General features: G+C 38.5%; 52 protein-coding genes and 4 pseudogenes (1 of these 56 only partly in view). 23 read left to right on the forward strand and 33 right to left on the reverse strand.

What is annotated here, in order from left to right:
- Nucleotides 1-113 precede the first annotated feature (113 nt).
- Both ABES02_RS13490 and ABES02_RS13495 read right to left on the reverse strand, forming a co-directional pair.
- Nucleotides 114-440, reverse strand: a complete 327-nt coding sequence (locus ABES02_RS13490; protein ID WP_430135488.1) for a YciI family protein — start codon at nucleotides 438-440, stop codon at nucleotides 114-116.
- Between the two features lie 275 nt (nucleotides 441-715).
- Nucleotides 716-1,615, reverse strand: coding sequence for an AraC family transcriptional regulator N-terminal domain-containing protein (locus tag ABES02_RS13495; protein WP_430135490.1), 900 nt, complete (start codon nucleotides 1,613-1,615; stop codon nucleotides 716-718).
- A gap of 201 nt (nucleotides 1,616-1,816) precedes the next feature.
- Between ABES02_RS13495 and ABES02_RS13500 the strand changes: the two genes are divergently transcribed.
- Nucleotides 1,817-2,797: an aldo/keto reductase gene (locus tag ABES02_RS13500; protein ID WP_430135492.1), complete on the forward strand. Its 981-nt coding sequence runs from the start codon at nucleotides 1,817-1,819 to the stop codon at nucleotides 2,795-2,797.
- Between the two features lie 310 nt (nucleotides 2,798-3,107).
- Here ABES02_RS13500 and ABES02_RS13505 read toward each other — a convergent pair whose 3' ends face one another.
- A complete protein-coding gene (locus ABES02_RS13505; protein WP_430135495.1) occupies nucleotides 3,108-4,511 on the reverse strand; it encodes a hypothetical protein in 1,404 nt (467 codons plus the stop codon).
- Nucleotides 4,512-4,764: 253 nt separating this feature from the next.
- Nucleotides 4,765-6,681 carry an N-acetylmuramoyl-L-alanine amidase gene (locus tag ABES02_RS13510; RefSeq protein ID WP_430135498.1) on the reverse strand — a complete coding sequence of 639 codons (1,917 nt, stop codon included), beginning with the start codon at nucleotides 6,679-6,681 and terminating at the stop codon, nucleotides 4,765-4,767.
- 457 nt (nucleotides 6,682-7,138) lie between these two features.
- Between ABES02_RS13510 and katG the strand changes: the two genes are divergently transcribed.
- A complete protein-coding gene (gene katG / locus ABES02_RS13515) occupies nucleotides 7,139-9,340 on the forward strand; it encodes a catalase/peroxidase HPI (RefSeq protein ID WP_430135500.1) in 2,202 nt (733 codons plus the stop codon).
- A 254-nt stretch (nucleotides 9,341-9,594) separates the two neighbouring features.
- Nucleotides 9,595-11,028, forward strand: a complete 1,434-nt coding sequence (locus ABES02_RS13520) for an MDR family MFS transporter (protein ID WP_430135502.1) — start codon at nucleotides 9,595-9,597, stop codon at nucleotides 11,026-11,028.
- 112 nt (nucleotides 11,029-11,140) lie between these two features.
- Here the strand turns inward: ABES02_RS13520 and ABES02_RS13525 are convergent, their stop codons facing one another.
- The 5 genes from ABES02_RS13525 to ABES02_RS13545 all read right to left on the reverse strand — a co-directional run bounded on the left by ABES02_RS13525 (nucleotide 11,141) and on the right by ABES02_RS13545 (nucleotide 14,946).
- Nucleotides 11,141-11,554: a VOC family protein gene (locus ABES02_RS13525; protein ID WP_430135504.1), complete on the reverse strand. Its 414-nt coding sequence runs from the start codon at nucleotides 11,552-11,554 to the stop codon at nucleotides 11,141-11,143.
- Between the two features lie 103 nt (nucleotides 11,555-11,657).
- A complete protein-coding gene (locus tag ABES02_RS13530) occupies nucleotides 11,658-12,164 on the reverse strand; it encodes an alpha/beta fold hydrolase (RefSeq protein ID WP_430135506.1) in 507 nt (168 codons plus the stop codon).
- A 712-nt stretch (nucleotides 12,165-12,876) separates the two neighbouring features.
- Complete coding sequence (locus ABES02_RS13535; protein WP_430135509.1) at nucleotides 12,877-13,050, reverse strand: hypothetical protein; 174 nt, start codon at nucleotides 13,048-13,050, stop codon at nucleotides 12,877-12,879.
- 168 nt (nucleotides 13,051-13,218) lie between these two features.
- Nucleotides 13,219-14,022 (reverse strand): glutamate racemase, encoded by an 804-nt coding sequence (gene murI / locus ABES02_RS13540; protein WP_430135512.1) that lies wholly within the window; start codon nucleotides 14,020-14,022, stop codon nucleotides 13,219-13,221.
- Between the two features lie 63 nt (nucleotides 14,023-14,085).
- Nucleotides 14,086-14,946 (reverse strand): LysR family transcriptional regulator, encoded by an 861-nt coding sequence (locus ABES02_RS13545; protein WP_430135514.1) that lies wholly within the window; start codon nucleotides 14,944-14,946, stop codon nucleotides 14,086-14,088.
- 161 nt (nucleotides 14,947-15,107) lie between these two features.
- On the opposite strand from ABES02_RS13545, the gene ABES02_RS13550 reads away from it, so the two are divergent.
- On the forward strand, nucleotides 15,108-16,253 hold the full coding sequence (locus ABES02_RS13550; RefSeq protein WP_430135517.1) for a YbfB/YjiJ family MFS transporter: 1,146 nt from the start codon (nucleotides 15,108-15,110) through the stop codon (nucleotides 16,251-16,253).
- 264 nt (nucleotides 16,254-16,517) lie between these two features.
- Here the strand turns inward: ABES02_RS13550 and ABES02_RS13555 are convergent, their stop codons facing one another.
- The 8 genes from ABES02_RS13555 to ABES02_RS13590 form a co-directional block, all read right to left on the reverse strand.
- Complete coding sequence (locus ABES02_RS13555; protein WP_430135519.1) at nucleotides 16,518-17,114, reverse strand: YesL family protein; 597 nt, start codon at nucleotides 17,112-17,114, stop codon at nucleotides 16,518-16,520.
- Between the two features lie 74 nt (nucleotides 17,115-17,188).
- Nucleotides 17,189-18,703, reverse strand: coding sequence for a glycoside hydrolase family 32 protein (locus ABES02_RS13560; RefSeq protein ID WP_430135522.1), 1,515 nt, complete (start codon nucleotides 18,701-18,703; stop codon nucleotides 17,189-17,191).
- A gap of 2 nt (nucleotides 18,704-18,705) precedes the next feature.
- Nucleotides 18,706-19,686: a carbohydrate kinase family protein gene (locus ABES02_RS13565; RefSeq protein WP_430135525.1), complete on the reverse strand. Its 981-nt coding sequence runs from the start codon at nucleotides 19,684-19,686 to the stop codon at nucleotides 18,706-18,708.
- Between the two features lie 95 nt (nucleotides 19,687-19,781).
- The gene (locus ABES02_RS13570; protein WP_430135528.1) at nucleotides 19,782-21,389 is read right to left on the reverse strand and encodes an ABC transporter substrate-binding protein; all 1,608 of its coding nucleotides are present in this window, start codon (nucleotides 21,387-21,389) and stop codon (nucleotides 19,782-19,784) included.
- Nucleotides 21,390-21,499: 110 nt separating this feature from the next.
- A complete protein-coding gene (locus ABES02_RS13575; RefSeq protein ID WP_430135530.1) occupies nucleotides 21,500-22,414 on the reverse strand; it encodes a carbohydrate ABC transporter permease in 915 nt (304 codons plus the stop codon).
- A gap of 12 nt (nucleotides 22,415-22,426) precedes the next feature.
- Nucleotides 22,427-23,398: an ABC transporter permease gene (locus ABES02_RS13580; protein ID WP_430135533.1), complete on the reverse strand. Its 972-nt coding sequence runs from the start codon at nucleotides 23,396-23,398 to the stop codon at nucleotides 22,427-22,429.
- 172 nt (nucleotides 23,399-23,570) lie between these two features.
- On the reverse strand, nucleotides 23,571-24,545 hold the full coding sequence (locus tag ABES02_RS13585; protein WP_430135536.1) for a LacI family DNA-binding transcriptional regulator: 975 nt from the start codon (nucleotides 24,543-24,545) through the stop codon (nucleotides 23,571-23,573).
- Between the two features lie 411 nt (nucleotides 24,546-24,956).
- Nucleotides 24,957-25,706, reverse strand: a complete 750-nt coding sequence (locus ABES02_RS13590; RefSeq protein ID WP_430135538.1) for a DeoR/GlpR family DNA-binding transcription regulator — start codon at nucleotides 25,704-25,706, stop codon at nucleotides 24,957-24,959.
- Nucleotides 25,707-25,940: 234 nt separating this feature from the next.
- Between ABES02_RS13590 and tkt the strand changes: the two genes are divergently transcribed.
- Together tkt and fsa are read left to right on the forward strand one after the other, a co-directional pair.
- Entirely contained in the window at nucleotides 25,941-27,929 is a 1,989-nt protein-coding gene (gene tkt / locus ABES02_RS13595; RefSeq protein ID WP_430135541.1) for a transketolase, read from the forward strand.
- 23 nt (nucleotides 27,930-27,952) lie between these two features.
- On the forward strand, nucleotides 27,953-28,621 hold the full coding sequence (gene fsa / locus ABES02_RS13600; RefSeq protein ID WP_335694095.1) for a fructose-6-phosphate aldolase: 669 nt from the start codon (nucleotides 27,953-27,955) through the stop codon (nucleotides 28,619-28,621).
- 282 nt (nucleotides 28,622-28,903) lie between these two features.
- Here fsa and ABES02_RS13605 read toward each other — a convergent pair whose 3' ends face one another.
- Together ABES02_RS13605 and ABES02_RS13610 are read right to left on the reverse strand one after the other, a co-directional pair.
- Nucleotides 28,904-29,179: a hypothetical protein gene (locus ABES02_RS13605; RefSeq protein WP_430135544.1), complete on the reverse strand. Its 276-nt coding sequence runs from the start codon at nucleotides 29,177-29,179 to the stop codon at nucleotides 28,904-28,906.
- A 196-nt stretch (nucleotides 29,180-29,375) separates the two neighbouring features.
- Nucleotides 29,376-29,561 carry a DnaB-like helicase C-terminal domain-containing protein gene (locus tag ABES02_RS13610; protein ID WP_430135722.1) on the reverse strand — a complete coding sequence of 62 codons (186 nt, stop codon included), beginning with the start codon at nucleotides 29,559-29,561 and terminating at the stop codon, nucleotides 29,376-29,378.
- A 439-nt stretch (nucleotides 29,562-30,000) separates the two neighbouring features.
- Between ABES02_RS13610 and ABES02_RS13615 the strand changes: the two genes are divergently transcribed.
- On the forward strand, nucleotides 30,001-30,177 hold the full coding sequence (locus ABES02_RS13615; RefSeq protein ID WP_430135546.1) for a hypothetical protein: 177 nt from the start codon (nucleotides 30,001-30,003) through the stop codon (nucleotides 30,175-30,177).
- A 21-nt stretch (nucleotides 30,178-30,198) separates the two neighbouring features.
- Nucleotides 30,199-30,429 (forward strand): hypothetical protein, encoded by a 231-nt coding sequence (locus tag ABES02_RS13620; RefSeq protein WP_430135549.1) that lies wholly within the window; start codon nucleotides 30,199-30,201, stop codon nucleotides 30,427-30,429.
- Nucleotide 30,430: 1 nt separating this feature from the next.
- On the opposite strand, the pseudogene ABES02_RS13625 reads toward ABES02_RS13620, so the two are convergent.
- Nucleotides 30,431-32,803: pseudogene (locus ABES02_RS13625) on the reverse strand (cytochrome P450); the annotation flags it as partial.
- Nucleotides 32,804-32,910: 107 nt separating this feature from the next.
- Nucleotides 32,911-34,908, reverse strand: coding sequence for an acetoacetate--CoA ligase (locus ABES02_RS13630; RefSeq protein WP_430135552.1), 1,998 nt, complete (start codon nucleotides 34,906-34,908; stop codon nucleotides 32,911-32,913).
- 120 nt (nucleotides 34,909-35,028) lie between these two features.
- Here ABES02_RS13630 and ABES02_RS13635 point away from each other — a divergent pair, with 120 nt between their 5' ends.
- Nucleotides 35,029-35,940, forward strand: coding sequence for a LysR substrate-binding domain-containing protein (locus ABES02_RS13635; RefSeq protein WP_430135555.1), 912 nt, complete (start codon nucleotides 35,029-35,031; stop codon nucleotides 35,938-35,940).
- Between the two features lie 15 nt (nucleotides 35,941-35,955).
- On the opposite strand, the gene ABES02_RS13640 is transcribed toward ABES02_RS13635, so the two are convergent.
- Nucleotides 35,956-36,078 carry a hypothetical protein gene (locus ABES02_RS13640; protein ID WP_430135558.1) on the reverse strand — a complete coding sequence of 41 codons (123 nt, stop codon included), beginning with the start codon at nucleotides 36,076-36,078 and terminating at the stop codon, nucleotides 35,956-35,958.
- Nucleotides 36,079-36,617: 539 nt separating this feature from the next.
- Between ABES02_RS13640 and ABES02_RS13645 the strand changes: the two genes are divergently transcribed.
- From ABES02_RS13645 to ABES02_RS13670, 6 genes are all read left to right on the forward strand, one after another.
- Nucleotides 36,618-37,604, forward strand: a complete 987-nt coding sequence (locus ABES02_RS13645; protein ID WP_430135561.1) for a DUF3231 family protein — start codon at nucleotides 36,618-36,620, stop codon at nucleotides 37,602-37,604.
- A gap of 256 nt (nucleotides 37,605-37,860) precedes the next feature.
- Nucleotides 37,861-38,106 (forward strand): spore gernimation protein GerQ, encoded by a 246-nt coding sequence (locus tag ABES02_RS13650; protein WP_430135563.1) that lies wholly within the window; start codon nucleotides 37,861-37,863, stop codon nucleotides 38,104-38,106.
- Nucleotides 38,107-38,122: 16 nt separating this feature from the next.
- Nucleotides 38,123-38,491 carry a spore coat protein gene (locus ABES02_RS13655; RefSeq protein ID WP_430135566.1) on the forward strand — a complete coding sequence of 123 codons (369 nt, stop codon included), beginning with the start codon at nucleotides 38,123-38,125 and terminating at the stop codon, nucleotides 38,489-38,491.
- Between the two features lie 18 nt (nucleotides 38,492-38,509).
- Entirely contained in the window at nucleotides 38,510-39,646 is a 1,137-nt protein-coding gene (locus ABES02_RS13660; RefSeq protein WP_430135569.1) for a zinc-dependent alcohol dehydrogenase, read from the forward strand.
- Nucleotides 39,647-39,663: 17 nt separating this feature from the next.
- On the forward strand, nucleotides 39,664-39,858 hold the full coding sequence (locus tag ABES02_RS13665) for a hypothetical protein (RefSeq protein ID WP_289983826.1): 195 nt from the start codon (nucleotides 39,664-39,666) through the stop codon (nucleotides 39,856-39,858).
- An 18-nt stretch (nucleotides 39,859-39,876) separates the two neighbouring features.
- Nucleotides 39,877-40,176: a spore coat protein gene (locus ABES02_RS13670; RefSeq protein ID WP_430135572.1), complete on the forward strand. Its 300-nt coding sequence runs from the start codon at nucleotides 39,877-39,879 to the stop codon at nucleotides 40,174-40,176.
- 154 nt (nucleotides 40,177-40,330) lie between these two features.
- Here ABES02_RS13670 and ABES02_RS13675 read toward each other — a convergent pair whose 3' ends face one another.
- The 3 genes from ABES02_RS13675 to ABES02_RS13685 all read right to left on the reverse strand — a co-directional run bounded on the left by ABES02_RS13675 (nucleotide 40,331) and on the right by ABES02_RS13685 (nucleotide 43,473).
- Entirely contained in the window at nucleotides 40,331-41,443 is a 1,113-nt protein-coding gene (locus ABES02_RS13675) for an L-dopachrome tautomerase-related protein (protein WP_430135575.1), read from the reverse strand.
- Nucleotides 41,444-41,795: 352 nt separating this feature from the next.
- Nucleotides 41,796-42,134 carry a DUF5655 domain-containing protein gene (locus ABES02_RS13680; protein ID WP_430135577.1) on the reverse strand — a complete coding sequence of 113 codons (339 nt, stop codon included), beginning with the start codon at nucleotides 42,132-42,134 and terminating at the stop codon, nucleotides 41,796-41,798.
- A 196-nt stretch (nucleotides 42,135-42,330) separates the two neighbouring features.
- Entirely contained in the window at nucleotides 42,331-43,473 is a 1,143-nt protein-coding gene (locus ABES02_RS13685) for a reverse transcriptase domain-containing protein (protein ID WP_430135580.1), read from the reverse strand.
- 699 nt (nucleotides 43,474-44,172) lie between these two features.
- Between ABES02_RS13685 and ABES02_RS13690 the strand changes: the two genes are divergently transcribed.
- The 4 genes and pseudogenes from ABES02_RS13690 to ABES02_RS13705 all read left to right on the forward strand — a co-directional run bounded on the left by ABES02_RS13690 (nucleotide 44,173) and on the right by ABES02_RS13705 (nucleotide 46,794).
- Nucleotides 44,173-44,361: a gamma-type small acid-soluble spore protein gene (locus ABES02_RS13690; RefSeq protein ID WP_430135582.1), complete on the forward strand. Its 189-nt coding sequence runs from the start codon at nucleotides 44,173-44,175 to the stop codon at nucleotides 44,359-44,361.
- 501 nt (nucleotides 44,362-44,862) lie between these two features.
- Nucleotides 44,863-45,933 (forward strand): annotated as a pseudogene (locus ABES02_RS13695) (IS110 family transposase); the annotation flags it as partial.
- 340 nt (nucleotides 45,934-46,273) lie between these two features.
- On the forward strand, nucleotides 46,274-46,444 hold the full coding sequence (locus tag ABES02_RS13700) for a hypothetical protein (protein ID WP_430135585.1): 171 nt from the start codon (nucleotides 46,274-46,276) through the stop codon (nucleotides 46,442-46,444).
- A gap of 143 nt (nucleotides 46,445-46,587) precedes the next feature.
- Entirely contained in the window at nucleotides 46,588-46,794 is a 207-nt protein-coding gene (locus ABES02_RS13705) for a DUF1657 domain-containing protein (RefSeq protein WP_430135588.1), read from the forward strand.
- A 412-nt stretch (nucleotides 46,795-47,206) separates the two neighbouring features.
- On the opposite strand, the pseudogene adhP reads toward ABES02_RS13705, so the two are convergent.
- Nucleotides 47,207-48,223: pseudogene (gene adhP, locus ABES02_RS13710) on the reverse strand (alcohol dehydrogenase AdhP).
- 730 nt (nucleotides 48,224-48,953) lie between these two features.
- Nucleotides 48,954-50,861: a S53 family peptidase gene (locus ABES02_RS13715; RefSeq protein ID WP_430135591.1), complete on the reverse strand. Its 1,908-nt coding sequence runs from the start codon at nucleotides 50,859-50,861 to the stop codon at nucleotides 48,954-48,956.
- Between the two features lie 394 nt (nucleotides 50,862-51,255).
- Here ABES02_RS13715 and ABES02_RS13720 point away from each other — a divergent pair, with 394 nt between their 5' ends.
- Nucleotides 51,256-52,134: a processed acidic surface protein gene (locus ABES02_RS13720; RefSeq protein ID WP_430135594.1), complete on the forward strand. Its 879-nt coding sequence runs from the start codon at nucleotides 51,256-51,258 to the stop codon at nucleotides 52,132-52,134.
- A gap of 296 nt (nucleotides 52,135-52,430) precedes the next feature.
- Here ABES02_RS13720 and ABES02_RS13725 read toward each other — a convergent pair whose 3' ends face one another.
- Nucleotides 52,431-53,003 carry a class I adenylate-forming enzyme family protein gene (locus ABES02_RS13725; protein WP_430135597.1) on the reverse strand — a complete coding sequence of 191 codons (573 nt, stop codon included), beginning with the start codon at nucleotides 53,001-53,003 and terminating at the stop codon, nucleotides 52,431-52,433.
- Between the two features lie 247 nt (nucleotides 53,004-53,250).
- On the opposite strand from ABES02_RS13725, the gene ABES02_RS13730 reads away from it, so the two are divergent.
- The 3 genes and pseudogenes from ABES02_RS13730 (at nucleotide 53,251) to ABES02_RS13740 (ending at nucleotide 54,650) form a co-directional block, all read left to right on the forward strand.
- Nucleotides 53,251-53,697 (forward strand): PAS domain S-box protein, encoded by a 447-nt coding sequence (locus ABES02_RS13730; RefSeq protein WP_430135600.1) that lies wholly within the window; start codon nucleotides 53,251-53,253, stop codon nucleotides 53,695-53,697.
- Nucleotides 53,694-54,164 (forward strand): annotated as a pseudogene (locus ABES02_RS13735) (sigma 54-interacting transcriptional regulator); the annotation flags it as partial. The gene ABES02_RS13730 and the pseudogene ABES02_RS13735, both read left to right, overlap by 4 nt.
- A 183-nt stretch (nucleotides 54,165-54,347) precedes the next feature.
- On the forward strand, nucleotides 54,348-54,650 hold the full coding sequence (locus ABES02_RS13740) for a helix-turn-helix domain-containing protein (RefSeq protein WP_430135725.1): 303 nt from the start codon (nucleotides 54,348-54,350) through the stop codon (nucleotides 54,648-54,650).
- Nucleotides 54,651-54,920: 270 nt separating this feature from the next.
- On the opposite strand, the gene ABES02_RS13745 is transcribed toward ABES02_RS13740, so the two are convergent.
- The 5 genes from ABES02_RS13745 to ABES02_RS13765 form a co-directional block, all read right to left on the reverse strand.
- Entirely contained in the window at nucleotides 54,921-55,322 is a 402-nt protein-coding gene (locus tag ABES02_RS13745) for a hypothetical protein (protein ID WP_430135603.1), read from the reverse strand.
- A 66-nt stretch (nucleotides 55,323-55,388) separates the two neighbouring features.
- A complete protein-coding gene (locus ABES02_RS13750; RefSeq protein WP_430135605.1) occupies nucleotides 55,389-55,631 on the reverse strand; it encodes a hypothetical protein in 243 nt (80 codons plus the stop codon).
- Between the two features lie 341 nt (nucleotides 55,632-55,972).
- On the reverse strand, nucleotides 55,973-56,452 hold the full coding sequence (locus ABES02_RS13755) for a type II toxin-antitoxin system VapC family toxin (protein WP_430135607.1): 480 nt from the start codon (nucleotides 56,450-56,452) through the stop codon (nucleotides 55,973-55,975).
- The gene (locus tag ABES02_RS13760; RefSeq protein WP_430135610.1) at nucleotides 56,449-56,796 is read right to left on the reverse strand and encodes a hypothetical protein; all 348 of its coding nucleotides are present in this window, start codon (nucleotides 56,794-56,796) and stop codon (nucleotides 56,449-56,451) included. The genes ABES02_RS13755 and ABES02_RS13760 overlap by 4 nt, the downstream gene beginning before the upstream one ends.
- Nucleotides 56,797-57,135: 339 nt before the next feature.
- On the reverse strand, nucleotides 57,136-57,671 hold the 3' end of the coding sequence (locus ABES02_RS13765) for an AAA family ATPase (protein ID WP_430135613.1). The gene runs 2,677 nt beyond the window's last position; the window shows 536 of its 3,213 coding nt (coding positions 2,678-3,213); its start codon lies beyond the right edge, outside the window; it ends in the stop codon at nucleotides 57,136-57,138.

Raw genomic sequence — 57,671 nt, forward strand, 5'->3', positions numbered from 1 at the left:
AACAAATGTATGAAGTATACTAGTTTTCTGGTCACAGAGCCAGCGATCATATCTATAATTTGTGCCCCCGTTAGTACAGCAAAACGGAGGCTTACCCATTATAAAGGGTTATATTATTTCTTAATAACGGCTTTCATCGGATAAAATTCCGTTGTCATTATTCCTGCCACAACGGCTGGATCTTCTGCGATTAATTTTGGGACTTGTTCCTCATTCTCGACTTCAATAATGGCTAGTCCGTGTGGGGCTGAAGGATTAAGAACCGGTCCGAACACCAATGCAATCCCTTGATTCTGCTTGTCCATCCAATATGAAATATGTTGGTGCATTATGCCCCGCTCTTTTTCTGTCATATCCTGGTGAAACGTTGTTCTCGGCGGAGTGGATTTTAACATAAAGTGTATTTTTTCTGTCTGATTGCTTGAGTCGTTATGCGACATTTAGAATATCCTCCATCAATATAAAATTGTTTTTCATTGTTAAATTGACACTCAATGCCAATTATTTCATAAAGCCCTTACGAATACAATGAACTACCTTTTGGGTTACTAAACTCCCATTTAATAAGAAAAATACCTCTCTACTTATCGTAGAAATGACCCATTATCTTAAGTACAATCTTCACAATGTATATTTATTTTTATCAATAAAAACGTCAGGTACCATCCCTGGGGTTCAACTTTATCGAGCTGATTATTCATACACATTTGTTCATTTAAGTGTAGTTCTCTCTCAGTCGGTTTATATCCGATCTAGGTGAAAAACCGAACATGCGGGAATATTCTCGACTGAATTGCGATTGACTTTCGTAGCCTACCCTAAATGCGACATCAGCTACATCTGATGACTCAGCTAATAACAATCGCCTAGCTTCCTGCAATCTCAATTGTTTTTGAAACTGAATCGGGCTCATCGCAGTTACCTCTTTAAAATGCCGATGAAGCGAAGCCGCACTCATATTCGCTATTTCCGCTAAATCCTCTATTCGAAAAGACTTTTCATAGTTATACATGATGTGTTCGATTACGTTTCTAATTTGAAGAGCATTGCTTCCTTCTAACGCCATTTGCCCCAATGCTTCCCCTTTCGGACCTTGTAAAATCCAATAAAGTATTTCCTTCTTAAATAATGGAGCAAGTATCGGAATATGTATTGGATTGTCTAGCAAACAAGCTAATCTGAATACTGCATCCAACAAAGATGGCTCTACCTCGCTAATAAACATCGCTCTTTTCGCATTTTTTCTCTGTCCTGAATGAATTTCCCTGTCATTCAGGACATCTAAGATTTCACTCGAAGAAAATTCAAGTTTAAGTGCCAAATATGGAGAGTCGGATGAAGCTTTGATAACTTGCCCTGTTACTGGCAAGTCCACGGATGCCACAATGTAATGGCCAGGACCATACCTAAAGAATTCCTTCCCTAACCATACCTCTTTCTCACCTTGGACGATAATGCAAAAGGAGGGCTCGTTAACTCTAGAGATGGGTTCGCTGATAATGGATTCACGGATGAGAAATAATGATGGAATCGAGGTAGAATGAACGCCATCCTGACCTGTATAACGCTCAATTAATTTGCCTAGTTCATGCTGCTTATCTATTTTCTCAGACATATCTTTTTCTCCCCTTTCCTCATCTTAGATTGTTTCAATTTTACTAGATATTCGTTACGTGAGAAAGTGGTTTGAGAGGATTAGGCAAAAACTTGAGACGAATGGGTTTAGGGTTTTGTTTAACATCTGTGACATAATTACAAGTGCAATAACTAAACTGAAAACGAAATGTGCTAATCAATGAAGGTGAGGAATAAATAAATGGAATATGTGAAATTAGGTAATACAGGATTGGATGTATCTAGATTTTGTCTTGGCTGTATGAGTTTTGGTGAAGCAGAAAAATGGATTCATCAATGGGTCCTTAATGAAGAGCAAAGTCGCTCTATTATCAAAAAAGCACTGGATCTTGGGATCAATTTTTTTGATACAGCAAATGTCTATTCAATGGGAACGAGTGAAGAATTCCTTGGACGTGCTCTAAAAGATTATGCCAATCGCGATGAAGTCGTGCTTGCAACAAAGATTCATGGTCGTATGCATGAAGGTCCAAACGGTGCGGGTCTTTCTCGAAAAGCCATCATGAGTGAAATGGATAAGAGTCTGAAGAGACTAGGAACGGATTATGTAGACCTTTATATCATCCACCGCTGGGACTACAATACCCCTATTGAAGAGACGATGGAAGCATTGCATGATGTGGTGAAAGCCGGCAAGGCAAGATATATAGGTGCCTCTGCCATGTACGCATGGCAATTCCAAAAAGCGTTACATGTAGCTGAGAAAAATGGTTGGACACGCTTTGTGTCAATGCAAAATCATTACAACCTCATATACCGTGAAGAAGAGAGGGAAATGCTCCCTCTTTGTAAAGAAGATAAAATCGGTGTAACTCCCTACAGCCCACTAGCATCAGGAAGATTGACTCGTGATTGGTCGGAAACAACGCATCGTTCCGAGACAGACCAAATTCAAAAAACTAAATATGATGCGACGTCTGATGCAGACCGATTAGTTGTAGAACGGGTTGCAGCAATAGCAGAAAAACATGGCGTTCCCCGTATCCATATCGCACTTGCTTGGTTACTGCAAAAAGAACCAGTTACAGCCCCTATTATCGGTGCTACGAAAATATCGCATCTCGAAGGTGCCATTGGTGCTTTATCGGTTAAGCTTACAGATGACGAAATTGCGTTTCTCGAAGAACCATATATACCACATTCAATAGTTGGACATTATTAAATGCTTTGATGAAAATAAAGGAAACCCAATTTTCCATAGTTGGAGGATTGGGTTTTTCTAACCTTATACTATAGTAGGATGCCCAAATGCCTGCATCTTCTCTTTATAAAAAAGTTTCAATCAATAAATGTTTAGACATAGTTGGGCTTATTCTTAACCACAGGTAAAAGATACAAAAAAATGGCCGATTCATCTCATGACTGCAGTCACAAGTATTCTCGACCATTTTATAAAAAATACACGTCATCAATAATAAAAAGTGATATTCAATCCATTAATACGAGTTGAAATATATAAATCTTACAGCAGACTAAACTCCAAGCATTGCTTTATAAGAATATGATTCTTTGTATAGCTGTTCCCACTTTTCATGTAGCCTTTCAGCTGACTGATAGTCATCGAAGTCCACTTTTGAATCTGCCTGTAATTTCTCTATTAAACTGCGGCAGGATTCTTCCCATTCCTCTAAACTTTTTATATCAATAAGTTTTGAAAACCTTGGTCTCATACTTTCACAATTAGAATACATCTTATTACACCATTCCAGCAAATATTCATGATATTGCTTTTGTTCCTCTAAATCCAACCATTTATCTAATCCAACCTCAATTTCCTCTTGTAAAGCCTTCGTTTCCAAAAAATCTTCATGGATTTGTTTTTGCTTTTCCAATTCCAAACGTTTATCAGACTCGACTTCAATCTCTTTTTGATAAGCATTCGCTTCTTTGAATAGCTGTTCCCACTGTTCATATAGCCTTTCAGCTATCTGAAAGTCATTGAAGTCCACATTTATATCGGTCTGTAATTTCTCTTTTAGATGGCGGCAGGATTCTTCCCATTCCTCTAAGCTTTTTATATCAAAAAGTTTTGAAAACCTTGGCTTCATACTTTCCCAATTAAAGTAAATATTATTACACCATTCCAGCAAATAGTCACGATGTTGCTTTTGTTTCTCTAGATCCATCCAGTTATCTGATATAACCTCAATATCCTCTTGAATAGCTTCCGTTTCCAAGAATTCTTCAAGGAATTGGGGGTGCTTTTCTAATTCCAAACGTTTATCAGACTCGACTTCAATCTCTTCTTGATAAGTATTAGAATCTTTGGATAGCTGTTCCCACTTTACATATAGCCTTTCCGCTGTCTGATAGTCATCAAAATCCACTTTTAAATCTGACTGTAATTTTTCTTTTAATTGGCGGTATGATTCTTCCCATTCCTCTAGACTTTTTATATCGAAAAATTCTGAAAACTTCGGTCTCATACTTTCCCAATTAGAATAAATATTATTACACCATTCCAGCAAATCTTCTCGGTATTGCTTTTGTTTCTCTAAATCCATCCAGTTATCTGATTCAACCTCAATCTCCTCTTGAATAGCTTCCGTTTCCAAAAATTCTTCATGGAATTGTTTTTGCTCTTCCAACTCCAAACAATTATCAGAATTGTCTTCAATCTCTTCTTTATCAACATTCGATTCTTTGAGTAGCTGTTCCCACTGTTGATATAGCCTATCAGCCGTCTGATTGTTATTGAAGTCCACTTTTAAATCTGCCTTTAATTTTTCTTTTAATTGACGGCAGTATCCTTCCAATTCCTCTAAAATTATTATATCTAAAAGTTTTGAAACCCTTGGTCTCATACTATTCCAGTGAGAAAAAGTGTTATTACACCATTCCATTAAATCTTCATGGTAATGTTTTTGTTCTTCCATTTTGATAAATTCCCCTCACAAAGGTGATTTATATTTTATTTATCCTGATTATAAGGTTCACAAATTTATTTTATGTTCCACAATTGTCCTAGGATTAGACATTCACCCATATGTAAAAAACAAAATGACGGCACTAACAAAAACGGAAAAAGCTATTTCACTTGATTGACGTAATTTCGGGGTTATATGAATCAGCGTAAAAAAGGGAAAACCCTATTTATGTTTCCATTGAATAGGATTTTCCCTTTTTTATTTATTGTTCGACAATGTCGACATCGCTTTTCTTTACAAACCCGACACGATGATTGAACGTAATTTGGTAGTACTCTTCCGAACCTTTCACTACTTTATTGGTTAATGGATCATTGAAATATTTGGCATGATAGTAGTCGGATTGGATTGGTCCTACCGCAATATACTTTTGTCCTTTTGGCAGTTGATACAATACTTCTGCTTTTCCTCTTGCCGAGCTTAAAATTCCTGTGCCGTCGTAGGCGGAATCTTCTGGGTAGGCTGCCCCGTAAACAGGAATAGTGCCTAATCCTTCCTTTGGTGTAATTACGATTCCTTTTCCTGGTACGGTGTTTTTGTTATTTGGATTGTAAAACCATGCCTTTTGCCCGCCAAAGTAAATAGCTGTCCAATCACCTTGTTGATCAGCTTGAACATAACTCTGCCCGATTGCTGCTTTATCTCCCCAATCATTCAGGTTTTTAGTTCCCCTGGTACCATTTTTATGAAGAAAAGGGTCGCTGATGAGCGGTGCGTTAAAGTCAGGCTCTGAATGAAGCTCGACAAAGCTGGAAGATAGAGGTTCTAGTACTGTACTTCCATAAGTATAACTTGCAATATTGGTGTTATAATTCGGGCGAATCGTGACAATAGAGCTGCTTTGCCCTTTATCGTTGCTTGGATTGATGGATTCGCCAATCAGGTTAAAGAAATGTGCCCAGTCCCAGTATGCTCCTGGATCCCAATGCATGCCGGCTTGTTTAGTAGCTGTTAGAGCCGGGATTTCATCATGCCCGAGAATATGCTGCCTGTCTAATGGAATATTATATCTTTCAGATAAATATTTTACTAATTTCGCAGTTGAACGGTACATTTGCTCGCTGTACCATTCCGTTCCTTCCGTCGCAAACCCTTCATGTTCAATCCCGATCGAGTGCATATTAAAATACCAGTTTCCTGCGTGCCACGGGATATCATTAGGACGAACCATTTCTGTGACCTTCCCCTTTTTAGCGTCAATTATGTAATGGGCACTAACATAGGAATTTCCCAAGAAAGTACTAATAGCTGACTGTACGCTCCCCTCAATATCATGGATTACGATATAGCGAATATCAAGACCATCCTGAGGACGGTTGGCAATATCATAATTTCCGTAATTGGTTTTGCTGCTCGAAAACTGTTTGTATGCGGCTGGAATATAGGTACACTCCAACCCATTTGGACAATCCGTATTAGTGAATTTTACATTTCGTAAAGGAATATTTTTAGCTGTTTCTTTATTGGGAAGAATATTCTCCGCTTTTAATGTGAGTTTATCCCCGTTACGCGCGGTCTTTTCCTTTCCGCTTTGAATGGTTCCGTATACTTCATCTGCAAAATCTGTTGCTGCCTCTGTAATATCTGATCCGCTGTATTTTACAAGGGCTCCATACCATTCGGCAGGATCTGATGGAAGGCTGCCAGTCGTTTGTTTGGCATATTGAGCAAGCAGGGCAGCACCACCGCGTATGTTTTGTTCCGGGTCATTCTTTAACAAATCTGAGTCCACATTAAGAATCTGGGCTGCCTGGTCAAGCGTGTTCAGGGCCCGATCATCCAATAATGAGGACACACCCAGCTCTGTATCATCCCCCTTGGCATTTAAGTCTTGAGCCTGTTGAACCAAATTCATGACCCCATATCCACCTATTTCACTTTGTCCCTCGTGCTGTACCCAGTTCGATTCATTGTAAGACACAGCCATCAGCACACTTACAGGAACCCCAAATTCTTTTGCAGCATTTTCAAATAATTCCTGTGATACTTCTGTTTTCATTACGCTTTCTGCATAGACCTTAACCTCGTTTTTAGAAAAATATCCAGAAGGAGCGGCCAGTAAAGATGCTGTGAGTACAGAAGCAAAATACTTTGAAGCCTTTTTCACATGAAAAACCATTTATGATCCCACCTTTGAAAGAATTAATAGAATTATTGAATTCTTCTATAAGGTAAAATTTTCCTTCAACCCAGTCGTAAAATGATTCAAAATGCATGATTATTGAATGCTAAATAATTTGTTCCTAGGCAGATATAACTAAGATTACTATGCTAATAGTAGTTGAATAAATTTCATCTTAATGTTCATGGCATAGTCAGCTTCATGCCTTCGTTACACCGGGATTTAAGGTATTAACTATTGGTTCTACTACTTTCTTACTTCGTATATGTATATAAGGTAACTAGATGGACACTAGAAATATATGTTGCCAATTATTTCATTTCTATAGGCAATATTTCTTTCAACATAATTAAGAGTTTATTATAATTATAGTTAGGGGAAATTTTCCAATATGTAAATTCCAGAGGATAATTTTCCACTATATAATTTAGTCAAAGAAGGAGGAGCAAAACGCATGCAAGAAAATGGTAACATGGGAAAGTGCCCGTTTCATGGTGGCGCTACTAGTTCAAAATCTAGTGGCACCTCAAACCGAGACTGGTGGCCAAATCAGTTGAACTTGAATATTCTCCATCAGCATGACAGAAAATCGAACCCTATGGGAGAAGACTTTGATTACGCAGAGGAATTTAAAAAGCTAGACTACGATGCGCTTAAGCAGGATCTCCAAGAGCTCATGACAGATAGTCAAGATTGGTGGCCTGCTGACTATGGACATTATGGACCGTTTTTTATCCGTATGGCTTGGCACGCTGCTGGTACATATCGGACAGGCGATGGCCGCGGTGGTGCTGGAACGGGTAACCAACGTTTTGCTCCCCTTAACAGCTGGCCGGACAACGGTAACCTTGATAAAGCCCGGCGTCTGCTATGGCCGATTAAGCAAAAGTATGGCAACAAGATTTCTTGGGCCGACTTGTTCATTTTAACAGGTAATGTAGCGATTGAATCCATGGGTGGCAAGACATTTGGATTTGGAGCTGGACGCGCTGACATTTGGCATCCAGAAGAAGATGTCTACTGGGGTACTGAAATAGAATGGCTGGGTGATAATCGCTACTCAGGCGATCGTGATTTGGAAAATCCACTGGCTGCCGTACAAATGGGGCTTATCTATGTGAACCCTGAAGGTCCAAATGGCAAACCAGATCCCCTTGCAAGTGCCCGTGACATTCGCGAAACCTTCGCGCGTATGGCAATGAACGATGAAGAAACAGTGGCACTAATTGCCGGCGGCCATACTTTCGGTAAGGCACACGGTGCAGGAGATGCTGCCCTCGTTGGTCCAGAGCCGGAAGCTTCACCGATTGAAGCTCAAGGCTTAGGTTGGTTAAGCACATACGGCAGCGGTAAAGGCCACGATACTATTACCAGTGGAATTGAAGGGGCTTGGACTGCTAATCCGACACAGTGGGATAATGGTTACTTTGATCTATTGTTTGGCTATGAATGGTGGCTTACCAAGAGTCCGGCAGGTGCATGGCAGTGGCTTGTGGTAGACCCTGCAGAAGAACATCTTGCACCCGATGCAGAAGATCCATCTCTTAAAGTCCCTACGATGATGACCACTGCTGATATGGCCTTGCGTCATGATCCGGAATACGAAAAGATTGCCCGTCGTTTCCATCAAAATCCTGAAAAATTTGCCGATGCTTTTGCCCGTGCCTGGTTCAAACTGACTCACCGTGATATGGGTCCTATAGCAAGATATCTAGGTCCAGAGGTTCCTGATGAAGAATTAATCTGGCAAGATCCTGTACCAACTGCTGATTATGAATTAACAGATTCAGAGGTAGGAGAACTGAAAGAAAGAATCCTGAACTCAGGACTTACTGTAAGCGAATTGGTCACAACTGCTTGGGCATCCGCCAGTACCTTCCGCGGCTCAGATAAGCGCGGCGGCGCTAATGGGGCCCGCATTCGTCTTGCTCCTCAGAAGGAATGGGAAGTGAATCAGCCGGAGCTGCTTGCAAAAGTCCTTCATGTATTCGAAGACATTCAAAGTACATTAGATAAGAAAGTAAGCCTTGCCGATTTGATTGTCCTAGGTGGCAGTGCTGCGATAGAAAAAGCTGCACGTAATGCGGGCTTCGATGTAACGGTTCCGTTTGCTCCTGGACGCGGCGATGCAACGCAGGAACAAACAGATGCGGAAAGCTTTGCAGTGCTGGAGCCTGTTGCAGATGGTTTCCGCAACTATCAGAAGCAGCAGTTCAGTGTAAGTCCAGAGGAGCTCCTGGTTGATAAGGCACAACTCTTAAACCTTTCTGCGCCAGAGATGACTGTACTTCTTGGCGGTATGCGTGTTCTAGGTACTAACTACCGTGGCTCGAAACACGGAGTTTTCACAGACCGTGTTGGCACACTCACTAACGACTTCTTTGTTCACTTGCTTGATATGGGAGTTGCTTGGACACCTGCAGCGGGAGGCGTATATGAAGGACGTGACCGCAAGACAGGTGATGTAGTGCGTACAGCAACAAGAGTGGACCTCGTGTTCGGTTCCAACTCTGTTCTCCGGGGCATCGCAGAAGTGTATGCACAAGACGATAACAAAGAAAAGTTTGTTCGGGACTTTATCGCAGCTTGGGTCAAAGTCATGAATGCAGACCGCTTCGATTTAAAGTTGAAGAAGGCTGTATTAACGGGTAAATAAAGCAGTAACTTAATATAAAAATAGACTTTAAGGAGAGTGGACTTTCACTCTCCTTTTATGTCGTCACATTCACATCACAAACACTCCTACTTCCCTCTTAAACACCATTTTAACCGTTCCATTTCTCTGCTTAGCAATGAGACTGAGCCCTATAGTGCACATTAATTGACTTAGATTATTGTGGACACTAAAATTTAACAGATACAGACTTATAGAAATGGAAAATAGCTATCAGAGGGAAGTGGAATCCGAAAATGAAAGAATACAATACACGTGCCATTATGGCGTCACTGCTCATCTGCGGTTTCGTAGGGATGTTTAGTGAGACAGCTCTGAACATAGCGATTAGTAATTTAATGGTCGTGTTCAAAATTTCAGCCGCTACCGCCCAGTGGTTGACGACGGGGTTCCTTCTTACTCTCGGTGTTTTAATGCCGATGACTGGTTTGCTCCTGCAATGGTTTACGACAAGGCAATTGTTTTTCGGTTCGCTGGCGAGCTCGATCGCAGGCACATTGATTGCGGCACTAGCCATTAATTTCGAAATGCTTATGGTCGCTCGTGTACTTCAGGCGGCCGGCATGGGCCTGCTTATTCCGCTCATGTTCAATACAATCCTTGTCGTATATCCACCTGAAAAGCGCGGCGCAGCAATGGGATTCGTCGGACTTGTGATTATGTTCGCACCAGCGATCGGACCGACCGTAGCAGGTCTTCTAATCGAATACTTAACATGGCACTACATCTTTTGGCTTTCTTTGCCGTTTTTAGTGATTGGGCTGTTGGTAGGGCTGAAGAATTTGGAAAATGTTACCGAAGTCACGAAGCCTCGCATCGATCTCCTGTCAGTCGTATTATCAACGATCGGTTTCGGCGGCGTTGTCTTTGGCTTTAGCAAGGCGGGCGAAGGCGTGGAAGGCTGGAGCAGCCCGGCCGTTGTCACTTCCATCGTCATCGGGCTGGCTGCACTCGTGTTTTTCACACTTAGGCAGTTGTTTATGCGTGAGCCAATGATGGACCTTGGTGTCTTTAAGTACCCAATGTATATTGTAGGGCTGTTAATGGTTCTGTCTTGTATGATGATTATTTTGTCAAGCATGATTATTCTGCCATTGTATCTTCAAAATGGTATGAAATTGTCCCCGTTCACTGCTGGGCTTATGCTGTTGCCGGGCAGCGCGCTGAACGGCATCCTTTCGCCGCGCATGGGGAGTTTGTTCGACAAATATGGGCCGAAGTGGCTGGTTATTTCCGGCCTAGCAGTTGTTGCGATCATGTTGTGGTGTCTCTCCAGCATATCGTCCTCATCTTCAATTGCATTTATCGTCGCGATGCATATTGGACTTATGGTCGGCATCTCCATGGTTTGGATGCCAGCGCAGACAAATGGCCTCAACCAGCTGCCGCCGGAGCTTTACCCACACGGTACGGCAGTAATGAACACGCTGCAGCAAGTGGCGGGTGCGATCGGAACAACGATTGCGATCATCATCCTAACGAGCGGCATGGAGAAGTATATGCACAAATCCTCTGCTCCAACCAAACCGACCGAGATGGCTAACGCGATGACGCTCGGCTCACAGAACGTGTTCTTGTTTGCCATGATTGTGACGCTTATCAGTCTGGTCCTGGCGTTCTTTATCCGCCGAGTCATCGTCAACCATTCGGAAATGAATCCGATGCATTAATGTTTTCAAAGGGAGCCCGCGACGGGCCCCCTTTTTTTATGATATTATTCCAGATTGTTGAATGCGTGAGGTTAACCAAAGAAAAAAAGGAAGTGGACTTCATACGAATAGACTAGACTTCTATGGACTGACGCTCACACAGGAGCATCCATGACGTTCCAAACCTGTCTCTCAGCTGAGCAAAACGCAAAGCGAAAAAGGTTTCTTCCATGTGCATAAAGATTTCTCCTTCTTCAGAAAGCAAGGAATAAAGCCTCTCCGCCTCTTCTGCACTGTAAACCCTGAGTGTCAGATAGACACTCCGCATAGGCTCAGCGTTAGGGATGTCGGCACCCCTGAGCACCGTGTCCCCAATCTGGATGATAGCATGCAGAATGTCGTTTTCCCGACCTTCCGGAAGGTTCGTCGGATCTGGCAATTGTTTGAAAGCCATCATCGATGTTATTCTGCCTCCGAGATGCTTTTCATAGAACCGAAAAGCCTGTTCGCAAACTCCTCGATAGTTGACGTAGATATCGAGCTTCATTTAATAATCTCTCCTTTTTCATTTTAGTTGTTGGTCTTGAAAAGTGCCTGTCACCGCCTAAACGGAATTTTCACTCTTTTTTCAATTAATCATCTTTTCATTTCTAACTTTTAATAAATGTTAAAAGGTCATTATTTAGCCGGTCTGAATGTGTGATGTATAGTCCGTGCGGGGCATCTTTATACAAAATAAACCGGTTCTTGGGTAATAACATTGCTGACTTTTGGCCGGATATTTCTACCGGGATTGAACGATCTTTATCACCGTGGATAATGAGTATAGGTACAGTGATGGACCGCATCTCCTCACGAAAATCCGTTTCTATGATAACTTTATTACACTCAACCACTGCTTTAAGCGATGTCTGCAACATATCCCACCGAGTCCATTCACCTATTCCGCTGGTATCAGAACGATTGAAGTATGGCAATTCATTTTGAAGTAACCAATTTGGAAAGTCTCGTTTCCACATTTCACGCACCATTTCTGCGACATCCTTGGATACTACTTCAGGATTATCCTCTGTTTTCATCAAAAATGGCACAATGGCAGAGACAAGCACTGCACGGTCCACCCGATTGTTGCCATGACGTGTTAGATATCGAATCACTTCACCAGCTCTATCAAATCATAACAAATCGTAACTTTTGCCTTAGATTCTCAAGTGAAGACACTTGTCCAACCCTCCAATGGTCTATGGTTTAGCCTTCTTACAAACACCCATGTCTTTCGGTCTCTTTTACTTTTAGGGTGCAAAACTTTAAAAAACAGGTCAAATCTCTAATTCATACTCGTATTATTTCACATTTTAATTCACGAGAACAATCACACAAGGACTTGTCCTACATAACTTGGATGAAGGACATTTTTCTTGTTGCCCATCCGAGTTTTGTCCTTCATACCCTGGATGAAGAACATTTTTCTTGTTGCTCAACCGAGTTTTGTCCTTCATAACACGGATGAAGGACATTTTCTAGTTGCATAGCCTAGTTTTTGTCCTTCAGCCCAAGTAAACACATTTTTTTGATTAGTCCTGTATTTTTAATTTAATAAACACTATAAAATCACATTAATTTTAATAAACCTCCAATAATTATTTCAGCCCTGTGAATTGTCTTGTAATTTCATTTGTGAAAAGTTTGTAAAAGTTAATAGAAAATTTGCAATACCAACAAAAACGCATAGGAAATCATATGTCAATTCCAATGCGTTTCTATTTGCGATTAACTTGGTTACACCTTTAAAGTAAACTCGTTGAACTAATTCGAAGCTCTGTTTATTTATCTTACTCCCTTTTTGAAAATATGAATTTACTTTTTATTCTATTTTATTCGTTTCATTCTGTTTCCCTTTTTGGCTTTGATGAGTTTTTGCTTTTTGACCATTTGCCTTCTTTCTATTTCTTTGGAACAATCTTCACTCCATGAAATTAACTCTTCATCAGACATTGTTGGTATTCTCTCAATAATTTCACTTAATGATTCCCATTTAATCATGTTCAAAACCCCTTCATATGACAATGAAGATAGTCTTGACAGTTTGTAATCCCGTTTATACTATTTTTTCTTTTTATTTCCTGGGCCGACTTCGTTAACACTCCTTTTTCGCGCATAAAAAAAGAGAGCACCCGGAGTACTCTCTAAATCGTACCTGTTTTGAAGTGACTATCCTTTAAAATTCAAGTGACAAAGCTGAAGTTCGTCTAACATTACCAACAACTTTTTATAATTAGATAATGTTTCTTTATCTTCAACTTTATAACCAGATTTAAAGAATAAAATATCTCCTGTCCCATCGTTAATTTGATTACTTGCTTCGAGAATTCTTTTTAAGTTTTTTGCAGTTCCAATGCTTCCAGAAATAATGTCAACTTCTTCAGGAAATAATTCCTTTATACTATTTTCGAAATATGGGAAATGAGTGCATCCAAGAACAATCGTTCCGTACTGCTTTAAATCAATCGAACCTAGTGTTTCTTTTAAATATGGTACAACTTTCTCTTCTCTAAATTCAAAATTCTCAGCGAATTGGACAAGACCAGGAAGAGGTAGACTTTCAACAATATCGTGATGGTCTATACTTTTCACAAGGTTATGAAACTTTTCCTCTCTAAGAGTCAAATTTGTTGCCAACACTAATACCTTTTTTCTTTTTCCCTCACAGCTTTGAACAGCAGGTTTTACGGCTGGTTCAATACCCAAAATTGGGAAATTATACTTTCTGCGAAGGTCATCCACTGCGATACTGGTAGCAGTATTACAAGCAATGACTAATGCTTTGATTCCTTGATTAGCCATAAAGTCCACTGCATTAAATAAATATTCCCTTACCTCTTCTTTTGGCTTCTCACCATAAGGGACGTGTAAGGTATCCGCATAAAATATGTAATCTTCATTCGGTAAAAACCTTAATGCTTGATGAAGTACAGTCATCCCACCTATACCAGAATCAAAAAAACCAATTCTCATTACTTTCACTCTTCTCTTCTATTTTATTCCTTCTTTTTCTTTCATTTGCCCTGACAATCCCGACTATTTACTTAACATATCAATAAATTTTAATAAAGACGTTGGTAAATACTTTTCTTTTCGATATATAAACATTGTTTTGACTTTTCTATTATGATTTGGCATTGAATGCTGTCTAAGAGTTCCCTCTTGGATATGTTTTGCAATGACACTTGAAGGCAGCATACTTATACCTAGTCCCGCAGACACACAACCGATTATCCCATCCACAGTGCCAAATTCCATTATCTTATTGGGTATCATCTTCTCTTGGTAAAACCATTGTTCAAAATTCCCCCTATAAGAACATCCTGTATGAAAGACAAGCAGCGTCCTTGTTTGAATATCTTTGATTGAAGATATTGGTGGATGTGCTATATCCGTGATGAGAACTAGTTCCTCTTCGAATACTTCTTCCTGGATGAGATCAGGGTGATTGATAGGTCCAGCCACAAATGCTCCATCAATTTCATACTGAAGAACAGCTTGAATATTTTGTTCCGTAGAACCTGTTTTTAGGGTTAGGTCAACGTCGGGATAGTCTTTAAGGTATTTTGAAAATAAGGCTGGTAAGCGAACTGCGGCAGTTGTTTCCATAGAACCAATAATTAAAGGACCTTTTGGTGTTTGATCATCATTCATCACGTTTTTTGTTTCTTCAATAAGATCAAATATTTTTTCCGTGTATGTTAATAGCATGGTTCCTTTGGCTGTTAAAGCAGTCCCACGATTATGTCTATAAAATAAGGTTGTTTGAAGTTCCATTTCCAATTGCTGAATTTTCATCGTGATATTAGATTGAGCATATTGAAGTTCTCTTGCAGCATGTGAAATACTCCCCAACCTAGCAACAGTCTGGAAAACTTTTAATGTATGTAAATCCATAAAAATCCTCACCACTTTTTTGCCATCTAATTTTTTGATAGCGAATATCAAAAATATGTATTATTCAATATACCAAAAAAAAGATAATCTATAAATATATTATTTTTTTTGGAGGTTTTAATTTGAACAAGCAAAATTATCTTTTTTTAATAGGGGGTATATTGTCTTTAATCATTGCTATGGGTATTGGAAGATTTGCCTATACTCCCCTTCTACCTCTTATGCAAAAAGATCTTTCTTTTTCAAATTCAATTGCTGGTTATATAGCATCAAGTAATTATGCTGGATATTTGATTGGAGCAATTTTAGCAGGTGTCATTCCCTTAAAGGGATATAGAGTGGTTTCCTTAAGAATTAGTCTAATCATCAGTATCATAACCACTGCCCTAATGGGTCTAACATACTCTTATTTACTTTGGTTTGTACTTCGGTTTATATCAGGGGTTTCCAGTGCTTTTGTGTTGGTCCTAGCTTCTGGTATCGTATTAGATAAACTTGCCGCTATAAGCAAAACCAGTTGGTCGGGCTTGTTCTATGGAGGGGTAGGATTTGGAATCCTTTTATCCAGTTTAATTATTCCAAGTTTAAACCATTTATTTCTGTGGGAAGGTACATGGATAGGATTAGCTGTTATCTGTGGAATACTAGCTATCTTCGTATGGATTTGGCTCGATGAAGCCCCCAACGATGTTGAGATGAAAAATAAACAAGAAACCTTTGCACTTGTCCCCTCAACTAAATGGCTACTATGGTTGACTATTGCCTATGGTTTAGAAGGATTGGGTTACATTGTTTCAGGAACGTTTATCGTATCTATCGCTGAAAAGACCTCATTCTTTCAAAAAGGGGCAACCTTAGTTTGGATGATGGTTGGTTTGGCTGCAATTCCATCCTGTCTCATCTGGTCTATACTAGCTAAAAAATGGGGCTTCATTAAATCCTTAATTCTTGCAATGGCATTGCAATCATTGGGTATGGCGATGCCAGCCTTCTGGATCTCGAAAACTAGTTTTATCATAAGTGCTTTATTATTTGGAGCTACGTTTATGGGTATCACTACACTTGCTACAACATTGGGGCGAAAAATGAATCCATCTAATAGCAGCCGAACGATTGGAATTCTGACCGCTATGTATGCTATTGGACAGTTGGTAGGACCAACTCTTGCCGGAATGCTATCATCATTTACCCATAATTTTAATGCTGCTTTGATAGGAGCATCTATTTTCGTTTTAATTGGGGCAGGTTTGCTTTTAAATGGGATTCAGTTCGAGAGGAAATCTGAAGGAAAATTAATCAGTAAGTGAAAGAGGAATAAAAAACTGTTGAATCCTTGATTAATAATATTATTGCGGAAGCAAAAACATTAATATTCGAAGCATTAAAAAATGTTTCTAATGACAATGTTCAAGGAGTAAATTCTAATACACAAAAACCTAGCCACAAAAGCTAGGTTTTTGTGTATACCTTATTGAGCTAACCTACCCTTTATCAGGACAATCATCGTTTAAGATAAGCCTTCAGAAAATGATCCAGAGGATCCTTTATAAAAGATCAGCCATAACAAAGGGTTAGTAATTCTTCATACCTAAAAATAATTTATGGCAAATGGTATAAGAAAAATAAGCAGTAACACTTCCTAAAATAAAAATGATTAGAGGAAGCAAATAAACTAGATACAATGATATTAAAAATATCATTATTAATAATATGGTTAACAAAGGATAAGTGATTGCCAGCGTTAGCGCATTCTTAATTACATTTTTCCAAGTTGTATGAAAGTGAGCCATAATTGGAAAAAGATAAACAGTAATTGATAAGAAAAATAGGGATAATAACCAAAGAATACCCAGCAATATAAGATGCATCAATGAACCATCCAAATGTAAAATACGAAAGTCTATAAAGATAAAAAAGCCTAGGGCTGCCCATAACACTGAAATTCCAAAACTTTGGAAAAAACATTCTCTAAATAACAAGAAAAAAGTACGGAAAATCCCATCGGTTTCTTTCCCCATTGTCCACTTTCTTATTACACCATACATGGATACTGTTGCCGGAAAAATCGTAATAACAGGTATACTCATTATTAGCCATAATAAATTTAATAAGAATAGGTCAACTATTTTTTCGGCATATTGCAAAAATCTACTATTAAGGATATTCATGGTGTTTCCCCTTTTTTAAGAAAAGATTGGATTTTTTCGTACGAAAAATCCCTTTCAAAATGACAATGTTGTTATTATTTTTTGCACCAACATGATTTTAAACCGTAAAAATCTAGAGAAGTTAGTTGGACATTGCCATCAACAGCAAATAGTTCTAATCCTTGGCTATTACCATCTGGGAAAATTAAATCAGTCATAACCAATTCTCCATTATTTGCAAATACCTCTACGGATGACCAATCAACAAAAATATGCATGATTATTCGATTTTGTTTTGGTTCTAAGATTGCATTGTGATTACATGCAAAAAATGAATTAAATGATGTTTCCCCTGAACTCTGTCGATCAATGAATAACTTTTTCTCAGTTACATTATATCCAATTATAGTTTTCTCATCTTTTGACATTCGCACCTTAAAACCGAATACAGATGCTGTATCCAACTCAAACTCCGCCCTTAATTCAAACGCTTTTCTCTTTATATTCGAAAGAACATTAGCTACGTTTTCATTAATAATGATATTTTCCAATTTTGTATTTTCTTTACGGAGAGATTCTAATTCCATGATTGGAGTTTGGCTTAACCGAACGCCATCATTTGTTGTTACGAGTTTCAATTCGCGAGGGAGTGTCAAAGCACTTCTCCAAACTTTCGTTGGAGTTTCATTTGCATATTTCCAGTTGCTCATCCAACCTATAAAAATACGACGCCCATCCTCAGCAGGTACATCGGACCAAGTGACTCCTGCATAATTATCTCTTCCATGATCAAGCCAAAGGACCGTTTCTTTTGAATTCTCATTTGTAAAAGTTGAACCGTCAAAATCCCCTATAAAATATTGAGTTCTGGAACCTTCTACATATGCTGCTTCATTTCCAATACTAACAATCATTACCCATTTTTTATTTTCGGTTTTTCCCTTGACCGGTAATTCAAATAAGTCAGGACATTCCCAAACACCTGCATGAGAACCGGATTCACTACCGAATTCACTTGTAAAATTCCACGTTTTTAAGTCGTGTGAAGTATAAATACTGACGTGGTTACCTGCTGCAAGAATCATGATCCACATTTTTGTATTTTCATGCCAAAACACTTTAGGATCACGGAAATCTGTGATTCTTATATCTGATAAGATAGGGTTTCCCTTATACATGTTCCAAGTTCGCCCTTTATCGGTACTATAAGCGAGGCTTTGTCTTTGTCTGGGACGTTCTGAATCCGGATATTGATCTGCATGCGTAAAAATGGCAACAAGCCCAGATTCACCATTAAAAAATCCAGTTGAATCATTCCAATCTACAACAGCACTTCCTGAAAATATCGCCCCATTTTCATCCGGGGACAGAGCGATTGGCAGGTGCTCCCAATGAATTAAATCCTTACTTACAGCATGTCCCCAATGCATCGGGCCCCATATCGTATCGTGTGGATGGTACTGATAAAAAAGATGGTATTCCCCCTCATAGTAAACCATTCCGTTAGGATCATTCATCCAATTGGATTCAGGTGTGAAATGGAACTGTGGTCTATGGGGTTCTGTGTAATATTTTTCTGCACTGGATGTTTTATATTCTTCTAGTTTCATTGTTATAGGTTCTCCTTTGTTACTACCTTTGAGTTGCGTAATGTATAAATTTCGTCGAGAGTTGGCATACTCCCAATTGCCCCTTTTTTTGTTGTAGCTAATGCGCCGACAGCATTGGCGAAGGACGCTATTTCTACTAAGTCTTCGTATGTTAAACTATCAATCAGGCATTCTTTTTGAAGAATCTTATAAAGAACTCCTCCAAGGAAACCGTCTCCTGCTCCCGTAGTATCTTGAACGTCAACTACAAAACCCGGTACATAACCTATTTTTTCTCCCAGTCTAAAGAAACTGCCATTTTCACCTAAGGTGATAAAAATCAAGGGAACATGGTATGTGTTACCTAAAATTCGAGTGCCTTCTTCAAGATCGCTTACTCCAGTAAGAAAAGTTAGTTCCTCTTCTGAAATTTTTACGACATCAGCGGATTCAAGCCCTTTATACATCATTTCTTTAGCACGGTCTAAACTATCCCATAACGATTCTCTTAAATTAGGATCGAAAGAGATAAGGGCTCCATTTTCTTTTGCAAAAGCAACGGCAGCGAGAGTGGATTCAGCAGCAGGATTATGGGTCATAGAGAGAGATCCAAAGTGAAAAATCTTAGAATTTTTTATCAAATCAAAATCTACATCTTCTAGGGTTAATGTGGTATCCGCCCCAGGATTACGATAAAAACTAAATGTTCGATCACCCTTACCATCTAAATGGACAAATGCTAAAGTTGTATTTGTATTTTCTGAGAAAACCAGCCCGGAAGTGTCTACATTTATTTGATTCAATACATTTTTTAGAAATAAGCCAAATTGATCTTTTCCAACTTTTCCGATAAAAGTAGTCTTTTTTTGTAATTTAGATAAAGCTGCTAAAACATTAGCTGGAGCCCCTCCAGGATTTTGTTCAAACAAAATTTTTCCGCTTTCCTGGAATCCTAAAGGTGTAAAATCAATAAGTAACTCTCCTAATGCTGTAATATCATACATTCATTTTCACCTAACCCTATTTATGGTAAGATATAATAGATAAGGCAGAACGAGGCTACACCCTTATGTTCTGCCTTTATTTAGATATGGGATGGTTATTTACTGGTTTTATTAAAAGCGTCAAGTCCCTTTTGGTATAGTTTCATCAATTCAGGAAGGCCCATTTTATCTAACTGGTTTACATAGCTATCCCATTCTTTTTCAATTCCGCCATCCTGTAACCAATGCGCTTGCTTCTGGTTAACAAATTGAGTAATATCCGTTTGAAGCTGATTAATTCTTTGTGAATCTTCTGCACTAAAGAAAACTTGCGGATAATTCTCTTTTTCTTCGTAAGGACGATAATATTTATCCAAAATTTGCAGACGTTCTTTTGCACGTGGTTCCATATCGACCACTTTACCAAAGTCTTGTTTTAAAACGATGAATGGTCCGCCAGGAGCCACTTTTTGACGGTATTCTCCCATTGCCACTCCAGCAGGCAATTCTTTATTCACTAACATTCCGTTAGTGTCCTCTTTATAAACCTCACCAATTGGACCCCAGTTCACTTGAGCAGATTCTTTCGGAGCATATAATTGGTCTACCCATCTTGAAGTAATTTCTGGATACTTATTTGCTTTTGTAATAACAAATGCATCACGACCATATTCAGAATAATTTGAGCGACCTACGATTGGTTTTCCTTTTGGACCTACAAGCGGTGGTAATACTACATAATCATTTTGACGGTCAGTACCAACCATTTCTGTATTTTCCCACCAAATGAAGGAACCTAATGACTCATCCTTTGTTTTCCCTTTTGCAAACATCTTGGCCGTGTCTTGTGTGGTTGCTTCTGAATCAATCAATCCTTCCTTCACCCATTTATGGTAATACTGGATAGCATCTTTATATTCTGGTTGAACAGCGGTGAAGATTACTTTTCCATCACGGACGATACGGTGGTCGTTGTTATCAGGAACTCCGAACGGTGCAATCATATCACCGAAGTTTCCACACCATCCGTTGAATAGGTAAGTTAATCCAATCTCATCCTTTTTGCCATTTCCGTTTGCATCCTTATCCTGGAATGCTTTCAAAACATCATGATACTCTTCAAGGGTTGTAGGCATTTTTAACCCTAGCTTATCAAGCCACTTTTTATTGATGTACATGGTGTTAGGCAGTCCAACTAAGTCCATCTCTTCTGCTCTAGGTAAAGAGTAAATATGTCCATCCGGAGCTGTAATCCCTTTCTTCAATTCAGGTCTTTCTTCGAGTCTTTTCTTTAAGTTTGGCATATACTTATCAATTAGGTCATTTAAAGGAATTATGGTACCATCCTTTGCATATTTCTGAATATCCAAATCGCTAAAACCTGAATTATAGAAAGCATCTGGAAGATCACCACTTGCAAGCAGTAAGTTTTTCTTTTCCTGATAACCGTCACCAGGAATATTATTCCATCCAATTTGTACGTTGGTTGTTTTCTGCAGTTCTTTAAAAATGGTCATATCAGCAAAATTAGGGGCTAAAGATGATTTCGGTGACACAAAATTAAGTTTGATTGTTTTATCAACAATCGGTAGTCCAGTAGAATTCATTTTTACATTCACTTTTTTCGTTTCTTCTGATGCACTTTTATTACTGGAACATCCAGCAAGAATCGTTGAAAGACCAATAGATAAAACCAATGATTTCGTAAACCATGACTTTTTCATTACTATTTCCCCCTCATTATCAATCAGTTTTTTTATGAACTACCACTTAGGAACCATATATCGGTCACCCCCCTTAAAGGAATACTTTTTAGCCTTGGCATTCGAAAAGATTATCCTTTGACACCGCCAATTAATACTCCCTTGACAAAATATTTTTGGACAAATGGATAAACAATTAATAATGGGATTGCGGCAACAATGATAACACCATACTTAATAATCTCTCCAACGTGTTGCTGTGCTGCAAGATTATCCAAATCACTCAACATTTGCACGCTCAATTGATTTTGAATCAAAATATTACGTAAAATTAATTGCAAAGGATACAAACTTTCATCATTTAAATAAATCAAAGCATCAAAGTATGAATTCCAATTACCTACTGCATAAAATAGAACCATAACGGCGATGATCGGTTTGGATAATGGAAGAACAATTTTCAAAAAGAATCTAGTGTTCGAGCATCCGTCAATCTTACCTGCTTCTAGTAATTCATTTGGTACTGAAGATTCGAAAAAGGATCTCGCTACGATTAAATTCCATACGGCGATAGCTTTTGGAATGATCATTGCCCACATCGTATTCAGCATCCCTAAATCTTTAACAACTAAATACGTAGGAATTAACCCGCCAGAGAAGAACATCGTGAATAATATCATCAACATAAAGAAGGATTTACCATATAAATCTTTACGGGATAAGGCATAAGCAGCCAGCAATGTCAGGGATACTTGTAACGCCGTCCCTAAAACCGTATAAATAATAGTATTTTTATATCCTAACCAGATTTTAGGATCACTGAAAATCCTCTTATATCCTTCAAATGTGATTTCCTTAGGTAATAACCAAACACTTCCGTTATAAACTAGATCTGGATTACTTATTGAGGCAATGACCACAAAATATAAAGGATATAAAACCGCTAAACAAATGAGAGTTAAAAATATAAAGTTTATAGTGTCAAATATTTTATCTTCCTTTGATTTTATTTTTTTTGCACTATTATTTTTTTTGAATTCACTCAATTCCGACACCCCCTACCATAGTCCTGAACCAGAAACTTTCTTTGCTGTTCTGTTTACAATCCAAAGTAAAACTAAGTTAATAACCGAATTGAATAATCCTACAGCTGAAGCAAAGCTATATTCTGATTGCTGCAAACCTACTTTATAGACGTAAGTTGGAATAATTTCTGCAGCTGGCTGATTCAATGGTGTTTGCAATAAAAATGCTTTTTCAAATCCTATATTCATTAAATTCCCTACTGATAAAATAAGGAGTATAATGGCTGTCGGCATAATGGCAGGGATATCCACGTGTAAAATCCTTTGCCATTTATTTGCACCATCTACGGTTGCCGCTTCGTGAATTTCAGGACTTACCCCAGCTAATGCAGCTAAGTAAACAATGCATGCCCACCCCGTTTCCTGCCATACCCCAGATCCTATGTATAGAGATTTAAACCAACTTGGTTCAGACATAAACGATACTGCTGACCCTCCAAATAGTGTTATCACACTATTAACTAATCCTTTATCTGAGAAAAAAACAAAGACCATACCGGCTAAAACGACGATTGAGATAAAATGTGGTGCATAAATAACCGTTTGGACAAAACGCTTATACTTTTGGTGAATCATTTGATTTAAAAGTAATGCAATAATGATTGGCATCGGAAACCCAATAACCAGTTGGAAGATGCTTAAACCTAAAGAGTTTTTTATTAATGTCCAAAATTGGTAAGAATCGAAGAATCGCTCAAAATGTTGAAACCCGACCCACGGACTTCCTAATATTCCTAAAGAGGGTACATAATCTTTAAAAGCAATTAAAACTCCATACATCGGAACGTATTGAAAAACAATAAAATAGATAATGGCTGGCAGTAAGAAAAGGTAAAGCTCATAGTTTTCGAGTATCTGTTTGATTCGACTTTTTTTATTTAATGTTTCCAAGTGAATCTCAGATGACTTTAAAGGGTTATTGGAAGCTTTTATTGCAAATTTCATCATTATCTCCCTCATTTCAAAATTAGTCATAGTATTTCATTTTAACTTACCCATTGAAACGTTTCCAAAGAAGGTTAAAAAAATACACACTACTTAGTGGTTTTTCTTGCCTTATTAATTCTCTTAATTGATTCATTGAAACGTTTCCAAAAATATCTAAAATTTTTTCCTGCTAAGTCGTTTCACCTACTCTGTACTTTACAGGAATCCGATATATCTCTTGCTCTAGCGTTTTACCTTCAATCTTTTTTAGGAGTAGTTTTACAGACATTCTAGCCATTTCTTCCACCGGCTGCCGGATCGTGGACAAAACGGGGTGAAACAATTTATTATCTTGAATTCCATCATAACCAATTACTTTTACATCCTCTGGAGTTCTTATCCCCAATCGTTTTGCTCTATCAATATATTTTGCAGCTAGTAAGTCTGTATTGGCAAATACTCCGTCTACATTATGATGTTCCTTTTTTGAAAAGAAATCCTCAAAGAAAATATCATCATTGTAAACCTCATCATGTTCCTCATGAATAAAATATTCAATACCTTTACCCACTGCTTCATCAATAAATCCATCTCTCCGGAGAACTACCTCAGAGTAGGCAGAACTAGTTATTCCAAGATAAGCTACTTTTTTGGCCCCTGCCTTTACAAGCTCCTGTACGGCAATCCGTCCTCCAGTATAGTTATCTGAGGTTACGCATGTGATCTTTTTCCCAAAATGCCTGTCGATACTGATAATTGGTATATCTGTACTAACACTTTCTTCAATATCGTTATAGGTAATTCCAACAACTCCTGCTACTTTATTCTGATTAAGCATATCAAAATAATAAAGCTCTTTGTCGGGTCTGCCCCCACTATTGCAGAGCATCAATTTATAACCTTCTCGATCAAGCTCATCTTCAATATAATAGGCTAGTTCAGAAAAAAAAGGATTCCAAATACTTGGGAGAACTAAAGCGACCATTTTTGACTTTTGCATTTTAAAGTTTCTTGCTACTTCATTTGGTATATAATTTAATTCTTTAATAGCAGCATTCACTTTCTCCATTGTTTCAGGCGTAACGTTTGGATGATTGTTAATCACCCTTGAAACAGTGCCAACTGCTACTCCCGCTAAGTTTGCTACATCTTTTATACTTGGCACTATAATTACCTCCATAATAAATGCGATTTTATAAACTTATCTTACTACCGCTTTGGAAACGTTTCAATCGATTTATGTAAATATCTTAACACTTATTTGGAAACGTTTCAATCACTTTTTAAAATAAAAAAAATTGTTATAACAGTAAGCCGCTAAGCAAAGACTTTTGTTTTACACTAGCCTTATGACCTTTCTTCGGGGGCTTACCACCATGAATTATTTGGTGTTTAAGTGTGGTTCGAAGATACCGATTTTTCAGATTGTTTTTTAAAAAACCGAATTAAACAATGAGCCGATTTCCTTTTTTATAAAAAAAGTTCCTGTCACCGCCCGATAACTGGTGGAATTGGTACCCGCTAAACATTACTCCACTAGAAATCCATTAAAAACAATTGGAGGCTTAAACTATATTCAAATGATTTCAATATCGAATTCCATATACTTGTTTAAATTATGACTTAGTGGACCGTCTTCCGTGATTAAATAATCAAGTTCTGAAACGGGACCAACCAAGTAATTGGAAATGGTATTAAGTTTACTTCTTGTTACAAGGGTGGCGATTTTATTGGAACTTTTAATCATCTGACGTTTAACATGAGACTCCTCTATATGAGGGATGCTAATACCAAAGTCAGGGTGTAGGGAATATACTCCTAAAAAACAGAGGTCTGCTCTAATATTTTTAAGCACTTCAATTACATCCAATCCTACAGTCACAAAAGATTCCTTGAAGAAGGTTCCTCCCAAAAGAATGATATCTGTATTTGGATGTTTTGATAATGCCAAACTAATAGAGGGGCTATTCGTAATAATTGTCCCTTTAAACTCCAGTGGAATTGCTTGAGCCAGAATAAGATTTGTTGTACTTCCATCTATTAAAAGAACTTGTCCATCTTTAATTATTTTCACAGCTTTTAAAGCCAATTCTTTTTTGGCATCTATATTTTCTTCTGTTCTTTCAGAAAAGGTTAAAGCACTAGCAGAAGCAGGAAATGCCCCGCCATGTACTCTTTGAAGCAGACCTAATGAATCCATTTCCCTTAAATCCCGTCTAATTGTGTCCTCGGAAACATCCCATTTCATGCTTAATTCTTTAGCAACAACTTTCCCCTGTTTCTCGAGTATTTGTAAAATTTTGCTTTGCCGTTCTTTTCTTAGCATAACAATGCCTAACCTCCGTGTTTTTGCATGTTTTTTCTTATATTATATTATTTTTTCTCAAATTCACCAATTTTTTAAAAAAACCGGCAAAAATATTCTTGTTTTTTCTTGTTTATAAAGATAAAATATACTCAAATACGAAAAAACTTGCTTTAAAATGCAAAAACAAGAAATTAATTGAGGCAAGAAACCAAACTAATTTAATTTTATATGAATAACGAGGAGGAAAATAAGATGAATCAAAGTATTGAAACACTTGCTGTAAATACGATTCGCACCTTATCCATTGACGCGATCAATAGTGCTAATTCCGGTCATCCAGGCCTTCCTATGGGGGCTGCTCCAATGGCTTATGCACTCTGGGCGCATCATCTAAATCATAATTCTGCAAATGCAAAATGGTTTAACCGAGATCGATTTATTCTTTCTGCCGGACATGGCTCTAGCTTGTTATATAGCTTGCTTCACTTAGCTGGGTACAATGTATCTCTAGAAGATTTAAAAAGTTTTAGAAAGCTAAATAGCAAAACACCTGGTCATCCGGAATTTGGTCACACAGACGGTGTTGAAGCAACAACTGGGCCTTTAGGTCAAGGAATTGCAAATGCGGTAGGAATGGCGATGGCTGAAGCGCATTTAGCTGCAAAATTCAATCGCGATGGATACCCTGTAATTAACCATTATACATATGCATTGGTTGGCGATGGAGATTTAATGGAAGGCATCTCTTATGAGGCTATGTCTATGGCCGGTCATATGAAACTAGGAAAATTAATTGCTTTATATGACTCAAATGATATTTCCTTGGACGGTGAATTAAATCTTTCATTTTCAGAGGACATTCAAAAACGAACAGAATCTGCTCATTGGCAATATTTACGAGTAGAAGATGGCAATGATGTAGCTGAAATCTCAAAAGCTATTACATTAGCAAAACAAAATACAAACCAACCAACCTTGATTGAAATTAGAACCACTATCGGCTATGGAAGTCCCAAAGTTGCAGGAACAAACAAGGCACATGGAAATCCCCTTGGTGCAGAAGAAGCTCGTGCAACAAAAGAGGTATATGGCTGGCACTATGAAGAGGATTTCTTTGTACCAGAAGAAGTTAAAGCCCATTTTGAAGAGCTAAAACAAAGAGGAATTAGTCAAGAACAACAATGGAATGCATTATTCCAGTCTTATCAAGAGACAAATCCTGAATTAGCGAAGGAACTGCAAAATGCCATCACGGGTGAAGTTTTAATTAATACGGAAGACATCCTAACCTTTGATACAGGTAAAACAATATCAACTCGTGTAGCCAGCGGAGAAGCCATTAACCATTTTGTAAAATCGGTTCCTTCTATTTTTGGAGGAAGTGCGGATCTTTCTCACTCTACAATGACAGATATTAAGGAAGACGCAGCATTCGCAGTAGAATCATTTAGCGGACGAAATATCTACTTTGGTGTTCGGGAACACGCAATGGGAGCAGCTGGCAATGGTTTGGCTCTTCATGGCGGGGTAAAGCCATTTGTTAGCACATTCTTTGTTTTCAATGATTATCTCAGACCTTCCATTCGTCTGGCAGCCTTGCAAAAGCTTCCAGTCACCTATGTATTTACACATGATTCGATTGCGGTTGGTGAAGATGGTCCAACTCATGAGCCAATTGAGCAGCTAGCTTCTCTTCGCGCGATTCCTGGGCTAACAGTGATTCGTCCTTCAGATGCAAACGAAACAGCAAGTGCTTGGGCTTATACACTAAATCAAACAGATGGTCCGGTTGCTTTGGTGCTAAGCCGTCAAAACCTGCCTGTGTTCGATGAAACACAAGCCAATTTAGACAACCTATCAAAAGGAGCTTACGTTTTAACGCAAACAAATGACCAACCAGAGGTTATCTTAATCGCTACCGGTTCGGAAGTGTCATTAGCCATTAACGCAAAAGCTGAACTCGAAAAAGAAAATGTATCCGTTCGTGTTGTCGCTATGCCAAGCTGGGAATTGTTCGAGCGTCAACCAAAAGAGTACAAAGAGCTTGTCCTCCCTGCTTCTGTTAAGAACCGTGTGGCACTTGAAATGGGTATCTCCCTTGGCTGGGAACGTTATGTAGGATTAGAAGGCAAAGTTTTATCCATCGAAACATTCGGTGCTTCAGGAACGGGCGCTGCAGTTATGGAGCTATTTGGATTTACGACGGAAAATGTGGTTCGGACGGCTAAAAGTCTACTATAATCTTAAAATGGAGGAAATTTACGATGAAATTATTTATTGATACGGCTAATCTTGTTGATATTAAAAAGGCTTATAAAATCGGCGTTTTGTCTGGTGTTACAACCAACCCTTCCCTAGTTGCGAAAGAAGGCGTAAAATTCGAAGACCGAATTGCAGAAATCTGCCAGGCTGTTCCACGGGTAGAATCGGTATCCGCTGAAGTAACTCCAGATGCCGTTACAGCTGATGAAATGATTGCTCAAGCTGAAGAGCTAATTAAAATTAACGGCGGAGATGAGAAAATTACAATCAAGCTTCCTATGACTTTAGACGGTTTAGAGGCTTGCCGTTATCTTGCCGATAAAGGCGTTAAAACAAATGTCACACTTATTTTTACAGTAAACCAAGCACTATTAGCAGCTCGTGCAGGTGCAACTTATGTATCTCCATTTTTAGGACGCTTAGATGATATTTCCGAAGATGGCGTACAATTAGTATCAAAAATAGCTGAACTGTTCCGCATTCATAATTTCGACTCACAAATTATTGCAGCATCTGTTCGTCACCCGGATCACGTAACTCGTGTAGCAATGGCAGGTGCACATATTGCAACGATTCCGTTTTCAGTCATTGAGCAAATTTCAAAACATCCACTTACTAATCAAGGGATCGAAAAATTTGCTGCAGATTGGGAAAATACTCTTAAAAACTAAGTTAAACAAAAACACGCAAGGCCAGGGGGACGGTTCGGTTCTCCTGGCTTTTTACAATTGCCTTAAAACTCATCGATAAAACCTTTGATCGCTTGTGTATCGTTTACATCCATGGAACTAGCTTTCCTAGATAGAGTTGTTCAATACGCCGTTCTGTAATCCTCCGCGTGCAATTTCAACTCTAATTATTATAAATAGGAAAGTCTAAATTAGCACATGACATAGTGGCTGTAATCTTTTTCAAAAGAAAAATAGAGATGACACTAATGTCACCCCTATCACTTAATTTTCAGCCAATTTATTGACAACCTTATTGTCAGTGCCCTGTTCCTGAATATCCTCGGCTTGCTTTGAGCGTTTAATAAAGAAAGCTAAGATTAGCGCGATACAGGCTATACCTACAGATACTAAGAATGAATCATTAATCCCTTCTAGCATCGCTTTCATTGCAATTTGTTGTTTTATTTCTGCCAATTCCGCTGGTGTCGGTTTACTTGTCAAATGTTTCATCGTGGAAGCCGCTATGTCTGTCGCATGTGTTTTTGTACGATTGGACATAATCGTAACCAACAAGGCGGAACCAATCGCACCAGATACTTGCTGTTATAAAAGTGCCTGTCACTGCCCGATTCCTGTCGAAAGAGGTTCGACAAAATCCAGGTAGTAACAGGCTCCATAATAAGTTCGATGTAATTTTTAGAAAATAGTATTTTGTTAATTTTATTAGTGAAGATTTCATCATTTATATTAAATATTAATTAGCTTGAAATAGCAAACTTTGCTTTTTGCCATCCAAAACATCCACAAGCACTCCAACTTCCCTCTCAAAAGTCTTCTTACCCGTTCCAACCGGGCCATTTCTCTGCTTAGCAACCTCATTTTCAATAATCTTGTTTTCTTCATTTTCTTTATTGTATTTCTCATCCCTGTAAAGGAGCATAATCACATCTGTGTCCTGTTCGATGCTGCCAGAATCTCGAAGGTCAGATATACGGGGCTTTTAATCCGTGCTTATTAACATTGAAAAGTGCCATTGTTGCCATTTAATAGAGTAGCTAGTGACAGAATTGAGAACCATTCATGACATAAAGAATACCACTTTCATGAAATTAGCATCAGGGCAGAATGAACAAGTTGGTTCGCTCATCCTACATCAATAAAGCGGTCAATATTAAAATCGCATTTCTCATACCTTCAGCCCATTTTTCAGGACCACTATAAGGTTCAAAATCAATTGGAACGGTAGCGACAATTAAATTTTTAATCGGCTCCTCCGCAATCGATGCATAAATGGAAGCAATGGTTCCACCTATATTGCTAGTGTTGTTGAAGTATCCAAAGAAGTTATTAAACTTACAAAGCAGTTAAAAACAGAATTTGTGAAATCGAAAAAAGAGATGGCAGATACAAATGATTTACATGCAGAGCTTCAGGAAATTAAATTTGAGCTTATGAAATTAAATGATTTTAAAGCAGAATTTGAGCAGCTAAAAGGTCTCTTCGAAAAAAATAAAAAAGCAGAACCTGAGTTAGTCGGAGCAGTATCATCCAAATAATAAGGAAACGGAAGGAAGCTTATGACATCAGTATCACCTTTAACCAACTTAATTCCAGATTTGAATTATGAGAAGGAAATGAAACGCTGGGCACATATGTTTAAGCTATTAAGTGAACCCGAACCAAAGATTGGTCATACTCCAAGGAACGAAGTTTGGCGAAAAAATAAATCCGTTTTATGGCATTATCCTGCGAAACAGAAAAAATATGAAATTCCATTATTTTTGCTTCCACCCCTTAAATTGCCATAATTTTAATTGGAGGTAATAGCTCCAAATATCGTTCAAACGTCATTTCACAAGCTTCGTACTTTTCAAGTAGGTCAAGCATGGTAACTTGTTTTCTCTTTATCTGTTCTTCATAGATTCCATCCAATAACAATAATTCTAATTCTCGCTTATGTGGAGGACAAACCGTTAAATCCGCAAGTTCACGTAATTGAATACGAGTTACCACGTCCTGCACATCGACACTTTCACTTAGGAGTTCAAAAAGACTAATAGGACGATATAAAGGAAGATGTGATGAGCTATGTCCGCTTAAAATCACTTGATCATTTCCATTCAAGCTAAACCGACGTAATATTCGGTTGACATTCTCTCTGCTATTACTTGGAAAAACACCAAAGGAATCATCAGCTTGATTAACATAATGCATAGTAAGTGTACTACGTTTCAACTCATCTTTTTCAATAAGTGTTAACCCGAATGCTTCCATGGCGTCAGACCACATACTCTTTTTCCATTCTTCAAGCTGCTTCTCGATGTCCGTGCTCACATCAGCCTCACCACGATGAGAAAACCGGGTAGCTCCTTTAATGGCTAATTGTTCATCTATGAATCTCGGTACATCTTGATACGTACTTTCCCAGTTGCGATCCCCGCAGCCAAAAACTGCATAATGTACTCCCTTAAGACTGTCTGCTTCAAGCTGCTCCAACCATTGCACGAATTTCCGTGCATTTTTTGGCGGTTTTCCATTATAAGAGGAAGTAACAATCAATACGGCCCCTTCTGTTGGCAACTTGTTGATCCGATCTTCCAGTGCGGCAACTTCACTCCTGATACCATGTCTGCTTGCACTTTCCGCAAGTTCACGTCCGATCCCCTCTGCCGTACCCATATTGGAGCCGTAAAGCACAAGGAGTGGGCGATTGTTGACTCCTATAAGCGAAGAAGTCTGAGCCTGGTTTACCTTTTTCAATACGGAAGAATCATTTTCTTTAGCAGCTACAGTAAATGGATCTAAGATTTTTTTATCTCTTAATTGAACTCGCATTGTAAAATTATCCGGTTTTAGCGTCATCGTTTGTTTTATTTTCAACTGGTAGTTCGTATGATCGATTAATTCAAAATTTTGAAGAATCATGCCCAGCAATAAGGTAGCTTCATGAAGGGCGAACTGCATCCCAATACAAGCTCGTTGTCCATTTCCGAATGGTTTATAGGCATCGTGAGGTATTTTACTTGGATCTTCAAACCGCTCCGGACGAAACTCCTCGGCATCATCTCCCCAAGCCTCTTTATCCCGATGAAGCTGATACAGAAGAATCGCGACATTTTCCTTCTTTTTAATCGGGTATTTTCCTCCGAGAACCGTATCCTCCTTTGCATAAAGGGTAAATTGCGGTGCTGTAGGATATAAACGCAATGATTCATTTAAAATCATTCGAATATATTTAAGCTCAGTAACTTGTTTATAGGTTGGAAGCGGATTTGTTAAGATTTGGTCCACTTCTTCGTAGGCTTTCTTAAGTACTTCTGGGTGCTTTAATAATAAGTAATGAGTAAAGGACAATAAACCACTTGTTGTTTCATGTCCGGCTATCAAGAAGGTGATAATTTGAAAACGAATATTTTCATCACTAAGCTTTTCCCCTGTTTGCGGGTCCTTCGCACTCAGCATCCGGGCGAGCATATCGGTTTCTCCTTGATCTCCACGTTCTTTCCTCTCAGCAATCAGTTGGTCTACTAAGGAAAACATCGCTTGAACGTCCTGGTCGAACTGTCGTTCTTTTTCCAACATGTCTTGATTTTGACTAGGCCCACGAAAACCTTTTTGCATTCCTTCATCGAGAGCATTGACCATTCTGATGATAAAAGGATGATGGGTTTCTCGATAGAAACTGTTAAATCGATAGTTAAAACCGCATAAACCAATTGTGTCGAGTGTTATCCTGGTCATATCATCTGGAACATCAATACTTTCATTCGGGTTAAGACGTGCCCATTTTTGAACAAGCTGCAAGGCAAGGTCCACCATCATCGAGTGGTACCCTTTCATCGCCTGTTGACTAAAGGAAGGAACAAGAATGTTATGAGCTTTTTGCCAGTTTTGATCGGTTGTCTTACCAGTGAATAACCCATCACCCATAAAGGCACGGAGTTTATTAAGGCCTCCTCCAAGACTCTTGTCAAATTTTTCTTCAATACAAGCCTCGGCTACCAATTCGTGGCCAGAAAGAAAGACCATCGTTTTTCCACCATAGAACTCAAATTGAAATATTGGGCCGTACTCTTCTCCGATTTTACCAATCGATAGAGTTGGAGCTTCCTTGTCAATTAAAGGCAAGTTTCCAAGTGGGCCAAACGTTTTGGGCTTTGGGATTGGAACTAGCTTTTCCATAAAAATTCTCCTCTGATTAATATTCTTAATATGCAGTATAACAATAGGGTTAACTCGGTTAATTTGAATCGTTTTTACAAAATCTACTAATAATCCAATAATCTTAACTAGGATTCTATGAAATTGTTTGCAGGATCATTAAGCACTCGTGCAAGCTCCTTAAAAAACATGATGGATTCTGGATTTGCTATTGAGCCAAAATTCACTACTTTTTCCATAGGATTTCCTAATAGAATCTTTCGAATAGGGACTTCCAGCTTCTTTCCGCTTAATGTTTTTGGGATTTGTTCCACTTCGTAAATTTCATCAGGAACAAATCGTGGGGAAACCTTTGATCTGATTTCTGCTTTTATTTTTTCTTTTACAATATTATTCAAACTTATTCCAGGTTTCATAACTACAAAGAGTGGCATCTGAGACTTTCTACCAAGGAGCTCTAAGTCAATCACCAAACTTTCCATGATTTCATCCAATGCCTCCACAACACGATAGACTTCACTCGTTCCAAGTCGAACACCATAACGATTGATGGTAGAGTCAGATCGCCCATAAATGACACAGCTACCCTTATCATCTATCCGAATCCAATCACCATGTCTCCAAACTCCTGGGTATGTCTCAAAATAACTCTCGAAATAACGTTCACCATTGTGGTCTCCCCAAAAGTAAAGGGGCATAGAAGGCATTGGAGATGTAATAACTAGTTCGCCTACTTCATTTGTAACGGGGTTACCTTCATCATCAAAAGATTGTACATTTGCACCTAAAGAGCGAGTTTGTATCTCTCCTGCATATACAGGAAGTACAGGTGAACCTCCTACGAAGGCTGTACAAACATCGGTACCTCCACTGGTTGAAACAAGCCATACATCCTCTTTCACATGCTCATAAACCCATGTGAAACCTTCAATAGTAAGTGGGGATCCAGTTGAACATATAGCCTTTAAACTAGTAAAGTTAATTGTTTCTTTTGGTTTGATTCCGGATTTCATACATGCGTTTAGAAAAGCAGCACTAGTACCGAAGAAAGTGATACCCGCTTCTTCGATCAAGTTCCATAATACATCCATCCCTGGATAAGATGGGCTACCATCATATAACACAGCCGTGGCCCCTGTAAGTAGACTTCCCATTAAGAGATTCCACATCATCCACCCTGTAGTAGTAAACCAAAAAAACACATCATCTGGACCCGCACCTTGTTCGATCATCAACGTTTTAAGGTGTTCGACCAAAATACCTCCTTGACCTTGTACAATAGGTTTTGGTAATCCGGTTGTTCCTGAAGAATATAATATCCACAATGGATGATCAAATGGTACATGCTCGTATTTCAGTTCACACTTTTCTTTTATAATATCTTCCCATCCAATTATGTTCTCAATCTCTTGAGATTTATTGCTATTTATATTAGAAATTAAAATTGTTTGTTTAATAGTAGGTATTTCTGTTTGTAGTTCAGTGACAACAGAACTTTTATCATGAGTCCTTCCATTATAACTATAACCATCTACCGCAAATAAAATGGTAGGTTCAATTTGTTTAAATCGATCTATAACACTTCTTGTACCAAAATCAGGCGAGCAACTTGACCAAATTGCACCAATGCTGGCACATGCAAGAAAAGCTATAACAGTTTCCGGAATGTTAGGCATATAAGCAACAACACGATCACCTGGCTTGACACCTAATTGTCTAAGGGAAAATACGACGGAAGCAGTTTTCTCACGAAGCTCTTTCCAGGAAATTTCAGTTCTTGGTGTCGTCTCTGATTGAAAGATTAGGGCTGGTTTATTTTCACAATAATTTCGAAATACATGTTCAGCATAGTTCAATGTTGCTCCTTTGAACCATTTTGCACCAGGCATCCTTCTTCCTTCCAGTACTTGGTCATAAGATGAACCGGTTTTAACTTTGCAATATTTCCAGACAGATTCCCAGAAAGCTTCAAGTTCCTCAACAGACCAAATCCTTAGTTCATGATGATTACTAATAGATAATCCATTCTCATTATTTAGCCAATTCATATACCTATGTACACTAGAATTTTTGATTTGCTCACTCGTTGGTTCCCATAATAAAGACCCTGCAGTAATCGTTTTCATTTTTTTAGCCTCCTCTTTACTGTCTTAATCCTAGTATAAGAATTTTATTTGAATTATAGAAATATTTAAAATATACTGGAATTATACCTTGAAAGTATAAGAAGCGAAAGGAGGATCATCATGGAACTAAGACATATTCGTTATTTTACCGCATTGGCAGAAGAGCTTAACTTCAGTCGTGCGGCTGAAAGATTACATATCGCGCAGCCTCCCCTCAGCAGGCAAATTCAGCAACTCGAGGAAGAAGTAGGGGTTAGTTTGTTCTACAGAACAAAACGCCATGTTGAATTGACCTATGCAGGGAAAGCATTTTTGGAAAAGGCCTATCAATTAATTGATTTGGTAGATGAAGCTTTATATACTGCACGTATGGCATCTAGGGCAGAAAATGGAAAACTGAATATCGGGTTTCTCGGTACAGCTCACAGTATCTTGCCTATACTTTCGAATTATCGAGAAAAGTACCCTAATGTCAGCTTGAATCTACAGCATATTGGCACAAAAGAACAAATAGTTGCCTTACAAGAAAAACGGATTGATATTGGAATTCTAACAGCACCTATACACACTAAAGGAGTAACCGTTAAAAAATTCAAATATCTTCCTTTGGGAGCTGTTTTACCAGCAAACCATCCACTTGCATTAAGAGGTGGGCCTGTCTCAATTTTGGAATTGGCTGATGAATCCTTTGTAATGTACCCTCGATCAATTGGATCCGGTATTTACAACGCTATAATAAATATTTGTCATGAAGCAGGTTTTTCTCCAAAAATCACAGTAGAGGCGCATGACATGCAATCGGTTCTGGCACTTGTCTCCGCAGGAATGGGCGTTTCTTTAACAACCATTTCTCACGTTCAAACAAAGGGAGTCGTGTTTCGGGAATTATCGGATAATACGATTACGTTAGAAGCAGCGATTGCATATAGGGAAGATGAAAAATCTGAGGTACTTTATAAATTCCTAGATATTTTTATGGAGTATATTCAAAAATTCGATTCGAAAAATAAATTACTCAACTTTCGCACCTAGAAGTATGTAATGAGTTTAAATGGCTGTATGGTTTGGAGCCATCGAAATATTGTGCTTGACATTAATATAGGCATGAAAAAACACCTCATCGTTTGGTATAGTTGATTTGACTTGAATCACAATATCCAAACGGTACACTGGAAATACTCCATAGATTCTCGTTACCTCCTGCTAGTAACAACAGCACTTCAAATGATAAACAGTGTTAAGGTAAGTCTAACGAGAAAACCATTATTTTATAATAAAATCTCCTTACGTCAGTAAGGAGATTGCTTGTACACACGGCCACATCTATATTATTTTTTTAAAATAAGTAGTGAACAGCACTCCACATGTGCGGAGTGTATGTGGCAACACATGAGATGTTGGTGGGTTTAATTTATAATAAATTATTGTATATAATCTGCTTATTTATGATTGATGCTTTTTGCATTAATGCCCCCGCTTCTTACAAATTTTATTTCCTTGATTTTGTTCTGTTACCTAAAGATGTCCGGATGAAATTGATGTGCTAGCGGAGAAACACCATTCCGACTGACGTTGGTTTGATGGCAAACTTTTTGACAAAAATACATAAAAACCGATAAAAAATAGAAGCCTAACATTTAAAGTACATTTCTGTAAAACTCGTTGGTTATTAGCATGAATTAGATTTTAAAAAATTGTGGAGGATTGCAATGGAGAAAAAAATAGTTGCACTCGATGTATCGAATTTATGGACTCCTTATATGAATAATACGATGGCTCTATGCGTAAACAAATATGCATTGCAAACTATTCAAGATCCAGAAATTAACGCTATTTTTGGCAAAGCTTTGAATTTATCAGAAAACATTGTTCAAAAAATCGCCGCCATATTCAATCAGGAACAATTTCCGATTCCCCATGCATTTACAGAGGAAGATGTCCATTTAGATGCACCGAGATTGTTTTCAGACGAACTCTGGCTGTTCTATTTGCACCAAATGTCGATACACGGATTGACTTCTTATTCTCTTGGGATCACCGCTTCCCGCAGGCTGGACATTCTTCAATTCTATTTCGAAACGTACAAGGGATCTTATGAATTATACGAAACTACATTGGGAATGCTGCAATCGAGAGGTCTCCTGGAACGTCAGCCCACCATCGTGCCTCCAGAAAAAATTGAATTTGTGGAAAAGCAAAGCTTTTTAACCGGCTGGTTCGGGGAACGCCGCCCATTGAACACAATAGAAATCTCTAGTCTTTATTTTAATTTGCAGAAAACCATCTTGACTAAAGACTTGGCTCTCGGTTTTAGCCAAACCGCTAAATCGAAAGAAATCCGCCGGTTTATGGAAGAAGTGGTAAAACTGGCAGCAGAACATATTGAAATTTTTACTACGATCCTTCATGAAGACTTCATCAGTTCTGCCATCACATGGGACACCCATGTTACAGATTCTCAGATTGCGCCATTTTCGGATAAATTGATGATATTCCATTGCGCATTTTTGATTCAAGCAGCAATGGCATATTATGGAACCGCCTTGTCCGGATCAATGAGGCGCGACCTCGGGCTCAAATATTCGTCTGCCATCGCAAGGGATGTGAAGCTTGCGGAAGACTGCGCAAACATCATGATTTCCAATGGATGGTTTGAAGAACCGCCAAGTTCCGTTGATCGACGAGAATTATCTTAGTGAAACTTCACCATAACTGTGATTTTACGAAGTAGACAAAACCCCTTGAGCACCAAGGGGTTTTAACTCGCGTTCTTATCGATTATCCAAGCAAGTACATATTGCTGAATTAGTGTTTTAGTGCGGAATGAATTTTCTCCACCTCAAAAATATCCCAAACATTCAAAATACTTAACCTATCCTTTAAGAAAATTTTAGAATGTTTCCTCCTATACTTGGAACAATACCTTTGTAGTAAAAAGGAGGGTAATTAGAAATGAATATTCAAAAATTAGCCGATCATGAGGCATTGGACCTACATGAAGTTATTAATTTTAAAACCCTATGCTTAGCGAAATCAAAACTAATGCAAGGACTGGTATTTGATCATGATTTGAGAGCATTAATGCAAAAAGATGTTGAACAATCCATGCAAGCGCTTGGAGAATTACAGGCAATTTATCAACGTGCACCTTTTCAAGCGCCTGTTCCTCAAAACCGGCCAACACCAATAATAAATTGAAAGGAAGGCAAATTCATTGAACAATGACTATTTAGACCCTATAAACTCGCTACACGTACCAGAGCTAGCAGATACCACATTTGCGATGGATTTACTTCTTCGTGCCAAAGAAGGTGTGCGCAATATTGCGGTTGCATTAACGGAGTCCGCATCACCTGATCTTAGAACCCTCTTACGAAACCAGTTAATGCAAGGGATTGCCATGCACCAAGAAATTACAGAATTAATGATTAGTAAAAAATGGTTCCATCCATACGAATTAAGTGAACAATATCAACTAGACCAACTCTCTGCCAACAATACTTTGATGATTGGCAAAATGAATCTATTTCCTGTTGAGACCAATAGAAAAGGTATGTTTGACCGAACACCTGATGAACACTAACACTGGAGGCTGTAACCAATGAAGGCGGTAACGTATCAAGGCATTAAAAATGTTGTAGTCAAAGAAGTTCCAGATCCCAAGATTGAAAAACCAGATGACATGATTGTTAAAATAACCAGTACCGCTATATGTGGTTCTGATTTACATTTAATTCATGGCATGATTCCTAACCTGCAAGAAAACTATGTTATTGGTCATGAACCAATGGGAATCGTCGAAGAAGTGGGTTCAGGTGTGACGAAACTAAAAAAAGGGGATCGAGTCATTATTCCCTTTAATATAGCATGCGGTGAATGCATTTACTGTAAAAATCATTTGGAAAGCCAATGTGATAATTCAAATGATAACGGTGATATGGGTGCCTATTTCGGATATTCTGGTACGACGGGTGGCTATCCTGGTGGGCAAGCTGAATATTTAAGAGTGCCATTTGCCAACTTTACTCATTTCAAAATTCCAGAGACTTGTGAAGAACCAGATGAAAAGTTAGCAGTTATTGCCGATGCGATGACTACTGGTTTTTGGAGCGTTGACAATGCAGGCGTTAAAGATGGAGACACTGTTATTGTTCTTGGCTGTGGTCCAGTTGGTCTTTTTGCTCAAAAATTCTGTTGGTTAAAAGGGGCAAAGCGAGTCATTGCCATTGATTATGTCAATTATCGCCTGCAGCACGCCAAGCGCACCAACAAAGTAGAAATTGTTAACTTTGAGGACCATGAGAATGTAGGAAGTTACCTGAAGGAAATCACCAAAGGCGGTGCAGATGTTGTCATTGATGCAGTTGGTATGGACGGTAAAATGACTGATATGGAGTTCCTTGCAAGCGGAATGAAGCTTCATGGCGGAGCATTAAGTGCGCTTATTATGGCTTCACAAGCAGTGCGTAAATGCGGGACAATTCAAGTGACCGGCGTTTACGGCGGAAGATATAACGGTTTCCCTCTTGGAGATATTATGCAGCGAAATGTCAATATCCGCTCCGGTCAAGCACCTGTCATCCACTATATGCCATATATGTTTGAATTAGTTTCGACCGGAAAAATTGATCCAGGAGATGTCGTAAGTCATGTACTTCCACTTAGTGAAGCAAAGCGTGGCTATGAGATTTTTGACACAAAAATGGATGATTGTATAAAAGTCGTGTTGAAACCTTGAGGAAGGAGATATAAAAAATGAACTACGCCTTACATGAAGTTCTTGAGGTCCATGAGATGGCTGCATTTAAGACCACTTGTTTAACTAAATCCAAAACGATGAAAGCGTTAGTTACAGATCAGCTATTAAGAGATATTATGCAGCAAGACATTGATGTATCAACAAGACAATTACAAGAATATGCTTCTATCCTTTCCAACGCTAAGCAGTAAATTAGGAGATGAATGAACATGAATCCAATCATTGAAACTTTAACTGGCATGGACGGACTATCGGATCAAGTCGTTGCAATGGATTTGCTCATTTCAGCTAAAAGTGGAATTAGAAATTATGCCATGGCAGCTACGGAGGCAGGAACACCGGAAATTAAAGAAATGCTCACTCGCCATTTAGTGGAAGCTCTTGATATGCATGAACAAATATCCGCATATATGGTAGAAAAAGGATGGTACCATGCTTGGGATACAAACGAACAGATCAGTTTGGATTTAAATAATATCAATACAGCATTGAACTTACCGACATTATAAAAAATTTCCTGGAACAGTTGAACAATCACCAAATAAACTGTTCCTTTTAAACCATTTTGAGTTTATTTGGCTGAAGTAAATAAAGTTAATACTTCTTGCTTACTCGAGTTTGTTTTACCCTATATAATTGAAAACAATTAATTGACTTTTTTTATTATGAAAAGGTCGGAGCAGGAAATTCATCAATTTTGATACGAAGTAAACTATAAGGTTTCTGTCGTAAGTCTTTTCCATAATGAAATCTAGGCTGTCGATGTAATTGGTTCACAATGACATACAAATATTGATCCGGACCAATTGAAAAAGTATCCGGCCACAAAATTCTCGGTTCATGTGCGATAGTTTCCATTATGCCATTTGGCAATATCTTACGGATACTGTTGTTTTCATAATCTCCAGCATAAACAGTTCCCTTTGCATCGGTGATCATTCCATCAGACGCACCTTTTTCTCCCCAATACTCCACATGATAAGGTAAATCCATGTCCGGTATCGTTCTGTCTCTCAGGGCTTCTGTTGGGATTGAGAACAAATGACGACTGGTTAGTGGAGCAAAAAATAATATCTTTCCATCGGGAGAAATCGCAAGACTATCAGACGCCAATCTAAATGGAGAAGTTGAACCGTCTTTGTTTCGATTCATTAAAATTTGACCTTCTACTTTCGGTAAAAAATAGGGATCGGGTGAAGTTGAATTTGCCCCATTTAACCGTCTAAACGAGTTTCCATTTGATAAATCTACGACGATAATAGCTCCTGGTCCTCTTGAAGAAGAATCCGTTATATAGGCATAACCTGCTTTTCCTACACGAAAATCAAAACGGACATCATTCAGATAAGTTGTAGGCAGGACAACATCTTCTGTAAAGGTATATACTTTTCTTATTGTATTGGTTTCTAAATCAACAGCGACTAATTTTGCCCCCCCTTTAATAGGCTCAGAAAAATGGGGTGCGGCTGTATCTAATATCCAAAGCGTTCCCCTTCCATCAGCAACTACACTTTGGACACTGATGAAAGTCATTGTGATATTCTCCGGGTTAACCAAATTGGTTTGTAAATTAGGATAAGGCTTCAATTTACCCTCAACAATTTCCGCCACCGTAAATTTAACATCGTCTCCCCATTTCGGAAAGCAAATGAAAATACGACCGGTTTCTGAAACAGTAACACCTGTAGGCATAGCCCCATAAAATGCATAAACTAGTTCTAAATTACCAAAATATTTTTCGCTAGGTAACATAGGTTTAATATCCTCCTCAAGCATTCAAACGGGATATCACCTATATATGATTTATATTTTTTCTAGTGCATGTTTCTTAATAAGTTTTTCTATACGAAAAGATGATTGAATGGATTGTTTTCGAAATTTAATAAGTCTGTCAGAAGAAAGGTAACATTTTAATTTAAAGGTCTCCTTTCCAACCATACATAGGAAGAACAGTTAATGATATTAAGAAACCAATCGTAAAACGATTAATAAAAGAACCAATAATAGCAATACGTTTATCTTCAAATTTCATCGGGAGCATTAGTAGTACAGAGAATAAACCAAATATTATACCAGATATAATTCCCAAGAAAATGCTGTTCATTGGTAATAAATATCCTTTCTCTAACTAACTCATTAATTGATATGATTCTTTTAAAAGAACTAAAAACTCTTGATCTAGTTCGTCTTCACTATGAAATCTAAAGTTATTGTGAAATCGTTTTTTTGAAACTTGTTCAATTTTAGTAATCTTCTCGTGTTCAATTTGATGGTTTGTTACTAAATTAAAATCTAACCATTTCTTTTTTGGATGAACTCCTCCGAAGGAAGATTTATTCAAAAGATGTATAGAAGTCTTTTTAAACTCAATTTCAAAAGGTCCAATTTCTTTCAATAAATCGAGTATTTTTGAATATATTTCATAAACATTAGATGCCTTATTTGAGAATAATTCATCTTCTGACATATCACCATCTCCTGCTTTCACTTTAAAATATTAAACTTTATTACTTTTATTTTGCCTCTTTTTACATCCTTTTACCATTTCTTTATTCACTAGTCGAGTAGAAGGGAGCCTTTCTACCTTGCGGTAAATTGTACTCCTCCCCCCTCACAGAACCGTGCTTGCACTATTAATGCACACGGCTCCTCCTAGTCATCATTTACAGAATATAGCTAATCTCTTTTCTTAATTCATAAATATTCACTTTGATTCTTGGTGAAGGTAGTGGATATTTATCTAGAAAGAGTCTGAATTTATCCCATGTAAAGGATTTCCTTTGGCTTCTCCTGTTTAGCCATTTAAATAGTAATTTTCCGATTTTGTCATTAAAGTTGTTAACAGTTTGGGTATTATCAGTGACGCAGTAATAGTTGTAATAACCTATAAGTGAGCGTTTAAATCTATCCATAATCATATGAATATCCTTATGCCTATTAATCTTTAGCCATTCTTTAGTTTCTTTTAACTTGCCTTGGACTTTCTTCCTGCTTGATTTCCGTTTCACACGGAAGTTTCCTTGTTTGCTCCTCCCACAATAGTGCGTAAAACCAAGGAAATCAAAGGTTGCTGGTTTACTTCTCCCCTGTAGATTTGCATTTCTCTCCTCAAACCATAGGTCGAGTACATAATGGAGATATACATTGGCTAATATCGGAGATATTACTCCACCTTGCGGTGTGCCATTGTCTGTCTTATATTTCTTACCTTCCTCCATGTATCCACCTTTAAGAAACCTACCAATTATCCTTAGTAAGTTAGGGTCAGCGATTAGCAGTTTTAAGAACTCCATCATCCATGTGTGGTCAACGTTGTCAAAGAATCCTTTAATATCTACATCTACTACATAATTTACTGACCTCTTTTCAATATAGAAGTTCAGTATTTTCAAAGCATCGTGGCAGTTACGATTTGGGCGGAATCCAAAGGAACAGTCTAGAAAGTCTTCTTCATAAATGGTATTTAGTATCTTTGTAATGCCTCTTTGAACAATTTTATCTTCATGTTCTGGTATTCCCAATGGTCTTTTCTTGTTTGAATTGAGCTTTGGAATATACATTCTCCTTACTGGAACAGGACGATAGCTTTTGCTTTTAAGCCTACTTACTAAATCCTCTATGTTTTCTTCTAAACTTTCACCGTATTGCTCTTTAGTTGTACCGTTAATCCCAGTAGCCTTCTTATTAGGTAGTTCACGATGACATTGAACTAGTTCTTGCTTATTTAATAAATGTGCAAGAGATGTAAATTTCATTCTTGGATCAGACTTTGCTAATTCTGCTATCCTTAGTAGTTTTGTTTCCATTTATTGAACCTACCTCTGTGTGTAGTAAATGTGTCCCTAGTAAGGGCGACAACTGGTAGCTAGCCTTTCCTCCATCGGCATTACCCAACTTCATTGGTACTACGCTGCTATCCGACTCCCTACATCGGCATTTGGTTTCCTTGCTTATTATCGCTTGTTAACCATACTTTTCAAAAAAAATAAGAAAAGACCGGTAGGGTCTCCCGAGTTGCCGTATCATATCAATGTGTAACGTGCCAAGGTCTCTGACTCCAGAGAGGTTTTACCCTTCTTGCCTTTAACGAACGATAAAATGTAGCTTTCTGCGCGCAGGTAAGGCATCAGCCCTCTCATTTTACTAACATTATGGAGCTCAATCCCTTCAACCATTTGGCTTTCGGCCCGCCACCTAGCTGTCTACGCTTAAAGACTTAAGTTACCTTTAGCCCTCCAAGACTCGCTACGAGCGAATGGCTAGTTCTTACTCGGCGGGAATCCCACCCGCTATATGATACGACCTAGGCTCGGCCGCACACCTGCTTCGTTAGCACAAGAAGAAAGCCGCCAAAAATGGCAGCCCTGGATATTAAACTCTTGCACCCGTTATTTATTTTGTAAAAACTACTCATAGTAAAGTGAAAAATGCTGTAAAGCAATATAAAATTTTTAGGATAATAAAATTATGTTCAGGATACATTATTGTCGTGGAGGTGATTTATTATGGTAAACAATCAACAACCAAACAAAACTCAAGCTGGAACTAACGCCCAACAGGTAAGACAACAAAATGCTCAATCTGCTCAAGCTGGAGCTGGTCAATTCGGAACAGAATTTGCTAGCGAAACAAATGCAAAAGAGGTAAGACAACAAAACCAACAATCCCAGCAAAATAACAACCAAAACTCTTAATTTGTGACTTTACAGAACACCTCTTATCGCTCGGTAAGGGGTGTCTTTTTTATGAACTTTTTTTGAGGTAAAGCAATTTCAAACATTTTTATTTTCACACTAAACCTTTGATTGAGCAAATTCTTCTCAATTCTCATTTACCTTACCACAAATATCCATTCTTCTAGCTAAGCGTTACTCATCAATCTGGACCGATAGCTGAACACAAGTTAAACCCCGCTTTACAACTATCCTGCCACGTTAGCACAACAATAAAAACATACTAAGATTAGTAGCACAGACCACGGCCATGGTCTGTACTACTATTTTTTTATAGTAGAAGTGAAGAATAGGTCGTGGCGGTCTCGGAACCTTGAGTTCGTAAGTAAAAAAACTGACCTACTTCACCGTCCTTATTTGAATCAGTTTCAGTATGTTGGATCCTAGAGATCGTGTATAAGAAAAGGGAATCGATAAGGTGATGTGAAAACTTCTACGTGAAAAATTTAAGGAGGAATAGAAATGCTAAGTGTGATTGCTTTTGATGTTAGTATGGGGAAAAGTTATATGGTGATTTATAACGCTTCTCGTTCTTGTATCTTTGAGGGGGAGATTTGGCATAATCGACCTCATTTCGAAAAGCTTTATGAACAAATAGTTGCTTTAATACGGAACGATGGACAAGCTCCTGCTATTGTATTTGAAGCAACGGGTGTGTATTCACGGCCATTAGAGCGTTTTATAATGACTATGGCTTTCCCTATTGTCTGCTAAATCCACTTGAGTCTAAGCTCCAATCAGCTTCTATGAGAATGCATAAAACGGATAAAAGCGATGCCCATCGGCTGGCTCAAACTCACTTCAATACGGAACGAAGAATAAAACAACCGAATGACATATACTTTGATCAAATGCGTGCACTTTCACGTTATTACCATGAATTAGATGAAGAACTTTCAATATTCCGGAGCCGAATGCATACATTAATCCAGTTAACTTTTCCAGAATTGGAGTCGGTTTTTACCAACAAATCAGAGTTATTTTTAAACATTTTACAGCTTTTCCCGCATTCGGATTGTGTAAAGAATCTTTCAAAGACAGTCGTACGTAATCGTCTACTAGCCAACACAGACAAGAATTTAGCTCCAAAAACAGCAGAGAAAAAGGCTATACAATTAATTGAAGCAGCACAAGATTCGTACCCCGCAGTAGATAAAGATCATGTCCACTGTTCTCAACTAATAGATTATGCAAAAAGGAATTTAGCAATTTTAAGAAAACGTGAGGAAATTATCCAAGAGATGGTCAACCTTTCAATAAACCGAAAGGAATTTCAAATACTAACGAGTATTCCTGGCATTGGAGAAAACACTGCGGTTCGGTTGATTGGAGAGATGGGTCACACGTTTTGAAAGTCATAAACAACTCAATGCCTACGCTGGTATCGATATAAGACGATTTCAATCAGGTACATTATTTTACAAGGGCAAGATCAATAAGCGTGGTACCAGTCACTTGCGTAAAATACTTTATTTTACGATTCAAAATATGATTCGTATGCGGCGTTTTGGATACAATCACTTTGTGGAACACACAATCATCATTACAATTACCAGTTGGCAGCTAGTAAGTAATGTTAAAAATATTATAACATACATATCCCCTAGTAAAAAAATGGTAATAGCTAGGTTTATTAAGTACACCCAAAAATCCCCAAAAAGAAAAACAATATTTATAAATCTTCCAAATATGCTTGACTAATCGTAAGAAAAGACCGCCGCAGCGATCACTTTCTTTACTCCTGCACCCGTTGGTTGAACAAGCATCAACCGATTTATTGCAAAATTTCCTCTTATTGTGCAATAAATTTTATTGAATTTTTTTAATCCCAAGAAAGATAATATTTAATAATTAAATGGAGGAGATGATCAAAATGCCAGTCAACAAATATGTTAACAATATTCTAGGTGTAGTTGTACGTGCTCGTTTTTCTACAGAAGATAGCGGAATTATTTATGACCCCTTCAAAAATCCCATAATCCATAAACAAATAAATGGACGAGAAATTGTTCCTCTTGATTTAACAAAATTATGGGGGAAATAAAACCTTCTAATTTATTGTTTATACATCTTTTTAGGACTAGCATAAGATATTGAATTTTATTTGAATATCAAAATACATAAGCTAATAAATATTCCGCATACTACATTTGTAATTTCAATTTTATTCAGAAAAGAGGTCTTTAAATGACAGTTGGAAAACAAGTTCAACAAGCATTAGCAAGTTTAAAAAGTGCTCAAGCAAGCTTTGAAGGGTTTGCATTAGCAACTGACAACCAAAACGCTAAACAACTTTATCAACAAGCTGCACAACAAACACAATCTGTTCTTGATAGTCTTGAACCACGTCTTCAAGAAATTCAAACTGAGGAACCACAATACAAACAACAATAATTTGTTCTAAATACAATAACTTTACCACTATTGGTATTAACATTATCAATTATGATCCATAATACTTTGAAACAATTTCAAAACGTCTATCTGTTAAACCGCCATCACTCTAAGCAACCAGAATGAAGACTCCATATGGAGCTTCTTTTTTTGTCGCCATTTTTTCAAATACGTATTAAGCGTTTTTTCTATTTTAACTAACTGCTCCGTTAGTCGATTAAGAAAAAGGCTGCATTTTTTGCAGCCAGTTCTTAAAGGAAAGCACCCTATAGTTTAAGTACAATCCTTCACAATCTTGCTTTATACATGGCTCTGTTAATGTTTATTGTTGGTAAAAAAAAGAAAACCTCACAAAAACGAGGTTTATCACTTTTAATCTTTGTCACAAATTAGGAAGGTAAAGCTCTTTTTATTAGTTAGTCATGTCAAGGACAATGCGTCCATTAATCTTTCCTTCAATCATCTGATCGTATACTTCATTGATGTCCTCTAATTTTCGCGTTTCAATAATACATTTCACTTTTCCTTCGGCAGCAAATTGCAATGCTTCTTGTAAGTCTTTGCGAGTACCCACAATTGAACCAACTACTTTTGTTCCATTTAAGACTGTATCAAAAATAGGAACATCCATTGATTCTGGAGGTAGCCCAACCATGACACAAGTGCCTCCTCGACGAATGGCACGATAGGCTTGGTCAAATGCTTTTTTAGCAACCGCCGTACAAACAACACCGTGTACACCGCCAATTTCTCTATGAATCCATTCTGCTGCATCTTCTTTAAGGACGTTTACTACTTTGTCTGCGCCAAGTTGTTTCGCAAGCTCCATCTTTTCATCAGATGTGTCAATGGCCACTACATTCATTCCCATAGCTTATGCGTACTGTACACCAAGATGACCCAATCCACCGACACCGAAAATGGCTACCCATTCACCTGGTTTTACACACGATACCTTTAATGCTTTATAGGTAGTCACACCTGCGCAAAATAAAGGTGCTGCTTCGATAAAGTCTAGATTTTCCGGAACTTTCACCACATAATCGGCAGCAGCGATGCAATATTCTGCATACCCACCATCTACGGAATATCCTGCATTGTGCTGATCCAAACAAAGGGTCTCACGTCCTGTTAGACAGTATTCACAATGACCGCAAGCGGAATACAGCCACGGAATTCCTACTCTGTCTCCTTCCTGTAAGTGTGTAATCCCTTCGCCTACTTCTTCTATAATCCCGACACCTTCATGTCCAGGAATAAGAGGGAGTTTCGGTTTAACAGGCCAATCACCATGAGCAGCATGTAAGTCTGTATGGCACACTCCACACGCTTGAATATGGACTAGTATTTCTTTTGGTCCCGGCTTTGGCTTAGGGACATCTTGCACTTCCAGTTTTTCTTTAAATTGTTTTACTATAGCAGCTTTCATATTCATACTCCCTTAGTCATTAATAGTAAAATCCTCTTTCTAACTAAGTTAGTATAAAGATAAACAGACTAAAATATTCTGAATCTTTTTTGGTGAATATCTATTATCTTGATTTGATTTTAACTGGATATTTCAAATTGAGTTAAAATCAACAATCTTCAATAACAGAGCCTTATATATAAAAAGGGTTCGGTTGAGAGGGAGAAAATCTCAAATAACAATCGAATTAGAATACCTTTTAGCAATAAATTGGTTAATAAAAACGCAATGGCTTTAGCTCGCCAATGCATTTATTTGATGTTCATTCTTTAGAGGAATTCTTTTTATCCCTGTTTCTAAAATAAAGTGGTAGCACAATAAACAAAATTATAGCTCCAATAATGAAAAATATAACCTTTCGTAGGAGAAGCCCAAAAGCTAAAGTTAAGAAAAGAACAATAAATCTAATTAACTTTTCGGTTTTTTGATTGTCATATACTTTATCCCCGTTCTTTTTATAAGTTGATGAATAGAGATTAAACTAATTATTACCAATTTTCACGCAAAATGTGTCTATCCTTCTTCCACTAAACTGCATCCGTTAGGTTAAGTACAAGATTTCACAATCTTAACAACCACAAAAGGCGGAACATTTAGTCCGCCTTACTTATTCTTTTCATCTTTAAAGTGCTGCAACGACATTACTTATCTTAGTCAAAACATTAGAATTCTTCATTGGCTTTTTACCAGTTTATTTCAATTTATCGGCAAGTGCCGCAACATCCGGTGTTCCAAGACCGGTTGCCTGATTGTAAACCGTACCAGGCGTGCCTGTATAGAATCCGTTGTCGTTTGTAGCACCCGTTTCATTCAATGGATGAAGCGGGGAATCCTTTTGAGTGGCAAACCGATAGATTTGCGGATTCCAAAATCCTGCCTGCGTGCCATTTGCGCTGTTGATCAGTGCAGATAATCCGGCAAGCTGAGGTGCGACAAAGCTTGTGCCGCCGTAAGTCGCATAACCGGCATCCACACCCGGAGCACCCGGTTCGCTGAAATACACGGCGTATCCTGTATAAGGATCCGCTGCCATTGAGATATCCGGCAGGTTCCGCCCGCTTCCGGTTCCGCTGACAAGGGTCGGGGAAGCGTCGCGTGTCACGGAGGACTGGTCCGTGTTTTCCGTCCACCAATTTACGCCGTTGAAGGTGTTCACACCCGGAACATTCAGCTGGTAGCTAGGCGTCGCGAATACCTGGCTGAATCCTCCTCCGCCGCCTGCCATATAGCGGCTTGTCCAGTTCGAAGGCGTATCGAGACCGCGTGCATTGAAGTACGGGAAGAGGTAATCCCAACCCCATGCGCGTTCCTTCTCATTTGTAATATCCATGTTATAGAGACTTGAGTGAAGGGTAAACGGAAGCGTCGTGCCGCCGGCAGCCGTGATGTACGGGCTGTCTGCCGGTTCGTCAACCGAAAGGCTCGTCGCATTCGGAAGTCCGGAGTCGTTTCCTAGCTGCCGTGCCGCGTCATGCGCCCCTTCGTCTCCTGCTGCCGCGAACGTACTGATGCCCTGGGCTGCCGCCTGCATGAAGAGCTGATTGAACGCTTCTGCATATCCAGGTGATTCCCATTTCAGTTGGGTGAGAAGGTCCACGACCGTTTCGCTTTCGCCCCAACTGACCGAGATCTGCTGCGCCTTGTTTTCATCAATGGCGGAAGAAAAAGCATCCACAAAACCTGTATCCGAGTTTGGTCCGACAAACACGTGGATATCGGCATCCGGAGCGAGTGCTCCTGACTGCTCGACGTCTAAGGTTGTTTCGTCATATCCGTCCCAGCCGGAACCGCCGTCAACGTTCGTTTTCGTGATCCGGTTCGGATTCACCGGGATGCCAGCCTTGCTCCAGAAGGTATAGGCATCTTCCGTGTTGAAGTCGGCTAACGTCACAATCCCGATCGTCTGACCTTTTCCGGTTGCGCCTTTATCATAAAGCGGATTCACATGGTACTGGTTCGCAAGATCCTTCGGCGAAAGGCTGAGCGGACCGTTCGGAACGGTCCCGTTTTCTAAAAGCGGCGTCTGCTTCACGGCGTGGCTTGTGAAACTCGAGTAATCGGATAAGCCTAAGATGCAAAGAAGCTGATTTCCAATATCCGCTGGAAGCGTTGGCGAGCCTTTTGTTCCATGGAATACTTTTCCGTTGTAGCTTTCTTTGACTAGCTGAACGTTGAACGCTTTGTTAAATGCATCCGCCGTACCAGTTGCAGCGACGATGAAACCGTTCGATTGAAGAGTTGCTTTGATTCCAAAGCTCTGCAAGTAATTCGTCAGTTGTTTCACTGCCTCAGGATTTGCCCCGTAGTTCTGGCTGAAATTCGATACCGACAGATATTTTCGGTAGTCCTTTGTTCCTGGAGTCGTTGTGTCCTGGATGAAACGGGCAAGCTTGTCCTTGTTTTGAAGTTTGAAGACAAGATTGATCTGTACCTGTGTATCCCCAGGCAGGTTGCCGAAAACTTGCGCATTCGCAGGATTACCCGCTTGTTGAACCTTCACAGAACTGACGCTCTGTGCGTTTGTCACAGCCGGCAGTGCATTGAATAGCACCATCGAACTCATGACGGCGAAGCCAGCAGCCTTTTTCCATGGTTTCATCGAAATCTCCCCTTTGTCCTTATCTATGTAGGCTAGCTACAATTCAAAATTATACTTAGAATATAAAATATTTCTATTGGCTTATTCAGACAGATTTTTTTATGAAAAACCGCACGAAATAGCTGGTGACCACTAACATAAACAATATTCCCTTCGTACTCTTTTCTTCGATTAACCTGCCCCTTAGTGGTACAAGAAAAAGAGTTGTCGTAGTTACCCTATATTGAAAAGCTCTACATTTGCCGAAATATAAAAAAATGCAGTATCCATGTTCAATGAGACGCTTTCCTGCAAATTTATTAAAAGTCTAAATTTTATTAGGAATTATTTGCTTTTCTTAATTAGAGTCGGTAGGGGGCAAAATATTTATGCACCAAATAAAAGGAGGTTTCCGATGGTTTATATTAAGGCATTCCTGGTTTGTTTGCTTTCTTTTCCATTCCTGTTCAATGTTCCAGTCGCTCAGGCTGCTCCTCCAGAAAGTGAATTGAACCAATATTTGGCCAGTATTGGCTGGACAAAAAAGGACTTGATGGATTATCTGGACTATTATGAGATCCCTTTGGATGATTATAGTACAGTGGACGAGCTTAAAGAAGTTCTGGGAACCCCTATTAACTCGAAAAATATGCAGGAGTTATTAACGAAATATGGTCTGTCAGATAAAGAATTTAATGACCTCATGGACCATTTCGGCGACTCCTTAAATGACTATAAATTTATTGAGGATTTGGATGCATCACTTGAGTTTTATGTCAATTATGATGAATTCATGGCCGAAACCGAAAATGCACTATCGGAATTTGGCATAACAGAGGAAGAAGCAGAGAGATTTTTTAACTATTTGAGCGAAGTCGAAGAAAAAAATAAAGACCAACTTGACCAAATCGCAACAAACGATACGCTTTGGGAAAAATTTCTCAATATCGAAGATCCTTCCCAATTAAGTGACCAAGAACTGAACGAACTGGTTCAAATCTTGGAGGAAACCATTGCCCTTTATGAAGTAAAGGTCAATTTGAAAGCAGACGGTAAAGTTATAACGTTAATGGATTTGTTGAAGATGTCAGAGCCTCCAGGTAATTTATCAGCGAGTGTCTATAGCAACTCAGGGGACCTTTTGATTGATTTCAACATTCCTAAATCGTTTTTTGATTCACTGGAAGGCCTAATGAATGGGGAAGACATGCTGCATTTAGGCGAGATTTCTGATGATTATGTCGACCATATGCATGAAGAGAAATATGACCAAGGACAGAACGGTTTAAAATAAATGAAAAGCCCTTCTCTTTTGAGAGGGGCAACTTCTTAAAAATATTTTCCCAAAATATAATCGCCACAGCCATCCCAATCCTTAACTCTTGCACAAACATGTAATGGTATTTTCTAATAACACCTGGATAAGTGAAAATTTAATATTATTGTATGGGCATAATGAAAAAATATTTTAAATATTCCTCTAATGTAATTCTCCTTCCTGAATTATTTCATATCCCCAAATGTACAGTTATCTAAAAATCAAATCCCTCATCAAGATGACGAGGGCTTCCTTTATTGGAAATGAATAAATCAGTTTACTCTCCGCTCCTGCTTCAGCCAATATTGATCGCGAAGGTGTCGTTTTAAGATTTTTCCGGCGCCGCTTTTCGGAAGCTCTGCAACAAATTCAACTGATTTTGGCACCTTATAGTTTGCCAGCTTTTGTCGCATGTAAGCAATGATTTCTTCCTCTGTAATACTGTTTGCTTTTTTTAAAGCAACAACTGCCATAATCGCTTCGCCCCACATTTCATCCGGGACACCGATGACCGCGCACTCCAGAACCTCTGGGATTTGGCTGATTGTCTGTTCGACTTCTACCGAGTAGACATTTTCTCCGCCTGTAATAATCATATCCTTTGCCCTGTCGACAACATAAAAATAGTTATCCTTGTCACGATAGCCCAAATCACCGGTATAATACCAGCCATCCCTTAGTGCATTGGCGGTTTCCTCCGGTAAATTCCAATAGCCCTTCATAATATTTGGTCCCTTGGCCACGAATTGCCCGACTTCACCAACTGCCGTTTCCCTGCCATCAGGAGCAACAACCTTCATTTCGATTCCCGGTACTGGATTACCTGCTGATGCCAAACGCATCATTTTTTCTGAACTTCCATCAAGGGTTGTGGTCTTGCCAATGGAGAATCGTTAGAATCGGAGCCGCTTCCATCATACCGTAGGCTTGCCAAAATTGAACATTCTCGAGCTTTTCTAATCCTTTCTTGAGAACGTCGACCGCAATTGGCGATGCTACGTAAATAATCGTTCGTAACGAATTGACGTTTGATTGATCTAATTCTGGTACGTTCAGGAGCAGGTTAATCAGTCACCTGTTGTTAATCATGATATGATTCCAATCGGTGTCGTCTCCACACAGCAATTACTATTGAATTACGATTTAATTTATAATCAATTATCCTCTATACTCGATTTTGCCTATGATGCTATTATTCTCGTGAATAAACATGCAGCCATTACAATGGTGAATAAAGGTTTTACAGATTTGTTCGGACTGACCAAGAAGGACGTTTTGAATAAATTGACGACTGATCTGTTTCCTGATTTGGGTATTGAAACGGTCATTGATAATGGGATCAGTATTCTCAATACCCCTCATGTTATTTCAGGTCACCAAACTCTTATTTCCATATTACCAATTAAGGAAAATGGAGAAACCGTGAGTGCAATTTGTAAAGTGACTTACCGTGGATTAACGCATTTACACGAAGCATTAACGAAAGTAAAAAAGCTTGAGAAACGGTTATCTGCTTATCAAATGAAATTAATGAAATGAAAGGAACCAAGTATACACTCTTTGATATTGCCGGGGAATCGGAAGCAATTAGTCAAGTAAAGCACGAAGCAACCTTAGCCTCAAAAAGTATGTCTACTGTATTGATTATTGGCGAAAGCGGGACAGGAAAAGAGTTATTTGCTCAGGGAATACATGCTGCATCAGGTCAAAAAGGACCATTTGTTCAAGTGAATTGTGCCGCGATTCCACCTGAATTACTAGAATCTGAATTTTTTGGTTATGCAGATGGTGCCTTTACAGGTGCCAAAAAGGGAGGAATGAAAGGAAAATTTGAACTTGCCCAAAACGGTACCATCTTTTTAGATGAGATTGGCGATATGTCACTTCCTCTTCAGACGAAAATCTTACGTGTTCTCCAGGAATAAGAATTTCAGCCACTTGGCAGCTCTAAAATGATTCATTTAAATACGAAAATCATTGCCGCTACTAACCAAAATATCGAAGCCTTAGTTGCAGAAGGGAAATTTAGAGAAGACTTATATTATCGATTAAATATTATGCGATTAAACATTCCGGCTTTAAGAGAAAGAATGGAAGACTTGCCAGATATCATTCAGGCCGTTATCGGGCGGTTGAACCAAAGCGGATTTTACATTAGAGGTATCACACATTCTGCCTTAACCAAATTAATGAAGCATACATGGCCCGGTAATGTAAGGGAATTGCAAAATGTTCTCGAAAGAGCCGCAAACTTAAAATCAGGTGATTACATTGACTCTGAGGATATTCCATTCTTTGGCCAAATTATTGAAGAAAAAGTGCCTATCCAACAATCAAAATTAAGTTACAAAGATAAGATCCATGCAAATGAAAAGGATATCATCATCTCTGCCTTAAAAGAAGCAAAAGGAAATAAAACGCAAGCAAGTCTATTGCTTGGAATCAGCAGACCTTGGCTTTATACAAAAATGAAACAATATAATATAGAATAATCCAGGAGAAAAGACAAAAGTGAGGGTAACCCTAATTTGATTACCCTCACACGTTTAAAGTTATTATTTAGATACAAGAGCTGTAACTTTTGTTTGTAATACTAGTTCTCCATTGTTTTTAAAGAACTTAATTAGTAAGGTAAAAACTCATCTCGCTTAAGGAATATGTTAAACAAATCATAGTAAATTTTGAATCTGCCCTATTAGAACACCTTGTCCAAAAAGACCGCTCTAAAACGTTAGAACGGTCTTTCCTTATATATTCAAATATTAACTACTACTATCGTCGCTACTTTCATCAGGATGGTGATGATGGTCTCTGTTTTCTTCCTGGTCATGCCCATAAACTAGTGTTACGGGGTTCGTATTGCGAAATGTCAGATACCATGGCGCTTCTAACTGGCCTCCTGCTAAGAGAGGTGGCACGAACACATCGAATGACTTATGATAATGATGGACGTTGTAGCGGCGCACTGAACCTGTAAAAGGTCCCGGATCCCCCGTATCAGGGTCAAACGGGCCAGTTATAGGGATAAACAGTTTTCCGTCGGGACCGAATAGGAGTGCCTGCGCAAAGGCGCGCGGCTGTCCGAGGACAAAGAGGTCAATCTTGTCGAGAAGCTTGCCTGTATTTCCGTTGAAAATCAAAATCTTGTCGGTATCATTAGGCATCGTTGGGTCCTTACGGAAACTGGTAACATAAAGTTTTCCGTCAAGACCGAAAACTAAGCCTTCTGGTCAGTGAAGATCTTCTACATCATCGTTGCTAATGAACACATCAACTAATTTATTTTTCTTCGTATCAAAACGCAGCACCCGCAGCACCCAGCCTTTAGTCGGATTTAAAAAGTCAATGGCAGAGACGTACAGCAAGCCGTCAGGGCCGAAGACCAATCCGCGTGGGTGGAAGGACTGAAGCCGGGGTGGTTGAGGTTGCCTAGAAACTCCCCATTGGATCCTTTGTACATCCTCACTTCTCAAGGCACTTCTCTTCCCGTTTCAGGGTTGAAGTCACCCAAGTCCGCTACATGAATGGCATACACAATAACAGCAAAAGAGCCAATTATACTTGAAATCCAGAATGTGATAGAAGGAACTTTACCAGCTCAATACATTGCAAATCCTGCTCTGGCTAATTGTAACAGGGCTAATTCACACAGATCCATGAGAAACAGGCAAGGATTTCATTGCCCAAGAAGTGAGGAGAATTTGAGGTGATTTTCATGATTGAATACATTATGTTTTTCAGCCTGCTTAATACAGGTGACTTTTGGATCAAAACTGGAATAAAAACAGATGCACTCATTAAAAATATGTATATCTTAAATTAAACCTCTTTTATTCTTATAAGCTTGTTGAAAGTTCGTGTAATCCTCATTATTTTTCACAGGATTGATAAGTGCAAAGTCAAATTCTCTGCTCAACCATAGAAAATCTTTATCGTTATTACTTACCAAAGGGATGTTATATATTTTGGCAGTGGCTGCAATCATTGCATCAGGCCCTTTAGGTATTTTCTTATTTTTTAGCTTGGATGTTCTTCTCATTTTCCCTGCTAACATAGCAATCTCTTCGGTTACAGGATAGATATTATCTACCAAAAGGAGATATTTTTCTCTTCCCTTCCTAATCACTTCATCTGTATCTATTTCAAAATGAGAGAACAATTCCATTTGAATAACCGTAGTCATATCCATAATAATCTTGTCCTTAATAATTTGTTTTAAAAAAGAAACAACATCTGGATACCCCATTTCGAGTGCTGCCCAGATGTTGTTATCAATAATATCTCGAATGCTCAATTGTTGTCATCCTCCTGATCATATTCACGGTTAGCAATACGAATTGTTTCTTCTACGCCTTCAGGACTAAAACGATCAGAAAGTCCTACTAACTCTTCGAGGATCTTTAATTTTTCTTCAATTGATAATGCCTTTTTGATTGGTTTCATTTCGTCAGCCCCCTCCTGTTTATTGATTTCTTCTTCAGTTAGAACTTGAACATCTACTTTATCGCCATTATATTCAACAACCAATACACCCTTTTTTTGATTTATCCATTTTGGATTTTTCCTAAGATGTTTCTGAACTGCTTTCATTCTTATATATTCTTCAACACGATTTTGTGCTGCTCCTTTTACTGGCATATTTTCACAACCTTTACAAAGGAATTTGGAATTATTTTACCATATATATGCCATAATTAACTAAACCGTCCACTTATTATTCTACTTGCCCATCCCATGGCAATATCAACCGTTGAATTATCACTGCGTGTTTAAATCACTATTCAATCCTCCAACAATCACCGGATGAATAAGCTATTTTCCAAGATTATTTTGTGATCCCTTAATATCATCATTTAATTAATACTCCAGGAAATAATAAAAAATATTAAAGGCACTAGAAATAGACATTCGCCTACTTTTAGTGCCTAAGCAAGAAAAAGAACATCAAGATAAATTAAATAATTTTATCCTAAATAATCAATTTAGTGCAACACTTTTCACAAGCCCGATTACTTTGCTTCGTGGGATGGTTGGATCATGCTGGACAATAAATGCTTTTCCGAACTTATCCAAATACTGCGGTTCATGGGACTTTGGTGTCAGGATAATCAGTTTTCTCTTTAATTCCTGTACATACAAATCAAATACCTTAACTTTTCGAACTTCATCCAATGCACTATCAAATTCGTCCATGACGATAAAGCCTGGTGTTGTTTGGAGATTTTGTAAAAGAGCTAATGCAAATAGCAAAGAGCTTAAAGATTCCTCTCCTCCTGATACTCCTTTACCCACTTTTCCGCCTCTGGCTTTCACACTTACATCCTCCAAAGCACCCCGATGACCTTCTTTACGAGCTTTTATAAACAAATAAAAATGAGTGCGATTCCTGCGGTCTTCAATTGATTCCCAGTTGATTTCACCTTCAAATTGAAACTGGCTCATATAATATTTGAAACGCTTCTGGAGCTCAAGTACACGCATATTAATCGTGGTTTCCAGCTGCTCCTTCAGGT

The sequence above is a fragment of the Neobacillus pocheonensis genome, from assembly GCF_050477905.1.
GTDB lineage: Bacteria > Bacillota > Bacilli > Bacillales > Cytobacillaceae > Neobacillus > Neobacillus pocheonensis_A.

Bases quoted from the DNA above. Each gene is read 5' to 3' on its own strand.
- ABES02_RS13490 (WP_430135488.1), bottom strand. From the start codon at position 440: ATGTCGCATAACGACTCAAGCAATCAGACAGAAAAAATACACTTTATG.
- ABES02_RS13495 (WP_430135490.1), bottom strand. From the start codon at position 1,615: ATGTCTGAGAAAATAGATAAGCAGCATGAACTAGGCAAATTAATTGAG.
- ABES02_RS13500 (WP_430135492.1), top strand. From the start codon at position 1,817: ATGGAATATGTGAAATTAGGTAATACAGGATTGGATGTATCTAGATTT.
- ABES02_RS13505 (WP_430135495.1), bottom strand. From the start codon at position 4,511: ATGGAAGAACAAAAACATTACCATGAAGATTTAATGGAATGGTGTAAT.
- ABES02_RS13510 (WP_430135498.1), bottom strand. From the start codon at position 6,681: ATGGTTTTTCATGTGAAAAAGGCTTCAAAGTATTTTGCTTCTGTACTC.
- katG (WP_430135500.1), top strand. From the start codon at position 7,139: ATGCAAGAAAATGGTAACATGGGAAAGTGCCCGTTTCATGGTGGCGCT.
- ABES02_RS13520 (WP_430135502.1), top strand. From the start codon at position 9,595: ATGAAAGAATACAATACACGTGCCATTATGGCGTCACTGCTCATCTGC.
- ABES02_RS13525 (WP_430135504.1), bottom strand. From the start codon at position 11,554: ATGAAGCTCGATATCTACGTCAACTATCGAGGAGTTTGCGAACAGGCT.
- ABES02_RS13535 (WP_430135509.1), bottom strand. From the start codon at position 13,050: ATGATTAAATGGGAATCATTAAGTGAAATTATTGAGAGAATACCAACA.
- murI (WP_430135512.1), bottom strand. From the start codon at position 14,022: ATGAGAATTGGTTTTTTTGATTCTGGTATAGGTGGGATGACTGTACTT.
- ABES02_RS13545 (WP_430135514.1), bottom strand. From the start codon at position 14,946: ATGGATTTACATACATTAAAAGTTTTCCAGACTGTTGCTAGGTTGGGG.
- ABES02_RS13555 (WP_430135519.1), bottom strand. From the start codon at position 17,114: ATGAATATCCTTAATAGTAGATTTTTGCAATATGCCGAAAAAATAGTT.
- ABES02_RS13560 (WP_430135522.1), bottom strand. From the start codon at position 18,703: ATGAAACTAGAAGAATATAAAACATCCAGTGCAGAAAAATATTACACA.
- ABES02_RS13565 (WP_430135525.1), bottom strand. From the start codon at position 19,686: ATGTATGATATTACAGCATTAGGAGAGTTACTTATTGATTTTACACCT.
- ABES02_RS13570 (WP_430135528.1), bottom strand. From the start codon at position 21,389: ATGAAAAAGTCATGGTTTACGAAATCATTGGTTTTATCTATTGGTCTT.
- ABES02_RS13580 (WP_430135533.1), bottom strand. From the start codon at position 23,398: ATGAAATTTGCAATAAAAGCTTCCAATAACCCTTTAAAGTCATCTGAG.
- ABES02_RS13590 (WP_430135538.1), bottom strand. From the start codon at position 25,706: ATGCTAAGAAAAGAACGGCAAAGCAAAATTTTACAAATACTCGAGAAA.
- tkt (WP_430135541.1), top strand. From the start codon at position 25,941: ATGAATCAAAGTATTGAAACACTTGCTGTAAATACGATTCGCACCTTA.
- fsa (WP_335694095.1), top strand. From the start codon at position 27,953: ATGAAATTATTTATTGATACGGCTAATCTTGTTGATATTAAAAAGGCT.
- ABES02_RS13605 (WP_430135544.1), bottom strand. From the start codon at position 29,179: ATGTCCAATCGTACAAAAACACATGCGACAGACATAGCGGCTTCCACG.
- ABES02_RS13610 (WP_430135722.1), bottom strand. From the start codon at position 29,561: ATGCTCCTTTACAGGGATGAGAAATACAATAAAGAAAATGAAGAAAAC.
- ABES02_RS13620 (WP_430135549.1), top strand. From the start codon at position 30,199: ATGACATCAGTATCACCTTTAACCAACTTAATTCCAGATTTGAATTAT.
- ABES02_RS13630 (WP_430135552.1), bottom strand. From the start codon at position 34,908: ATGAAAACGATTACTGCAGGGTCTTTATTATGGGAACCAACGAGTGAG.
- ABES02_RS13635 (WP_430135555.1), top strand. From the start codon at position 35,029: ATGGAACTAAGACATATTCGTTATTTTACCGCATTGGCAGAAGAGCTT.
- ABES02_RS13645 (WP_430135561.1), top strand. From the start codon at position 36,618: ATGGAGAAAAAAATAGTTGCACTCGATGTATCGAATTTATGGACTCCT.
- ABES02_RS13650 (WP_430135563.1), top strand. From the start codon at position 37,861: ATGAATATTCAAAAATTAGCCGATCATGAGGCATTGGACCTACATGAA.
- ABES02_RS13660 (WP_430135569.1), top strand. From the start codon at position 38,510: ATGAAGGCGGTAACGTATCAAGGCATTAAAAATGTTGTAGTCAAAGAA.
- ABES02_RS13665 (WP_289983826.1), top strand. From the start codon at position 39,664: ATGAACTACGCCTTACATGAAGTTCTTGAGGTCCATGAGATGGCTGCA.
- ABES02_RS13670 (WP_430135572.1), top strand. From the start codon at position 39,877: ATGAATCCAATCATTGAAACTTTAACTGGCATGGACGGACTATCGGAT.
- ABES02_RS13675 (WP_430135575.1), bottom strand. From the start codon at position 41,443: ATGCTTGAGGAGGATATTAAACCTATGTTACCTAGCGAAAAATATTTT.
- ABES02_RS13680 (WP_430135577.1), bottom strand. From the start codon at position 42,134: ATGTCAGAAGATGAATTATTCTCAAATAAGGCATCTAATGTTTATGAA.
- ABES02_RS13685 (WP_430135580.1), bottom strand. From the start codon at position 43,473: ATGGAAACAAAACTACTAAGGATAGCAGAATTAGCAAAGTCTGATCCA.
- ABES02_RS13690 (WP_430135582.1), top strand. From the start codon at position 44,173: ATGGTAAACAATCAACAACCAAACAAAACTCAAGCTGGAACTAACGCC.
- ABES02_RS13700 (WP_430135585.1), top strand. From the start codon at position 46,274: ATGCCAGTCAACAAATATGTTAACAATATTCTAGGTGTAGTTGTACGT.
- ABES02_RS13705 (WP_430135588.1), top strand. From the start codon at position 46,588: ATGACAGTTGGAAAACAAGTTCAACAAGCATTAGCAAGTTTAAAAAGT.
- ABES02_RS13715 (WP_430135591.1), bottom strand. From the start codon at position 50,861: ATGAAACCATGGAAAAAGGCTGCTGGCTTCGCCGTCATGAGTTCGATG.
- ABES02_RS13720 (WP_430135594.1), top strand. From the start codon at position 51,256: ATGGTTTATATTAAGGCATTCCTGGTTTGTTTGCTTTCTTTTCCATTC.
- ABES02_RS13725 (WP_430135597.1), bottom strand. From the start codon at position 53,003: ATGATGCGTTTGGCATCAGCAGGTAATCCAGTACCGGGAATCGAAATG.
- ABES02_RS13730 (WP_430135600.1), top strand. From the start codon at position 53,251: ATGATTCCAATCGGTGTCGTCTCCACACAGCAATTACTATTGAATTAC.
- ABES02_RS13740 (WP_430135725.1), top strand. From the start codon at position 54,348: ATGAAGCATACATGGCCCGGTAATGTAAGGGAATTGCAAAATGTTCTC.
- ABES02_RS13745 (WP_430135603.1), bottom strand. From the start codon at position 55,322: ATGCCTAATGATACCGACAAGATTTTGATTTTCAACGGAAATACAGGC.
- ABES02_RS13760 (WP_430135610.1), bottom strand. From the start codon at position 56,796: ATGCCAGTAAAAGGAGCAGCACAAAATCGTGTTGAAGAATATATAAGA.